We start from the raw sequence: 57,671 nt of genomic DNA, 5'->3' as shown, positions 1-57,671 counted from the left end.
GCGCTGATCCAGGAACTTAAGAACTGCCTCGCCGAAAGCGTTCTTCTTGGCGCCCCCACATTAGACATAGCTAAGACTCTAATGAGGTCCCAGGACTTTAACCTCGTTCTCATTGACCCTGGCTTGCCGGGCGTAAATCCAATCTCTCAGTTCGACAGGCTTTCAGTTATCGAGCAGGTCGTTGATGCATCCCCTTCAGCGACACACCTGGTTATCACTGGATCAGACTCGGTCGCCGAAGCTAATCACTGTCGTCGGTTTGGTGTAGCTGGATATGTGGGCAAGACCGGCCTGATGCGCGGACTTTTGGCTGAGGTGCTGCAGGATATTTCACAAAGTGGATTTTCCGTTCGGATTTCGCCAACAGATCAGTTCGCAGCCGACTTTCACTATTCGGGGCTTACGGGCCGGGAGCAGGAAATCCTAGATTGCATGCGCCGCCGTGAGCGCGGAATGAAGCGAAAGGAAGTTTACGAACAGATCGGTGAACGGATCGGAGTCGATCCCGCCACTGTTGAAAAATACTACAAGCAGGCTCGCGCCAAGCTACTTAGGCGCGGCCGATTGCCCGACGGGATTTAAGACATGGACAGCGGCGAAGCTGCGGGAAGGCCGGGAGAAAGCCGTCGGCCCGAACGACGTCTGGGCGATGGACTTCGTCCAGGTCAGCTCGCGACGGGCAAGAAGATCCGTGTGCTGACGGTCGTCGACACGTTCTCCCGCTATGCTGTGCTCGACCCGCGTTTCAGGTATGGGGCGGAGGATGTAGTCAGGGCACTGGAACAGGTCTGTCCGAAGATCGGCTATCCGAAGACGATCCCGCGTCGACCAAGGCTCCGAATTCGTCTCCCGCGACCTCGACCTATGGGCCTACTCGAAAGGCGTGACGCTCGACTTCAGCAGGCCGGGAAAGCCCACCGACAACGCCTACATCCAGGCCTTCAACGGCCGCTTCAGGGCGGAGTGCCTGAACGCCCACTGGTTCCTGACTCTTTGCCGACGCCGCCGAAAAGTTGGAGGATTGGCGCAGATACTAGAATCCTGTTTTCATAACACCCATCTGTCTATGCCGTTGAACGGGATAGGTTTTGCTGATCGGGGCGCGATCCCGCAGGGTATTTCGAGTTCCGTCGCGCGCATGAACAATCTGCTGGGCTCGCGGATTTCCAAGTTCTGATCGGCTGAAGATCCACGGCCCATCCGGTAGAGGATGAATGCCTTCGATCTCGCCTGCGTCGGAGGCGAGTCTGGACTAAGGGTCTTCGGTGCAACGCCGAGGAGGCGCGCGGCCTTGTTCAGGTTGAGCCACGGCTCGTTCTCATCCGGTGCCGGCCGGAAGACCGGGATCTTGTGATGCGATCTGTGTGCGGTGACCCGCTCCCGTGCCCAGCGATTGCCATGCCCGGTTATCAGGCCGTTGCGGTTGAGAATGCCGGCGATCATCGCTGGCGATCAGCACCAGTTGCCGGATGGCTGCGATGATATCGCCAGAGGTACTGTTGCGCTGTCCGCGCCGGCGCTTCGGCAGGCGCAGCTCGGTATGGGCGCCGCCAATCCAATGGATCAGCAGCTCGATCTCGGAGGCTTTATCGTCGATATCGGCGACCACCTCCTGAATGACGGTGCGCACGATGCGCTTCTTGAGCTTGGCGTCCGTCGTTGGCGCCGACCAGACAGCCTGAAGGTCTGTGGCCAGCGCCGTGATGCTCGTTGCCAACACAGATAATGGCCTCGGCGTCGCGGAATCATGCGCGGCGATCTTCCTCTCGATCTCACCGACACGGATGAGTGCCTGGTTCCAGCGCGCTTCCAATTCCGCTGCGACCAGCCGATTCTCGGGATCGGCCGCGTCATATAGCCGGAAGGCCCGGTCGGCAGCGTAGCGGGCAGCCTCAAGCCAGCCCCCCATCGTGAGAAAGCCGGGAAACTCTACCTTCCGGCGGTCCAGAGAATGGTATCGGAGCAAAAACGGCCGAGGCTCTAATCGCCACTGGATGAAACTTCATTGGCAGGTCAAGGCGAGCGGACGCCGGAGCGGCTCGGCTATCGCTCGGGTTACTATGGCCGCACCCTTGTCAGGTATGTCGGCAAACTTGAGCTGCGGGTTCCGCAGGACCGCTCGGGGCGCTTCTCCACTGAGCTGCTCGAGCGCTACCAGCGGTCGGAACGGGCTTTGGTGGCGACGCTGGCCGAGATGTATTGCAGGGTGTGTCGACCCGCAAGGTGAAGGCGATCACCGAGGAACTGTGCGGTCATGCCTTTTCGGCCTCATCGATCTCGGCCATCAACAAGCGGCTGGACAAGAGCCTGTTGCATTCGGCACCAAGCATGCCACGGAGACATCATCAAGTCGTGGTAATCATCACACGAAGGATTCCCAAGTCCACAACAACGAGAGTGCAATCGAGATGGTCTATTATCTCGAAGCCGACCATGACTCCGGTAATCAAATGGAAATCAAAGAACACTTGCCTCTCCTTGTGGACTCGGGGGGTATGTACAAAATAATGGATTGAGCGCGCAGCGAGGTCACTGCTTCTGGTGCTCTGGCCGCGGGCCGAGTGAACGGGACTCTTCGGCGGTGTGCTCCTTGCTCTCGTCGCACTTTCAAATCTGTTCAAGCTTCGAATGGGTGGCTGCAACCCGCGACCCAATAGGCTTCCTAGTTCATTCCGAATGATTGTAGGGTCAGGTTCGACCGGCGTTTCCATTGCGGACTCAGGGTAGCAAACGAAGGAAGTACTATGTTTCGCTAGTCGCTCCCCGATCATGCTCGGTTCTTATTCAGTCACTCTGTCTCGACTGGCGACGTTTCCCAAGAACCGGTTAGCAGCCGCGATTGCCATGCCCAACGCGGAGTAGCCCGGACGGAAGCAGTTTCTCCTCGAACCATCAGAGATGCCTAATGCGTGCAAGCAACACTCACAGAGAGGTCACTAGGCACGGCCGTTGCTTCGGCCCCCAGAAACCTGCCGGTAGCCTACCACCCGGCGCACCATAGCTTCCTCCCTCTATTCGACCTGGGCCTAGTCGTTCTTGCTAATGTTCTAGTCACCTCGAATCCTCCAATCCTTGACTTCGGCACTAGTAGAGAGGGAGCTTATTCGCGCAGATGCCATCGTTAGCAAGAGTCGACGTCCAAAGCGGAGACGGAAATATAGCTGGCGGGGGCACCACTGGATTGCCGCGACGGCAAGACCGCTGGTTTCTAACCGGACGCCTTCCAGCCCACGCCGCTTCGATATCGGTCTGCATTATCGTCTGCAGTCTGTACAAACCCGCCAGATGATGGGATGCCGCGATGACGACAAGGTCGACCTCGACATTCGGGCTGTGAATCGTTCCAGTCTCCGAAGGCGCAGACGGGCGCATTACCAAGCAAGCCTGGAGGGCGGCGATTGTCCAAGGACCGCCCCAGCCAGCTCGATCAGCGGCGTCGTCGAGTTCGCGCAGGGCCAGCTGCCCCGCCTCGCAGTCTCTCCTGGAGGCCCGCCCGATCAGCGACGACGTCGAGATAGCCGAGGGACAGCGGCTCGTCCCCTAAAGGCTGTTCTCTTGCCAATTCTCCAACCAGCGCCCGCGTGCCGTCCACCACAAAGACGCCGCAATCATAACCGTTATCCTGCTCGGTCATTCCGACCGAGACTAGGCGAGCGTTCAGTTTTCGTGCGAGCCTTAGTGCTTTCTCGAAGTTGTGCCCCTTGCTGGAGTCGTAATGGTAGGCGACCGGCTTTTTCCGGTTGCGGCGATCAAGGAGCAGCAGCGACCAATGGCTGCCGCCGTGACCCGTAGCACTGGCATCGTTCACCGGCAGGAACAGGAAGTCGGCTGTATCGTTACCGCGCCGCCCGCCCCGGACGACCGCGTCGAGGCCTGCGTCGCTGTTTGTGCCCTCGCGCAGAGTGTGGGCGACGAGGGGATCCACGAACCGCGTTCGGGCGGCGAGATCTGGATTGCTTTCCTGCAACTCCTGCTGCAAGAGCTGGTAATCCCTGTGGATATGCTCGTCGCCCAGCCATTGCGTGTCGCCGAGCGTCAGCGAGGCACCCGATCCGGACGCCTGCGCATCCGCCTGCCCACCTCCAGAGTCATGGATGAGATAAACACTCCAGTCCGACTGCAGCTCGGCCGTGTAAAGCTCACCGTTGATCAAGAACCGTGTCGTTGGAACGTACTGCGTCGGCGCGAGCCTGGCGTTCTCCAGGAGATCGATTAGCAAATCCGTGGCGGGTCTGGACCCGTGGCGCCAGTCCTGGCCCACGACGTAGCCGATGTCGGGCAAACCCGGCTCTCGCATGGGCCGGGCAGACGACGACGCACCGTCCCACGCCGGCGCCGAGCGAGCATCATCACGCAGCTCGTGCGGTGTGGACGGCAAACCAATCAGCGACTCAAGACCGCCATAGATGTCTGACGAGCGAGCCCGTGCCGATGATGGGGGCGCGGATTCTTGCATTTGCTCCCTCAACCAATCCCAAGCTCCCTCGCTCGGGCTGGCTGGCGTTGCGGGAAGCCCCTGCCAAGAGCTGACCTGCGGGCCGCGGTGCGGTTCTTGCATTTCCTCCCGCAACCAATCCCAAGCACCCTCGCTCGGGGTGGCTGGCATTGCGGGAAGTCCCTGATCCCAAGCCGGCTGCTCAGGGGAGTCCACACTCCCCGCCGCGATCGCCTCAACGACTTCCAGGTGTTCCCGAAGCAATTGGAGCTTTATGTACTTACGTCCTGAAGTTTTGCTACATTCTTTACGATCTTTATTCAAACCGTCCCAATCGTTCTTAAGTCGGCTTGCTATGCTCACCTTTCCCGTGCTTTTGAGCCATTCGCTAAACTTGCGAAGGGCGAAAGTCCTATCGTGACAGTTTTTCCTCTGCTGACTCGACCCGGGCGGAAGATTGGCCAAGGCTTGGCTTGCCCAGCTTCCGATGAGGCGGGCGTCGTCGGGATAACAATCGATGCTACGGTGATAGGGTCCTAAGTGACGTTCAGGCGCGAGCCCGGCGCGGACCTGCTGGAGTGCTGCCAATGCAGCATCGATTGTTCGGTCAACCTCATTCGCAAACGCTGCCGCACGGGCAGTTAACCCACGAGGATCGTGAGGGTCGTCAGGGGCGTCGAGCAGGCTGGCTAGCGTCGGGCTCTCGTCCTGATCTTGAAGCCATGCGCTGAACTTGCGCAGAAGCATTGCGTACAGTTCAATGCTGCGGAAGGAAGGGCCGCCGGGGTGCCTTTGCGTGAGCTCGCGCCCCATGGACGTGAAGTCGGCAATGAGGTTCTCGTCCGCTGCGCGCGGGTGGCTGCGCTTGGCATAATCGATGCGATATGTCGTCTTGGCAGTAACGTCCGGCTGATGTGTCCAGTCCTTCGACGACGTCTTGCCGCTGGTCGGAACGATGGCCTTCTTCACTGTCTTCAGAAACGATTTCCATCCCGATCTTTTTTTCGGCTGGGGTGCGTTTACCGGCTCCTCCAGGGAGGAGGAATAGGCTTCCGACGAGACGGCCGAATGCCTGGACCGCGAGCGGCTCGAGGCTGCGTGCGACGTGTCTACGCTGTGGCGAGCGTTGCTGAACTGGTTGTCCTGCAGGTCGGACTGCCGCGGCATCCGCATCGAACCGCCGAAGTCGGTGCGTTGGATCCTTCCAGGCGTCTGCGCGGGGCGAGTATCGGGCGAACTCGCCTCACCGGAGCTTCCATCAGAAGACTCACCGGAGCTTTCATCAGCAGAATTGAGTTGCAAGTTGCTCAGCTGCTGCTCAACGGCAGGCATATCGTCCGACTGTTGCCTAGCCCGGTGCTGCTCTTGCATCGCACGGTAATGGCGCATGTAATCGTCTGTTGTCCCTCCTATCCCTGTCAAATTCGCGACCCAAGAGTATACGTCGGCGTTGGGATCATTTTGTTCGGGAGCATTGTAGGGCCATCCCCAGCCTGAATTGTCCATTGCGGTCTCCAATGAAAGAACTCAAGGGCCAGACCGCATGTTTTGCGCGGCTTTTCCTTGGGTTCGGTTGCATTTTGATCGGCATCTCCGCCGATCGGCCCAAACCTCTTCCTTTCGTAGGACCGGCTTTTCTGCCCTACGGTGCAGAACCAGTCTCCAATCCGTGACCCTGATGCCGCTCTTCTTCCGGCTTCGGTCACATAGTGGCGTTCGGCTCCCGCGTTCTCCTCTATGGGCGCAACCCGTACTTGCCGGGCTCGCTAGACCTCAGTCAGTCAACCGAGATCATCGACCATGTACCCTCCTCGCTGTCCTCGGCGCGCCGCTCGTAGCGGCGCTAGTCGCGCAGGATCCGGAAGACGATCGTCAAAGCTTGCGCGCAATCGCAACGCGCGCCTTGTTGATTCCTCTGAACTTCAGTTGCTCATACTGAGCCCGAAGTTGCGGGTCAGCGGCCACGGCCGGTGCAACTGCCTTGACAATGGCCCAGCGCAGCCACTTGTTGATGATCCTGCCGTCGTACGTCTTGCCGCCGGAGGAATAGGTCGAAGGGACAAGACCGGCATAGGCGGCCAGTTTCTTCGGACTGCAGATGCGGGAGACATCATCGACCCCGGCGTCGATCAGCCGCGCGAAGAACTCACCGAGGCCTAGGATGGTCTTCAGCAGCTTCACATTGCCGTTGGTCTTTGTCATGAGCCGGATCGTGTCTTCCGTCTGCCTGATCCGGCCGTCAATGTCGCCGATGAACTCTAGCCCACGGTCGATCTGGATGCGGTCGATGGCCGCGAGTTGCCGGCGTCCGGCCTGGCTGGCGTCGAAGATCGCCTTCACCTTCAACGGATGCTCAGCACGAGGTCGTCGCGGATGCCGTCCAGCCAGTCGTACATCACCATCCAGTTGCGCGTGGCTTGCACAACCGCGTGCCAGTTCACTTTGAATCGTTCCAGGAACGACCACCCCAGAGACTGGCGATCGTTCTTCAGCCGACCCGACCGCAGCGTTTTTCCGGCAGTGTCCTGAACCACCAGGGGGCTGTAGGTTTTGCGGTAATCGAAACCAATGTGATAATCATAAGACGCAGCCACGCTCCCTTCCTTGAGTTCTTCCAAACCCAGGAAAGGTAAGCCAAACGGCGCAAAGCGTGACTGTCCCAAGATCATCTGCATCTCAGCGATCAGTCTCCCAATGGGCGCTGCCTCTTTCATGCCACCTCCGGTAACACATCAAGCAAATATGCTAGCGCCATTGGTCGCGCCGCCGTCATGCTCAATTCATATCCAGTCATGCCGTCGGGACATGGTGGGTGGGGCTCCCAGGCACTGGTGTAACGTCGGCGCTCCCGCTATGTCTTGGCCGCCAGATCGATCCTCGGCATTTCGGCTGACTGCTGCATAGAGGCGGCGGTTGCGATCGGCCGAGTCGGTGACGAGGGTGAAGCTCTACCGAGGCGCCCCCGGACCCCGCGAGCCTTGGCAGCAAGTCTTGCACTGTCGGCTGAGCGTACGCATCCGATGAAGCCCTCGCCCGGAGGCTGAGCGTCGGCGCACCGATATGTTGCCGAAAGCCCGTCGCCGCCGTCCGCCCGGTTCTCGACGAGTTCACACCCGCCGGATGCGAGAACTATTAAAGGCCGCAGGATGTGACCCAGATTAACCCGGACGCGCTCTAGCGTCTTTCGATTTCAGACCCATGGCACTGAATATGTTATTCGGCCATCATCATGTAATGGCGCCAATAGCCAGGCAAACCGATCCTGCATTGTGGGGAATGTCGCCAATGTTGCCTCAGCCCGACATTCGGATGACGGATCTCTCTGCACCCGAACGTTATCAGATGGAGTTGGCACCTAGGAGCAGCTGAACCCGTTCGGGATCAAGGTCACCGGTGATACCGTCCGGGATCGATCCTCCTTGAAAAACCGAACAAGTAAGCTTATGTTCCCGATCGGGAGCAAAATATGGCCAAAAAAACGGTATCTACAGGCGCTGGCAGCGCGACAGACATCGCAAAGCTGCTTGCGCAGGCAGGTCCTGCCCAGGATCTGACGAAGCTTCTCACGGATATCAATGCGTCTGGCGAGGCCTTCAGAAACGCCGGTCGGACCCTGTCGCGCCAAAATGACTTGCTCAAAAACTCTTTAAACGCGGGAGAGATCGCTAAAGCGCTTTCCCAGATTCCTTCTACCCAAGACCTGACGAAACATATTGCAGACATCAATGCTTCCAGCGAAGCGCTCAAAGCCGTCAGTCAAGACTTATCGCGTCATGGTGAGTCCATCAGGAGCCCAGTGAACGCGACCGGGGCCGCCGAAGCACTTTCACGTAAGGGGGACCTGACCAAACAGCTGACCGACGCAATACCGCGGGTCAATCTGAAGCTTCCTGGTATTTCGGAACTCATCACGGCCGCCTTGCCCAGAACGCTCCCCGACGCTTATCTGCTTCGCAGCAGCGAGACCAACGATGAGGACGAGGGCGCCGGCGCGGCCTCACCGAGCACTAGCCGAACGGAGGCGCTAGGGCTGGAGATCGTCTCTGCCGCAGATATTGGGCGGCTAGTCCGGCGCGCTCGCGAGGCCCGGCATCTCTCGCAGCAGAGTTTTGCTGACCTTGCTGGAGTGGGGCGCAGGTTCTTGTCCGAATTGGAAAACGGCAAACCCACACTTGAACTGGGTAAGGTCCTGAAGGTCGCGCATGCAGCCGGCATATCGCTGCTTGCTCGGGAGCGCTGATACATGGAGGTGCTCGCCCTTGATGTGAGGCTCGACGGTTTCGCCGATCCGATCGGTGCCCTCGTGCGTGACGAAAACGGCTCGGTCGCCTTCGTCTACAAGGCAGACTACCTTGGAAGATCAGATGCGGCCGCCTTGTCGCTCTCCCTTCCGCTCGCCGAAGAACCTTACAATGACGTCATAACCCGCGCATTCTTCGACAACCTTCTGCAGGAGCGCGACGGCGTGCTGACCGACGTGATGGCGCGAGAAGGCCTCGCTCGCGATGACATAGCTGGCGTGCTATATCACCTTGGAAAGGACTGTGCCGGAGCACTTTCCGTTCTTCCGTCAGGATCGCCGCCGACAAAGGTCCCGGGCGACTACAAAAGCGACTATGTCCCGATCCCGCAGGATCGCATGATCGCGATCGTCGAAGCGCTCCATCAGCGCAGACGCCTGCCGGACGGAACCGAAGATCCCTCCCCTTTGGCAGGCATGCAAAGCAAGATAGCGCTCACTGTTCTTCCCAACGGTCGGTTTGCCGAGCCGAAGCGGGGATCTGGGGCCCCGACGACACATATCCTGAAGGTGCCCGACCGCGATCATCAGCAGGATGCCCGGTATGAAGCCGAGGCGATGAGGCTTTCCGGGGCGCTAGGGTTCGACACGGCCGAAGTCTCAGTAGTGCCGTTTGGCGGGATTGAGACCCTACTGGTGACCCGCTTCGACCGAGGCAGAGATCGAGAGAACAGGATCGTGCGTCTTCACCAAGAGGATTTCGCGCAGGCCCTCGGTTTGCCCGCTTCGCTGAAGTACGAAAGGCGTGGCAAGGTAGGCCGGCGCTTCGACGCTTCGGGCATTCGCAGGATACTCGAGGCGACGGTCGATCCAGCCCAGGCGAAGGAGACCTTCATCAGGGCCACGATATTCGATCTCCTGGTCGGCAATAACGATGGACATGCAAAAAACTTCGCCCTGCTCTATGAACCTGGAGGCAGAATCCATTTTGCGCCGCGTTACGATATCTTGCCCACCAGGCTGGATGAGACTCTGACGGACGAGCTCGCTTACAGGATCGCTGAGGCGGAAACGCTCGATGAAATTACCCCGGAAGAGCTCGATGCGTTTCTCCTGATGCTCGGAATAGAAAGTGCAGCGGCACGCAAACGCATGCATCAGCGATATCCGGCGGAGATTGCATTAGGACTCGCGGCCTGTCTCGATGATCTTGAAAAGCGTCAGGTGAAGCACTTCGCGGACTTGATCGCGACCAACATGCGCACGCTACTCGGTGCGCTGCAGTTGGAAATACCCCATGCGGCGAGCGACCGAGACGAGTTCATTGGCCGAGCCGGCGGATGGCTGATGAGTTGAAGCCGAATCCACCGATAGAGACCTGGGGGAGGCGGCACTATGCCGGGTTTTAATACGCCACCCAAAGGCTTTTGAGTTCGTGTCCGATCGCCCATTGAGCCGATGTATCGGCGTCGCACTTTGATTCGTACGGGTCGCGCATCATCTGGAATTCGTAGTCGACCACGGCGCCGAATAAGAAGCACTCGTCCTTGTACTCACCGCGCTCGGCACTCGCCACTTTTACGGTCGTTTTGACGACGATTCCGTCCAGGCTACGCCCCTTCCAATTGACGCTGCCATAGTCCTGAACCTCCGAGGTCACATCCGTCGCTTTCCAGTCGTCTCGGGCGAGACCAGCGTTCCATTGGATGAACTCGGGAAATAGACTTTCAACGTTGATGCCTTGCCCGGTGTTCGCGCCGCCCGCCGTTCCGAGAACGGTCCTCTTCAGCCCATCCGAGAAGATATTCAGAAGGGCGGTCGCGGCTGGCCCGTGCCCCGGCCTAGAGTTGTCGGGCTGGCAAGACCCCCTTGCTCACACTCGCCGTCTTCCGGTAAAGCTCCGCGCTGCAATGGAAGCACCTGAAGGGCCAATCATATTCAGCAGGGGCTTCCTTGCAGTTCGCATAAATAAGGAATGAATTATGAGGCGACAGCCGCGACCGTTCATTGTGGAAGTCAGACAGAAGCGCAGCCATCAAAAAAGCGATCATTCCATTTGGGGGGTGTCGATCTCTCAGCAGCTTTCGCCGAGACAACAAGGAAATTCGAGGAGATCAATGCGCCGAATCGGGAGCTTATTGACTCCAATTTCGTGGCCCTTAATGCTGAACAAGTTCACAAAGAAAAGGCGGAGCGTCGCATGGCAGATCCTGAGCAAACTGAAGCAGTAGAGGCCACCACGAAAGGCGCTGTGACGCCGGCCGACAAGAAGAAAACGCGGCGCCCGCGGAAAGCAAAGACAGAAGTTAGGGCAACTGCCCGTAAGAATGGCGCCGCACCGTCGATTGAAGTTAAAGCGTCAGAACCAGTTCGGCCCGGCCGGAAGGTGTACTCCGATGAGCAGCGTGCGCAAAAGCTCAGCCAGATCGAAAAGTCGGTCAGTGGCGGCGCCACTCTCAAAAGCGCCGTAAAGCAGGCCGGCACATCGGAGCAGACCTATTATCAATGGAAGAAGAAGGCTGCCGTACCTGCGCAAGCGGGCGACGATCTCAAGGATCTTCTCGCGCTCGAGGACGAAAACAAGCGGCTGAGGAATCTGCTTGCGGAACGCCTGCGCAAGGAGAACGCGGAGCTAAAGAGAAGGCTGGGGCTGCAGTAAGGCAGTCCAGCCTTATGCGGGAACAACCCGCGATCTCTTGGCCTTCGCAACCGATGGCCCAGTTGCCGCGGTCGCCGTACGAGTTCCTCGTTTCTGCCGTTTGGGTTGCTACGATGGATGGCACCTCAGTTCGAGTTCGGGTTTTCGGGTGGCGAGCGGAAGCTCGACGCGCGAAGTTCGTACGGCTGCCAGTGGACTCTGCTGCCGTCCGCCTACACAGCACCATTGGGAAGGGAAACCGTGGCTTTCATGAATGTCACGGCATTGCCGACCAGAAAGACCCGATCTTCGGTCAATTCGCAATCAAGCCAGCCGCCGCGCGCCGAGGCCTGATAGGCCATCAGCCTTTCGCGACCCAGCCGCTCGACCCAGTAAGGAACCAGGGTGGCATGAATTGAACCAGTGACTGGATCCTCGGGAATGCCCGCACGGGGGGCAAAGTAACGGGACACGAAATGCGCTCGCCCGTTGTCGGCTTCCTGCCCCGTCACGACAAGGCCCACAGACCCGAGGCGGGCAATCGAGGCAAGGTCAGGGGCAAAGCTACGCACAGCATCCGCGCTGCCGAGATCGGCGAAGATGTTCTCGAAGTTTCGGAAGATGCCGACGGGTGGATTGTCGAAAACACGTGCGATTTCTGCGGGAAGCGTCTCCAATGGCTCCGGGGGCAGACGGGGAATGTCCAGTCGGTAGCCATGCGGGCCTTGTGTAACTCGCAGCTCGCCGACGCGCGTGTGAAAGACAAGCGGAGCTTCGGCGTTGGTCTCGGTCAGTAACACATGCGCGGTCGCCAGGGTGGCATGGCCACAGAAATTGACCTCATGCGCCGGAGCAAACCACCGCAAATCCCACGCGCCATCCGACCGCGCTTTGACGAAAGCGGTTTCGGCAAGATTGTTCTCTTGGGTGATCGCAAGCATCAGGTCATCCGGCAGCCACTCGTCGAGCACCAGAACAGCAGCGGGGTTCCCCGCAAAAAGCCGGTCGGTAAAGGCGTCTACCTGATACATGTGCATGGAGACACTCTCGTTTAAAACGGCCGACCTTTTAATTTCGCGGACGCTCATCTGCCAGGCGGTCAATGGCAGCTGTGGGTCCATCGCGTCGTGCCATCGTATCGGTTGTCAATGGCCGCAAAGGGTCCGAAAGCTGATTTAGGCTTCCGGCAGGTCGCGGTCGCGGTAGCCCTTCGCCTCTTGCTGCGCTCGATGCGGATCAACGCGCTGTCCGCCTCTTCCGCCTCCTTGGATCTTACAGGTCTGGGTCCCACCGCGACGGGCACTTCGCTACCGACCGTCACCGCTCGGCAAGGGCTCGTGCCAAGAGCTCGCCGGCGTGACCGGCGGCCTCAAGCCCCCGGCGTGTGCCGTCCAAGTCGGCGGCGTTCTCTTCCTCATTCAGTTTCCATGCTCCCTCGAGGCGCTCGACGCGAAATTCCAGACCGACAATGCCCCGCATCATGCTCTCGATATATTTTTGCGGCGCATCCGACACGCTCCAGAGCGCTGTGCGTGTGGCCTCGTGCCGGTCGGTCAGGTCTTCAACCTGGCGGCGCAACCAAGTCCTATCCTCAATCGCCGTCAAGCTTCCGTGCGCATGTATGGCGATATAGAGCCATGTGGGAACGACCTTTCCCGTCTCGCGCTTGGTCGGATACCACTGCGGCGACATGTAGGTGTGAGGGCCCTGAAAAATCGCGAGACTGGCGCTCCCCTCTTGTACCCGCCAATGCGCGTTGGCACGCGCGACGTGGGTCGCGAGGATCAGGTGTCCATCCGGAGCCTGCCGCGCGATGGTCGGCACATGCGTGGCCTCGATGCCTGCAGGCGTCGGCGTCACGATCGTGGCGAAGCCGATCTCGCGGATCGCGGCCAGAAGCACATCGGGGCGGTCTTCTACAGATCGACGGGGTCGGTACATGTTAGTTCTTCTCGACTGCGCGGGTTAAGTAGGGGTGGATGTATTCAACCCAGCGATTTCGATCTGGGCATTTGGGCACAGTGCCCCAATCACTCCGGTCAGTTGCGCCCCAGCGGCCCTCAGCCGCTCCGAAGGCATGGGCTCGAGCGCCTCGAGCACAAGCCAAAGGGAACGCGAATCGGCCGTCACCATAGTCCGCCGCCCCTGCCGCCAGTTCCAGCGGCGGCAGGTGACTCCGGCGTCATCGCACCAGATGACTTCGCCCGGCTCAGGATGCTCGGTGACCGGTTCGCCCTGCTGGACGGTGTTGAACGGCTCCGCTCCCGTAGCGATCAGAAGTCTCGGAAGACCCTGATAGTGATCGAGGTCCTCACCCCCAACCGGAACGCCGTAAAGCACGCTGACGGCGTTGTAGGCGTCCACCAGCGGCGAAATCCGTGGCAATGAGCCGTCCTTGCGAATCCGCTTGAGAAGCGCCGCAGCCGAGCAGGGTGTTCGATTAGCGTTGGCACCGAAGGACCTGTAGGCTTCGGCCCAGGCTGCAAGATGCGCATCCCGTTGAGCATCGTCGCCAAACGCGGCCTGCTCCGCGGCCGCGATCGCGTCAGCGAGCGCCGGGGCCTGCGGCACGTCGACTTCCGCGCTTCGCACGACCATGCTCAGCAAATGAAAGTTCGGGTGTCGGGCGTAAATCTCGGGGGCGATCATGGGCTTCAAAGACACGGGCTGCTCCGTTCTGCGGGAAGGCTCTGCGTTACGGTTCATTCAATCCACCATCGCGGGTAAGGCGGACGCCCCGGACTTGTGGGAGTCCGATCGTGCTTGCTGCACAAAGCCGCCGGAGTCATCCGACCACCGACAAAGCCTGATCGAGATCGTCGATGATGTCCTGGGGATGCTCGAGCCCGATGGAGAGTCGCAAGAGTCCCGACGGAGCCATTGACTTCGGCCCTTCGACGGAGGCCCGGTGTTCTATCAGCGAGTGCGTACCCCCGAGGCTCGTGGCCCGCACCACGAGTTTGAGCCGGCCAGCAACCGCAATGGCGGCCTCGGCACCGCCGCCGACGATGAAGGAAAGCATGGCGCCATAGCCCGACATCTGCCGCCCGGCCAACGCATGCCCCGGGTCGCCCGGTAGGCCGGGAAAGAGGACGGCTTCGACAGCGGAATGCTTTCGCAACGCTTCGGCGACCTTTTGAGCGCCCTCGCAATGGGCTCGCATACGAACCGGCAAGGTCTGCAGCCCGCGCAGCGCCAGCCAGCAGTCGAAGGGGGCCGCAACGCTTCCCTTGTGACGTTGAATCATGCGCAAGGGGCGTTCCAGCGGCGAAGCCTCCGGCAGGACGACGACCCCTGCCATCAGGTCGGAATGGCCGCCGATGTATTTCGTTGCCGAATGCACGACAGCATCGGCCCCGAGCTCGAACGGGCGCTGCAGGACGGGCGTCGCCCAGGTATTGTCCACCACCGCGAGCGCACCGGCCTCGTGCGCGAGGTCACAAGTCGCCCGAATGTCCACGATACGGATAAGCGGGTTGGAGGGGGTCTCGATCCAGACGAGGCCGGTGGGCGCGGCACCGACAGCCGCGCGCAAGGCGTCCATGTCGCGCATGTCAACGGCGACGAAGTCGAATCTGTGCCCGATGTCGGTTTCATCGATCAGCGACCGGATGCCGAAATACATGTCGTCCGGTACGACGATGCGATTGCCCTTGCTAGCATGCCCCTCGAACACCGCGGTGATCGCGGCCATGCCGGACGAAAAGGCGACAGCGGCCTGGCCGCCTTCGAGCGCAGCCATCGCCGTCTCGAACGCGTGCCGCGTCGGGTTGTCATCCCGGATATATTCATAGCCGGACGGGAAGGAGCCGTCCGCGCTTCGCTCGAAGGTCGTGCTGGGGTGGAACGGAAGGGTGATGGCCCCGGTGGACGGATCGACCTTCCGGCCCGCGTGAATCGCCTTGGTCTCGAGGTACATGGTGCGCTTCCTCAGCTTGATTTCAAAAGGAATATGGCTGGAAGGACCAGGAACATCGATCCTGGCGTTTCGAGACGGCCCGGTTGAACTGTCCGCGCCGGTCATTATAGTGACCGTATGGGATCCGTCAGTGGAAGTCAATATAATGACCGACGATGAAATGGCAGAGGCAACGGAGAGACAACTTGGGACCGCACTATCACTGAGGGTGCAGCATCTGCGCCGAGCCCAGAACTTGAGCCTGGATGGACTTGCTGCGCTCTCCGGCCTGTCGAAGGGCACCGTCGTGGCCATCGAACAGGGAAGGGCCAATCCGAGCATCGGGGTGCTGTGCCGTCTGGCGATCGCCTTCTCTCTGTCAGTTACCGATCTGTTGGGCGCCTCCTCCGAGGAGCTCTCAGGTGGTCCGATAGAGCGCACCAATCCTGCAACACTTTGGAAAACACCGCATGGAAGCGAGGCGAAATTGGAAGCCTCGACGTCAGGCCGGACGATGTTCGAGATCTGGTCCTGGACGATTGTGCCCGGCGACATTCATCGGTCGGACCCTCACAGCCGGCGCACCCGTGAGCTTCTTTCGGTCGCGCGAGGAAGTCTCAAGATCACCGTCGGCTCTGAGACTATGACATTGCAGGCTGGCGAAGCCGCGCGGCTCGTCACCGATCAGCCGCACTCCTATGCTGCAGCGGACGATCAGCCCGTTTCGTTTTCAATGGCTGTGCTCGAACGCGGAGAGGAGACAGACATGATCCATCCGTCGTGATCGGCTTCGAATCGATCTGGCTCTTGCGCAACCGCCATCGTGGCAATCGCGCAAGACATCCGGCGGCGGCTCAAGGGAGCGACTTCAAATAGCGAATGCTGCGTCCGGCACTGACCGCCTGCGCCGCGTGCGCGATGGCATTCGCATCGAGTCCGTGGTGACGATAGAGGTCTGCGATAGTCCCCGTCTGGCCAAAATGCTCGACCCCCAGAGCCTTGACGCGATGACCGTTCACGCCACCGATCCAGGCGAGCGTCGCGGGGTGACCATCGATCACGGTGACGATCCCGCAATCGCGCGACAGTGGCGCCAGCAGACGCTCGATGTGGCTCATCGCGGCGACTGTTCCGCGCTGCCGGGCACGCTCCGCGGCCTGCCAGCCCGCATTGAGCCGATCAGCGGATGTAATCGCCAACAGCCCGACATCGCGCCGGTCTTCCGCAAGAAGACCCGTCGCGGCAATCGCTTCCGGCGCGACGACGCCCTGGTAGGCGATGATAACGCTGGCGTTCGGTCCGGGCGGGCGCAGCCAATAAGCACCGTTGACGATGTCGCGCGCCAGCTCCGCACCTATGTCCCGATGAGGCTGCTCCAAGGGCCGTGTGGACAGGCGCAGATAGACCGATCCGCCGGTCTGATCACGCAGCCATGTCGTTTCATCGGGATCGCCTTCGCCGTTCCGTTGCATGTAGTCGAAGGCGAAACGCATGATCACCGCGAGCTCATCCACGAAGGCCGGCTCGAAGGCGCAAAGCCCGTCCTGCGCTATGCCGATCAGCGGCGTGCCGATCGACTGGTGCGCTCCTCCCTCGGGGGCGAGGGTCACGCCGGAGGGGGTGGCGACCAGCAGAAAGCGCGCATCCTGGTAGCAGGCATAGTTCAGCTGATCGGCCGCGCGATAGATGAAGGGATCATACACGGTCCCGATCGGCAGCAACCGCACGCCATTCACGGAATGCGACAGCCCCATCGCCCCGAGCATGATCATGAGATTGGATTCGGCGATGCCGAGTTCGAGGTGCTGCCCCTTGGGCCCGAACTCCCAGGTGTAGGTTGAAGGGATACGCTCGGCCTTGAAGGTATCGGCCATGCTTTCGCGGGCGAAGAGTCCGCGTCGATTGACCCAAGGGCCGAGATTGGTCGACACCGTGACGTCCGGGGAAGTCGTGACGATGCGCTCGGCGAGCGGCGTTTCACTGCGCGCAATCTCGTTGAGGATCTGGCCGAAACCCATTTGGGTTGAGACCTGCTTGCCCCCCTGTGCCGGCGCGGGCAGAGCCTCGGGAACCGGAATCCCGGGCGCGGTAAGCCGGCGCCGGCCCTCGCTGAAGAACGGCGCTTGGGCGATGAAGGCCTCTAGTTCTGCCGGAGGCAACGTCGCCGCGGCCCATTTATCCCATTCCTTGCCGGGCCGGACTCCCATCCGCTGGCGGAAGCCTTCCATCTGGGTGGGCGTCATCTGGCCGGCATGGTTGTCCTTGTGGCCGGCCAGCGGCAAGCCATAACCCTTGATCGTGTAACAGATGAAACAGACCGGTCGGTCATGCTGCGAGGCCGCCTCGAAGGCCTGGAGAAGGCTCGGCAGGTCGTGGCCGCCCAGGTTGACCATGAGCGCCTGCAACTCGTCGTCAGAACGGCGTTCGATTAGCTCGGTGACCGGCCCCTGATCGCCAATCTCGTCGAGCAGCCGCTTCCGCCAGGCCGCACCGCCCTGAAAGGTGAGCGCCGAATAAAGCTGGTTGGAGCACCGCTCGATCCAATCGCGCAGCTTCTCCCCTCCCGGTTCGGCAAAGGCGGCCTGCTGGAGAGAGCCATGGCGCAGGATCACCACGTCCCAGCCGAAGTTCTTGAATATCTGCTCGAAGCGCAGCCAGAGACCTTCGCGGATGACCGCGTCGAGCGACTGACGGTTGTAGTCCACGATCCACCAGCAGTTCCGCAGCGCATGCTTCCAACCCTCGATCAAGGCCTCGTAGATGTTGCCCTCGTCCATCTCGGCGTCGCCGATCAGGCTCACCATGCGCCCCTCGGGCCGACCCTTCATCCAACCGTGGTCGGATACATAGTCCTGCACGAGGGAGGAAAAGAGCGTCTGTGCGACACCCAGGCCCACGGAGCCGGTCGAGAAGTCGACATCGTCCACGTCCTTGGTCCGCGAGGGGTAACTCTGGGCGCCCTTATAGCCGCGGAAGTTTTCGAGTTTCTTGCGTGTCTGATTCCCGGACAGATACTGAATCGCATGGAAGATCGGGGCGGCATGGGGCTTGACCGCCACCCGGTCCTGCGGACGCAGTGCAGCGTAATAAAGCGCGGTCATGATCGTGCCGAGAGAGGCGGAGGAGGCTTGGTGGCCACCAACCTTGATCTCGTCGGCTTCCCGCACGTGGTTGGCATTGTGTACCGTCCAGGCGGCAAGCCAGGAGACACACCGCTCGATTTGGTTCAAATAGACAATTTTCGATGTCATCCAATTCTCCGCAATTGATGCGTCGCACCGGTGTTTCCAGATAGGGCTGGCTTCACAGATCTAGCCTCAGCACGCCGGCTGCGCGCGATATGCATGGAATGAACCGATGAGTCCGAGCGTCCTTGGACAGGACAGCATCCCGATGGATCGGCTGCCCTTCCAGAATTCCGCATTCGCAGGTCCCGCAAACCCCGTTCTCGCACGATGCCATGAGCAGCACGCCAGCGGCGCGCAGCGCTGCGAGGGCCGAAGTATCGGCCGCGACAGGAACCACTGTCCCGTCGCGAAGGGTGATCGTGAAAGGTTCGGGTGGTGCACGGTCCTGTTCCGGCGGCTGAAAGGCCTCGAAATGCACGGTTCCTTCCGGCCAGTGCGCGGTCGCCCGGTCCACGGCCGCCATGAAGCCCGGTGGACCGCAATAATAGAGCTGTGCGTCGGAGGAACGCGTCGATAGCAACGTTTCAAGATCCTGCCTGGTCTCCGGTTCGTCGTCGAAATGCAGCCACACGGTGTTGCAGTCGAGCTCCCGCTCGATGACCGACAACAGAGGCGCGAGTGCCCGGCTGCGGGTGAAGTAATGCAGCTCGCACGTCTTGCCCTGCCGCTCCAAGGCGCGTGCCATTGCCAGGATCGGGGTGATCCCGATGCCTCCCGCCAACAGCACGGTTGGCCCTTCGCGTTGGGCAAGCGGAAAATGATTGCGAGGCGCAGAAACCGGGAGCATGCATCCGGCCGCCACCGCCTCGTGGATCCACGCCGAGCCGCCGCGACCAACCTCTTCGCGCTTCACCGCGATTGTGTAGCGGCTCAGATCTGTCGGATCGCCGCAGAGCGAATACTGGCGCACTTTCCCATCAGGCAGATGAACATCGACGTGAGAGCCCGGTTCGAAGGGCGGAAGCAGAGGTTTGCGCGTGTGCTTCAGGTCGATGACCAGGACGTCGCCTGACTCTTTGCGGGTGGCGGTCACGGTCAGTTTCATGATGATGCGGGGCGAGGCCATATCGATTACCCGTCAATTGGTAGAATCGGATCACCGGGGCGGATCACGCCGCCAACCTCGATCGCGCAGTTCAGGCCAGAGCGGTTCAGAAGCCCCTCGTAGAGACCGGGAATGCCGAGCAGTTGCTCGATATACTTGCAGGGAAAATTCATCCGCGCAGCCCGCAGGACGGTTTCCCCGATCCGAAAGCGCGTACCAACCAGATGACCCAACGGTACGCCGCGCGTGGTCAGGTTTCGCCGATGATCTTCGGGCGCGAGCATGGCCTTGAAACCCGGAATCCTGGGTTCGCCCTGTGCAATGGCTTCCAGGACTTCAACCTCGATCAGCGTCACTTCGCGCACGTCGGGTTTCGCAGAGTAGGTCCCCGTTCCGAGATAGTATCGGTCCCCAACAATGCCGCGCCCGGCAACGAGTTGTGCCTCCGTCAACTCTTCCATCTCGTAGGACGCCGCAGGTGCAACGTGGATGTGAAGCAGCGTTCCCTGCCACGTCATGCTTCTTTGCCTTCTATGACCGCAGTCGCGGCCTCCAGCTTCCAGCCGGATTTGAGGGTTCACCTCGATATGTTCGTTCGCCATGTTTGCTTCCGCGCTCCGGGGAGGGTCGCAGCCTGATCCGGCGAAATCTCTGCCCGGGAACTGGCCTGACTGACAGAGCCAGTTTTTGCGATTTTGCCTGATCCAGTCAGCAATCCGCAGATCGCCGAACGTCATAAGTCAGGCCCGTTTCGCCGTGCCGGCCGACACCTTGGGTGCAGCCGAAGTGTCCGGAGAGTTCCTTCTCACCCGTTCGACAGCATCCGTGAGGAGTCGAACGCCGTTCTCGATTTGCCCTGTGGTCAAGGCGGAATAGCCCATCACCAATCCGATCCGGTCGGCGCGGTCTTCATCCGTTTCCCGGCCGTAGAGCGGCGATATTGAATAGACACCCACGCCTTCTCGTCGCGCCTCTTCAACCAGCACGTCCTCCAACGACCGACGGAGGTCCTTGAACCAGACGACGACATGCAGCCCGGCATCAGCGCCTTCGATGACGATGCGGTCTGCGAACGCGCGTCGAAGGGCGGCGAGCAGGGTCTCTCGGCGCTCGCCGTTCAGACGGCGGACGCGGCGCACATGGCTTTCATAGCCGCCGCTCTCAATGAGCGAGGCCAGGGCCTCCTGCTCCGCCACCGGAGAATGCCTGTCCAGAAGCTGCTTGGCCGTCGCGAAGACGTCTTGCAATTCCGGGGGGACAACGAGATAGCCAATGCGCAGCATCGGCGACAGCGTCTTGGAGATCGTACCTAGATAGATGACGGAACTGCGGTCCTCCAGCTTGTGCAGCGGGGGTACCGGACGAATGTCGTAGCGGTACTCGCCATCGTAGTCGTCCTCGATCACATAGGCGTCGTTGCGCCGGGCCCATTCGAGGAGCTGATACCGGCGCGAGACCGGCAAGACGCCGCCGAGCGGAAACTGATGCGACGGCGTGACATAGGCCAGCCGCGCCGTGATCCCATCAAGTAGCTCCGTCTTCATCCCGTCTCCATCGACGGCGACAGAAACAGGCCTCGCGCCTGTGCTGGCAAAGACCTGGCGCGCCATCCTATAGCACGGGTCCTCGACCACGAAGCTGTCGGCAGGATCGAGCAGCAAGCGCGCACAAAGGTCGAGACCCTGCTGCGAGCCGCTTGCGATAATGATCTGCTCGACCTCGCAGCTTAGGGTTCGGGCGCGCCACAAATATCCCTGCAGCGCCTGGCGCAGGCGAGGCGATCCGCGCGGATCGTCATAAGCCAGGCGCCCGGGGCGTTGCGACATCGCCGTGTTCATGGCGCGCTTCCACATCAGCGCCGGAAAATCGGACGGCGAGAGGTCGCCATAACGGAAATCCACTTTCAACCGGTTAGGCAGGTAATCTGGCCAAGGCGAACTGGCGCGCAGTCTCTCGCCGTAGGTGGAAAGATGAATCGGGCCGGCGCGTTTTGAGACGGTGCTGCTCGCCTGGTGACCGATCAGCGAAGATGCAACGCGAGGTCGTGCGCCTTGACGGACTTCAATGAAACCTTCTGCGGTCAACTGCTCGTAGGCGACGGTGACAGTCGTTCGCGAAACGCCGAGTTCATTTGCGAGGCCCCGCGACGACGGCAACTGACTGCCGGTTTCATAAACACCGCCAAGAATCTGGTCTCGAAGCGCCATGTAAATCTGGCGCGCACCCATCGCGTGCTCACCCGCAGAGCCGGGATCTTGAGACTGGACCATTTCAATCATCGCCAACTGGACATTTCATATAAACCAGTTTGAGCGCATTCTGCCGAAAATCCAAGAGGACACCACAGACCGATGACCAGCACGACCGATCGAACTAAAATGAATGCTCCGGAGCGGTCGCGGAGCGACGCTGACCTCGGCTTCGACACCCGCGCAATCCATTTTGGCTACGATCCGGTCGGATTTTCGAACGCAGTCCAGCCTCCGGTCTTCCTGACGTCCACATATGGCTTTGAGAGCGTGGCGGCTAATGAGGCTGCAGCCGCGCTCGGCGGCAGGCTTTACGCTCGCGAATACAATCCGACGACGGAAATCCTCGAGAAACGGCTCGCCAATCTGGAGGGGGCCGAGGCGGGTCTGGTCGTGGCATCCGGGATGGCTGCCTTCGGCACGCTGATCCTGTCGCTGCTGTCACAGGGCGACGAACTCATCGTCCACAAGACCCTTTACGCGAACACGCTCGCCATGGTCGAACAGGCGGTCCCGCGTTTTGGGATCAAGGTCGTCGCGGTCGATCTGTCCGAGCCAAACAATCTCGATGGCGCGATCACTGACCGGACCCGGCTTGTTTTCTTCGAGACCCCGGTCAACCCGCTGAGCCGCATCCTCGACATCGCCGAAATCGCCGAACGCGCACACGCGCGCGGCGTGAAGGTAGCGGTGGACAGCACCTTTGCCTCGCCCGCGCTCCAGCGGCCGCTGGAACACGGGGCCGATATCGTCATCCACTCGCTGACGAAGTATATCAATGGCCACGGCGATGCTCTCGGCGGGGCGATCTTGGGTGACGCGAAAACACTTCACACGCTGCACGAAACGGGTCTGCGCTATATCACCGGTGCCGCACTATCACCACTCTCGGCGTTCCTGATCCTGCGCGGGCTCAAGACGCTCGCGCTCCGCATGGAGCGACACAGCGCGACGGCTCTTTCGACCGCGCAAGCGCTCGAGGCGCATCCTGCGGTGGCATGGGTGAGCTACCCGTTCCTCGACTCGCATCCCGATCAGGCGATTGCCCGAAAGCAGATGTCCCAGGGATCAGGCATGTTGGCTTTCGGCCTCCACGCCGGGTTCGAGGGCGCGCGCCGCATGATGGACCGGCTCACCCTGGTCACCCGAGCGGTCAGCCTCGGTGATGCTGACAGCCTCATCTACCATCCGGCGAGTCTGACACGAGCCCGTAAGAGCATCCGCAAGGATGCTCATCTTGCCGATGGCGTCGGCGAGGACCTCATGCGTCTCTCGGTCGGTCTGGAGGACGCCGGCGACTTGATCGCCGATCTGAGGCAGGCACTGGAACTGCTCTGATAAGCCGGTTCCCATCTCGCTTCCAACACTGGCGCCCATGCAGAAATTTGGAGCAACGCAATGGCATTCCTGAGCGGGCTTTCCGCATTCCCCATCACGCCGAGTGATCGTGACGGCCGCGTCGATACTAAGGCCCTGCGCAAGCTGATTACACGGCTTTGCGCCGCAAAGGTCGATTCCATCGGCCTTCTCGGCAGCACCGGGACCTACATTTACCTCACGCGCGAAGAGCGGCGACGGGCCCTTGCCGAGGCTTTGGAGGCAGCCGATGGGCAGACGCCGGTCGTGGTGGGCGTGGGCGCGCTACGCACCGACGAGGCGGTAAGGCTCGCGCAGGACGCCAAGGCCCTCGGCGCTGCCGCGGGTTTGCTCGCGGCTGTCTCGTACACCCCGCTCACCGATGACGAGGTCTTCGAACATTTCTCGACCGTGGCGCGCGAAGGTGGCCTTCCGATTGTCATCTACGACAATCCCGGAACGACGCATTTCCATTTCACTCCAGCACTTGTCAGCCGCTTGGCCAAGGTGCCGGGGATCGTCGCCATCAAGAATCCAACGGACAAGAGCGACAAAATCCGAAGCCATCTGGCCGGGCAGAGGAGCATCGTGCCGGAAGGCTTTTCGATCGGCTACAGCGGCGATTGGAATGCCACCGAAGCGATGATCGCCGGAGCCGACACCTGGTACAGCGTGCTGGCCGGCATCCTGCCCGAGGTCTGCATAGAGATTGTCAGGGCGTCGCAGGCGGGCGATGCGATCGAAGCACGCCGCCTCGACGCCGCATTGACGCCAATCTGGGATCTCTTCAAGCAGTTCTCCAGCCTTCGCGTCGTCTATGTGCTCGCCGAATTGCTCGACATTTGCCGCGCCGAACCTCCGAGCCCGATCCTGTCGCTCCCGGCTGTCGCAAAGCGTCAGATCGTCGAGGCGCTGAAACGCCTGCCGGCGGGCATTGCTCAATGAACGGCGAAACCGGCCGACAGTGAAGGAACCGTGATGTACGTACCCCCACATTTCGACGAACCTAGCCAAGAGGCTCTCCACGATCTGATAGAGACGAGCGCCCTTGGCGTATTGATCACCCATGGCAGGAGCGGGCTCGATGCCAATCACATTCCCTTCGAACTCGACCGGGCGCAGGGAAGGCACGGCGCTCTGAACTGCCACGTCGCCCGTAACAACCCGGTCTGGCAGGACGTGTCGACCGGCGATGAGGTGCTCGTCGTGTTCCGCGCGGCCGACGCCTATGTCTCGCCGCAATGGTATCCGAGCAAGCAGGAGTTCCACCGGCAGGTGCCGACCTGGAACTACCTCGTTGCCCATGCATACGGACGGATCACAGTCCGTGACGACGAGAGCTATGTCCGTCACAATGTCGCCAGACTGACCCGCAGGCACGAGGCAGCCCAGCCTGTCCCTTGGAAGATGGGCGACGCGCCTAGGGACTTTATCGACACAATGGTCAAGGCGATCGTCGGACTGGAGATCGAGATCACCCGCCTTGTCGGCAAAGCCAAGCTCAGCCAGAACAAGGAACCCCGCGATATTCGCAATGCTGGCGAAATGCTGAACGCCCAAGGCGACCGGCACATAGGCGAAGCGATGCTTGCGGCCGCCGCCTGGAAGTCCGAACAGGGCTGAGGAATTGCCCCATCGCATCGTGACGACTATCAGTGAAGCTTGCCCTGCTGGACGCGGAGACCCAACGATGAGAGCCAGCCAGCGCGGAGAGCAGGAACATCGCCACGGCGGGCGCAATGGCCCCAGAATGCAGAGGGGCGCAGGCCCATGGCGCGCGGCGGTGACACCGCCGAGCAGCGAACCGATATCGCCGCTCCGTGCCAGTCATCGAGGCTCGTGCGCTGGTGAGGACGTGACCGTCTATTCGGTGGAAAGCCTGCTCGAAATCATCGCCCCCGAGGAAGCTGTCTCGGGCCGCAGCCCTTGCGGTCGAACGAGCATAAGAAAAACCACCTTTTCGCGGACTGACCTCCAATTCGCGCTACCATCTTTGGGAAACGAATTTTTCGATCAGCCACACTGCAGCGGGACCCAGTGCCTTTTCCTTCCTGTAGGCGATAACCAATGGGAAGCTTGGCATCACATCAGAGCCCTCCCAGCTTTCTGGTCTCAGCTCGATCAACCGTGCGGCGGCAATATCTCCCTCAACCCGTGACCGTGGCATTGAACCCCAGCCGACGCCGGCGAGGATGAGGTCGTATTTCGTCTGAAGGTCGTTGACGCGCCACCGGTTGGCTGCATGCACGCCATAGTCTCGCCCACTGTCAACCTGGGGGGCCGGGCTAATAACCAATTGGGTGTAGTCCCGCAGGATCGTTGCGCTGAATGGCCCGTCAATTTTGCCAAGCGGATGCGTTGGTGCCGCGACCGGAACGAGATCGATCCGCCCGCACACCCGCCGCTCGAATTCATCAGGTTGGCGCTCGGCAAGCAAACCCAGGTCAGCTGTTCCATCGCGTAAGGCTTTGGCCGCTGCATCGAAGGTTTCGGTCAAGATGCGAATTTCGACGAAAGGGAAAGCCTGGGTGAATTCCCCAAGCACACGGCTCAGGAGGATCGCTGGCGTGTAGGAGACAACCGCCAGGGTGAGTTCTGCCTCGAGCCCCTTTGAAATTCCTTGCGCCTGGTGCCGCCAATCTGCGACGTCGTCAAGAATCCGCCGTGCGCGCGGTAACAAGGCTTTGCCCGCTTCCGTGAGTGCCGGGCGATAGGCGGAGCGATCAAAAAGAGGGAACCCGCTCTGTTCCTCCAGTTTCTGAATGGTGTAGGTGATCGCGGATTGCGCCCGGTTCATTCGCCGAGCAGCTGCGGCAAAGCTGCCTTCTTCGACGATCGTGACGAATACCAGGAATTGATCGAGGGTGAGCGCGTCCATAGTCATGCCCAAAGATCTGAACGCTTTTCAGAGACCATCCGCGATTCCCGATGCCGAGTGCGCGTGGCCATCTGCCCCACAGCCCCAGTCATCCCTGACTTCGCTTCCATCGATTGTTGGCCAGAAGCCTCTGCAAGGACCAGCGCCGCAGATCGTCGGCATAGGGCCATTTCCGTTCGGATCGCCATGTACAGCGACTATATCAGTTTATTTGAATGACTGCACCGAAATTTGATCGCTTTCTTGGTGGTGCTGCGAACTAAAATCACTCGAACAGGAAGTAACCCAGCCGGCGTATGTGCTGGCTACTTGCTTGCGCCCCGAGAGGTGGTGCTTTTCAGCCTTATGGAGTTATCGCATGTCAAATACCTTGAGTTTTGCGCCAACACAGCCGGCAGGGAAGCCGCTGCGAGCCGGGCTGTGGGTCGCCCAATTGCTCGTTTTTACGTCCTTTACCCTGTTTGGCGGCATGAAGCTGTTCATGCCGGTCGATCAATTGGCGGCAATGTGGGTCTGGCCCGGCGCAGTGCCCCCATGGTTCCTGCACCTTATGGGCCTCATCGACATTGCGGGCGGGTTTGGCGTGCTTTTGCCTGCGCTAACTCGGATTCAGCCACGCCTCACCGTTCTGGCTGCACTTGGTTGTGTGCTGCTGCAAATTGCTGCGATAATCTTTCATTTGTCTCGTGGCGAGGCCTCGGTCGTGCCGCTCAACATCATCCTACTCGCCCTTTCAATGTTCATCCTTTGGGGCCGCGGTAAGAAGGCGCCAATTCCGCCGCGCGGGTGAGAGTCCGAGAGAGTGGAACCGCAAGCTGTTCGATTACTGCGCCATCATGCGCCCGTCACAGTCCTGAAGTCCTCGGGCAGGCTGAACTTCTTCGGCGAGATCGCCGATCTTGCGGAGCCCGCCGATCAATCGGCGGCTTGCCGAGGTCCGCCGCCGTTAGTGCAGCGGTTGCCGCCGGTTCGCCAACGGGGATCTGGCGCATGTCAGGACACCCGGCGGTCCAACAAGCCCTGCGCATACTACTTCGACAAGTTCCGTCTTCCCGTCTCTATGTCTCTCCGCCAAGCTTAATTCGGTCGACCCCCGTGGTACGTGACCCGTATGCCCGGCAGCGGGGGAGGGGCGCCGCCGTGAGGCGTCCGCCTTCTGATCAATGTCGGATTTCCGACAGTGTCGGATTTCCGATTGGACAGTAAATCCGCTAACTCATTGCTTTAATAAAATTTTCGTCTCTGGCTCGGTCTTTGCACGGGGGTCTCCGAACGCATCAGCGAGACGTTGTCCCATGATCATGCTGACCGAAAATGCCGTCGCCGCCGTGAAGACTGCGCTCTCGGGTGCCGCCAGGCCGGCGGAAGGCCGAATACAGGGCCTGTACATAAGGGCCGCTTCCGTCGCGGCCGGGAAACAGCCATTCCTACGGTCGGGGCAGCCGCCAGTAGCCGCGTAAGATGCGCCCGACAGTATCACATAGCGGTTCCGTGCCAGACCCGGATGACGCCGCGCCGCTGTCGATATCGCCAACCTTCGACGGCTCGGAGGCGCGCAGGCCTTTGGCTTACTCGCACATCCGGTCGGGACCGCCGCTCGAGAGTGCCCGCGAGAGGGGAGTAAGCCCAATGGCTATGGCCGATATTCGCCGCGAACATGCCGCTTGGTTTGGGAAACACCAATAGGAGCAAAGCAAGTGGAGCTTTCTTGCATTGGGGTCGGCGCCGGGCCGTCTAATTTGAGTCTTGCGTGTCAGATACACGAAGAAATTGGGCAAGGGGCGCTGTTCCTGGATCGGCAGGTCGACTTCCGCTGGCATCCAGGCATCGCATTCGATTCCTCGGAGCTCCAGGTCAGCCACTTCAAGGATCTGGTCACGCTGGTGAATCCGCGATCAGCCTACACTTTCATAAACTACCTGTACCAGAACGGGCGTCTGTACCACTTCCTGAACGCACAATTCGAGGCCGTGCTCAGAGCTGAGTTCGAGCAATATCTGAACTGGGCCTTCCACAGGAACCCACTTGTCCGTGGCGGCGAGACGGTGCGCGAAATCCGCTTTGACGGCGAGTTTCGGGTGCGGACGGATAACGCGGTTCTCGGCGCCAGAAACGTCGTGGTCGGCATTGGCAAGCAGGCGCAAATTCCGCCTCAGTTTCAGGGCTGGATTGGACGCAACCTGTTCCACTCATCGATTTTATTGCACATCCATCCTGAGGTGCGGAAAAAGCATGTCTGCGTGGTTGGCGGAGGCCAGTCGGGAGCCGAGGTGCTGTTACACCTTGTCGGCCTGCCGAAAGAACGGCGGCCCGCCTCGATCACTTGGGTCTCGCAGCGCGAAAACTACCTGCCTCTCGACAACAGCCCGTTCACAAACGAGTTGTTCATGCCCTGCTTTTCGGATCGTTTCGCGGCGATGAGCGAGTCGCAGCGCAAGCTGCTCTTGCGTCGTTTCGTGCCTGCCTCGGACGGCATTTCGGAAACCACGTTACGCGCGATCTATCAGGCGCTATACCGCCACGCATTTCTCGAGCCAAACCAATGCGACATCACACTACGGCCGGGTTGCAACGTTTCGCGCTGCATCAACGCCGGGGCGGGTCACAGGCTGACCCTGCAGCGCGGCATGGACGATGTCGGAGAAGTTACGGCCGACATCGTCATCCTGGCTACCGGTTACCAGAACGCCCTGCCAGACTTCTTGGAACCGATCGCCGACCGCCTGGAGCAGATCGAGAATGAGTTGGCCCTTCGCGAGGATTTTTCGGTGTGCTGGGACGGACCGCGTGACAGAAGCGTCTTCATACAGAACGCGAGCCTCGGGCAGCGCGGGCTGGCTGATCCGAACCTAAACCTGCTGGCCTGGCGCGCGCGTCGCATCCTCGACAGCCTTCTGGGGCGCGCGCCATGCGCGAAACCCGAGCACCCTGGCTTCATCAGCCGTACCTCCATCGAGAGCTGGCCCGAACCCGTGTCCGAAGAAATGGGCAGTGGGATATGACTCGTCGACTACTGATCATCGGCGGTGGCATCCAAGGAATGATGTCCGCCTCCGCTGCGGCGAAGGCCGGCGCGACTGAACAAGCCCTTGGACCCATCGGCGCATCGCATTATTCTGGGGGCGTGCATTTCCCCTATGGGGCACGGCGAGCGCGCCAGAGTCGGCGCAAAGTATCGAATGTTTGCGCGGATCGCGGCGATGGTATCGAGGGCTGACTGGCTGCAGCCGAGCAGACAAAATCCCCGTGCCTGGTCGCAAACCTCGAGCGCAGCGGCGGTCGCGATCATGTGTGGCAACATCCTCTCGCGATTGCGCCTGGTCAGTGAAAAGATGCCGTGCGACTGCTCATCCATGATTCCGTTCGATTCACCGAGCTCGGCGAAGGCCGCGGTTCAGGTGGCCTCAAGCTGAAAATTCGAGTCCTTCACGGGGACCAATTCCCTTGCCTCGCCTCGCAGAACCTGTTTCCGGCGGATCTGCAAGGCAACCAGGCTTCGGTCCAATCAAGCATGCTGCGACCGCTCACGGTGCGATCCTCGCACCCAAATCCAGCCGCTTGTGGATCTCCAATGAGGATGGAGGGCTGCAGCAGGACAGAAGCAGAACGGGCCCGTTCTAGAGGCTCGTATTCCTAAGCAAAACATCGCCCTCCACTCCGCGTGGATAGCGGGTCACCAATTCGAACGAAGGCAAAAGATCAAGAATGGCTTGCAGGGACAGCTGCCCTTCATAGAGCTCGTGGTCGCTATATTCCGTGTAGATAAAGCGCGTGTTGCTCAAGGTCTGTCTGCCGCCAGCAATGACATCTGACTCGGCTCCCTGCACATCCATCCAGATGAAATCGATCTTGTTCAGGTTCGCTTCGCTGCACCAGTCGTCAAGCCTTCGAGTTTCAACTGAGATGGGGCGATCGAACCGAACCCAAGCATGTTCGACAAGATGATTCTTGGGTCGGCGTATCGAGCCAGATTGGTCCCATTCCTTTGCGCTCCCTTCTCCATTGCTTGGATGGAAATCAATCGTGCCATTTCGGTTGCTGAGCGCGATTTCAAACAGTTTCACCTTGTCCAGGTACGGATTCATGTTTTTCTTAAAGCGAGCAGCCGCGCGAGGGTCTGGCTCAAAGCAGTAGAGCTGAGCCTTCGGGCAAAGCCTGAGAAAACGTCGCGTATCGGTTCCGTCATTGCAGCCGATGTCCAAGATGACGGGATCGGGTTTTTGCAGTAGTGAAACGATATGCCGATGTACTTTTAATGAAGAGATCGGTTCCTGCATATGTATTTCCATCGAACTTTACCCTCAACGCCTCAATTGCACACGCGACATCCCTGGAAGGTATATCAACCGGAACTCCGGGGGCTAGCGCCAGCCAACTGCGATTTGTTTCGAATGATCCCGCCTCGACCGCGCCGGTCGGTCCATGAATCTTTCGGAAGAAGTTGGACAGTTTGACTGGTCGGCGAGTGGGAGCTCGCATTCTCAGTAGACCTGTTCTCCCGGCCGACGTTTTCATATCCGCTATTCTCTATAATTCGTAAAATCGATTGTATTGATGGAACGCATCCGCACGATGGATGTTTGGCAAGCCATGCACCTGTGATTGGCCGGGAGAGGACTACGCTTCGCCGGGTGGCGCTTACGCGGACCCGATCACGACGGTGTCCGTCGAATGATGACGTTTCAGATCAGACGGATCTCGACGCCCGCCGCGTCTGCACTTCAGTGGAACATGAAGAATCTCTCAATCCGTTTCTTCTCGTATAGGCAATAAACCTCCTCCTTGCGCTAGATCTAAAACTTCGGCGACAGGTATAGAAAGCATTCTCGCGACGTTGAAATACCAGTGAACATTACGGAATTCTCTGCCTTAGTCTTAAACTCCAGTTATCTTAAAATAAGACGTCAGCAGCAAAAAGGTCTAATATTCTATTCCTCGCGGAATGCCCGACTGATTTGGTCGGATAGCGGCTTCACAAGATAGGAAAGCGCCGTACGCTCACTCGTCTGGACCATTGCTTCGGCCGGCATGCCAGGCACGAGCGTCAGGTCCTTGAGCTTTGTCAGTTCCGCATGCGGGACCGATATGCGCACCAGATAATAGGAAATGCCGGTCTTTTCGTCCGTCGCCAGATCGGCTGCGATCCGGCTGACATATCCGTTCAATTCGGGCGTGGTTCTCAGATTGAAGGCTGACATCCGCAGCACGGCCTTGTGACCAAGCTGGATTTGATCGATGTCCTTGGGGGTGATCCGCAATTCCAGCGCGAGATCGTCGCCTTCTGGCACAATTAGCATAATCGGATCGGCGGGCGTGATCACTCCGCCGATCGTATGAACTGCGAGTTGTTGAACGATGCCCGATTGCGGCGCGACAATATCGATCCGTCGCAGTTCGTCTTCAGCCGCCACCTTGCGCTCGACATATTCCCCTACTTGCGCCTGAACCTCTCTGAGCTCCTGGCCGACTTCCGTCTTGAGATCCTGATCGATCTGCAGGATCTGCAGGCGCGTTTCGGTTATGCGGCCTGCCGACTGTGCCTGATAGGCGATCTTCTCACCGCGTTCGCCGCCGAAAGTGACAACCTGCGTCTTCAGGCTGTTCAAGCGTTGGTCCGAGACAATTCCTTGTTCGCGCAACCCACTCAGGGCAGCAATTTCCTTTTGGAGAATCTCGATGCCTTTCTCATAGGCAATCTCCTGCGCCTGGAGTCCCTCCATCTCGTGCTCATATTGGGTAATGCGCTCCGCTAACTGGGCCCGCCTTCCTTCGCGGGATTGTCTGCGGAATTCGAACAGCCGCGTCTCACTATGTATTGCCGAAGCTACGTCCGGAACATCTCTGCGGGCAAGCAGCCAGTCCGGGAAGGCGATCTCCGCCAGATCGTCACGCTCAGCTTCGAGCCGTGCCAGCCGGGCGGCCAGCTCATCGAGCCGCTTGGTGACGATGGCGAGATTGGCGCGCGTCTGGGTGGCATCGAGCCGCATGACGATGTCGCCGTCTTTTACCTTATCGCCTTCGCGCACCAGGATTTCTCCCACCACCCCGCCGGTTGGGTGCTGCACCTTCTTCACATAGGAATCGACAACAAAGTGTCCGGACGCGACAACCGCACCGGAGAGATCCGTGACGGCCGCCCAGACTCCGGCTCCTCCGACAAAGATCACGCTCGCCAGTAGGCCTGCCGACAGGTGCCGGCGAATGGAGCTGGAAACGTCATTGTTCTGATCGATGCCGGACATCGGGATCCTCCATGTCAGCGCACTCTCGCACGTTATCCTGCGTCGACCCGGTGGCCGTGACCCCGGCGCCTGGTGCCATCGCTCCAGCCTTCAGGACCTTGGGAAGCACCTCATCACGCAGACCGAAGGCTCTCTGCCGCCCACCTTCCATCATCAACACGTAATCCACGGCGCGGATGGCGCTCGGCCGATGGGCGACGACAACCGCAACGCCCCTACGCTCGCGGACGGAGGCGATCGCCTCAACGACGGCGGCCTCGCCTTCCGCATCAAGATTGGCATTGGGTTCATCAAGCACAACAAGGAACGGGTCGCGATAGAGAGCACGGGCAAGACCGATACGCTGACGCTGCCCGGCCGAAAGTGCCGATCCGGCCTCACCGATCGGAGTTTCGTAACCCTGCTCAAATCGGAGGATCAGTTCGTGCGTGCCCGCTGCCTTCGCCGCGGCGACAATAGCCTCAGGGTCAGGATTATTTTCAAAACGAGCGATGTTTTCGGCAATGGTGCCGTCGAACAGTTCAACGCCTTGCGGCAGATAACCGACATGACGGCCCAGTGCTTCCCGGTCCCATTGATCGAGGCTTGCGCTGTCGATGCGAACCTTTCCGGCGGCCGGCGCCCATGCGCCGACGATGGCCCGCGAGAGTGTCGACTTGCCGGAACCCGATGCACCGATGACCCCGAGTGCGCTTCCGGCCTGAACGGCAAACGCAAGGCCGGTCACGGTCGGCTTCTTTTCGCCGGGCGGAACGATTGTCACGCCTTCGACGCGCAGTTCGCGTTCAGGTGCAGGCATTGGCATAACAGGGCCGGGTTCAGTGACCTTTGCCATGAGGTCGTCCAGCCGGGCCCAACTCTGGCGCGCCATAAGGAAGGGTTTCCAGTTCGAAATGGCCAGATCGACCGGAGCCAGCGCACGCCCCATCATGATCGAGCTGGCAACCATGACCCCGGCCGTAGCCTCCTGCCTGATGACCAAGTACGCGCCGACGGCAAGAATGGCCGATTGCAGCATCACGCGCAGCGACTTTGAAATGCCACCGAGTCCACCTGCGACGTCCCCTGCTTTCCGATTGGCAGCCAGATACTTGGCATTGGCCTGGTGCCATCGGGCAGCGATCCGCTTTCCGAGACCGAGAGCTTGCACGACCTCGGCATTGCGGCGTGCTGCTTCCAGTAGGCCATTGCGGACCATATTGTGGGCAATGGTATCGCGTATCGGCCGCTGCGAGAGGCCGTTAAGAAATGTCAGAGATATGAGGACGATCGCCCCAATAAGCGCCGTCATGCCGATCCAGAAATGAAAGAGGAAGCAAATGCCAAGATAAAGCAGCATCCATGGCAGATCTAAGAACGCGGTCGGACCGTTTCCACCTAGGAATCCGCGAACATTGTCGAGATCGCGAAGCGGCTGCAAGCCGTCGCCCGGCATGCGCGTTGAAAGCGGAAGGCGAACGATAGCATCGTGAACGCGTCCGGAAAACTGTCCATCGAAACGCTCGCCGATCCGGAGCAGCACGCGGGCGCGCAGAATGTCGAGCATGCATTGGAACGCAAAAAGCCCCGCAGCAAGCACGACGAGCCCCACTAGCGTCGGTACGCTGCCACTTGCAAGAACGCGGTCGTAGACCTGCAGCATGAACAGCGGCGAGGTCAGCGCAAGCAGGTTGACCACACAACTGATCAATAAAACTCCCCAAATAGTGGAAGTCAGAGGGAAGGGTCTCAAAGCTGAAACGTTCAAGGAATGGTTACTCAGGGAGGGCCTCCGTTAACAAGCATTGTGAAGATCTGGCGATCCAGCACCGGATAGTCCTCGCCGAACGGGCCTACGACACCGACCGCATCCGCTCGCTGATTCAGGATCAGTGCTCCCGCCGACTATGTTAACCCGGCATCGATGGAGCGGGTCAACAACACCGTCCGGCTGAAGCTTTGGAAGGGCAATGTCATCGTCGCCGGCCGAAAGGGCCCGAACAGCCTTACCGCCTCGACCCTTCAAGGAGGATTCGGTGTACGACCAGCGCGACGCGCATGGCTTCATCAATCTTACACGCTGCGCCGGCTCTCGGGCGCCACGGCCAGCCGCAAGTAGCTGAAAAGGAAAGCGCCCGCCGGGGGTGGCGGGGCGCGGGTTCCGTACGGGTTTCCGGATCAAACGAAGCTGAAGTCCGACGCGGTCAGGCCCATGCCGGCCAGGTCGGCCAAGCTGTGTATACCGCTCAGGTGAACGAAGTCCTCCGCGTGGTTCTCGGAGGTGACATAGGCCAAATTCGCCATTCCGTTGATGCCGTCGTTGTAGTGGTAGACGATGATGTCGCCGGGGGCCTCGCCGGAGATCGCATTCGCGGCGGCAGAGGCAGAGGTGAAAGGTTCGTCAGTGATCACCACGACGTGCTCGCCGTTCGCACCCGAGGCCGCACCGCTGTAGAAGCTGCTCACCGGGGAGCCAGACTGTACGCTGGCGTTATTGATGAAGTTCGCCCCAAAGCCGTCGTTGTCGAGGCCCACCGCATCGAAGGCGAACTTATCCTCCGTCCGGTCGAAATCGACGATAGTGCTGATGTCCGGCTTCGACCAAACGACCCTCGGGTCGACCCCAGACATCGGATTGTGGAACTGGAACAGGAACGTGTCATTGTCGGCGCCCCCGATCAGAGTGTCCTCGCCGTCACCCACGTAGAGGACGTCCTCGCCGGGACCGCCGTTGAGCTTGTCATTGTCCTCGCCGACGATGCGTGGTTTGTCGCGGCCGTTGTCGCCGGAGAGATGGTCCCAGCCATCTTCGCCGAAGATGCGGTCGTTGCCCTCGCCGCCGATGGCTTGGTCACTGCCCTCGCCAGCCGAGATTTCGTCATTGCCACCACGGCCGTCAAGCCAGTCATTGCCCTCGTAACCCGCCATCCAATCCTCAAGCTCGCTGCCGAGGAGCGTTTCGGAACGCGGGCCACCCTCGATAATTTTTGCCATCGCAAATACTCCTTATGATGCGGCCCACCACGCCAGCTGGCGAGCCTTCATATTCGTTATCGGATCATCAGAGTAATCGTTTGCGTTGATAGAACACATTTACGGGATGGATGCGTTCAGGTGCACTTCGCCTCTCTGCTTAGCAGTTGCGGACCTCCCTGGCGGCGGGCGACACTGGTCGGCCGGGCAATCGGATCTGAGGATTCGACGCGTCAGCGGGGAGTGAAATTCCGAGTCGTGCTGCGCATTTTTACGCCGCAGCCTTCCTGTGAGCTGGCCCAGGCCTCCTGCAAAAGCTGCCAACCGGGATGTTCGTTCGGCGCAATATCGATGTGTCGATCTCATAGGCGCGCTCGACTCGGGTCGGCGACAGTCCTGACCACGGTGTACCGGACCTCCCATGGGGACGCGCACGGCCGCGGACAGGCAAACAACCAGGGTCCTGCCGCCTCCAACGTCGTGGCAGGTCGCGTGCGGTCCCGCGCCGGTCGCCGTCCGCAATATGCCGACGATGATGCCCTGATGTGTGCTGCTAGCGGCCTAATTTGGGGCGAACCAGGCCGTTAGCCGGTATATGAACGCTTCACGCACCTCTCACGCCGGCGGTGCCAGATTTGAATGGCGCAGGAAAGTTGGAACCAGCCAGCCAGGCTGTGAGCACCAACGTCAAGCTTTATGATGGCGGAGAAAATCCTCGTGCGTCGCTTGCAACCCGGCACCAAGAGACGTTTTGGCTTTCCAGCCAAGAGTATGCAAGCGCGATACGTCCAGCAGCTTGCGGGGCGTGCCGTCTGGCTTCGTCGAGTCGAACACCAAATCGCCCTCGTAGCCGACCGTCGCCTTAATCAATTCCGCCAGTTCGCGAATTGTGACGTCCTCTCCAACGCCAACATTGATCAGAGGCGCGGTCTCGGGTGCCGTCAAGGCGCCAAAATCCGAATCCCGCAGGCCAAGCAGGAATGCAATGGCATCCCCTATATCCAAAGAGTACATGAACTCTCGCCGGGGCCTTCCGGATCCCCAGACCACGACCGAGGAGTCACCGTTCATTCTGGCCTGATGAAAACGTCGCATCAGAGCTGGCAGAACGTGAGAGTTGTCGGGGTGATAATTATCTCCGGGACCGTACAAGTTGGTCGGCATCAACGCGAGATAGCGCGTCCGGTACTGTCGGTTGAAAGACCAGCATGATTCAACGCCTGCTATCTTTGCCAAAGCGTAGGGACGATTTGTCGCTTCAAGCGGACCGGATAGAAGGTAGTCCTCTCGTATCGGTTGCGGGCAATCTCGTGGGTAGATACACGAGCTACCAAGAAAGATCATCCGCTCGACGCCGGATGCGTGGGCGGCATCAAAAACGCTGACTTGAATCGCGAGATTGTTGTGAAGGAAATCAACCGGAAAGCTTGCGTTGGCAAGAATCCCACCAACCTTTGCGGCGCACATAATGACGTAATCCGGTCTTTTCGACATAAAGAACTCGCGGGTCGCGGTCCGATCGAAGAGATCCAGTTCATCGTGAGTCCGCGTTATTATTTCATACGATTCTAAGGCCTCGAGGGCTCTCACTGTGGCGGATCCAACGAGGCCGCGATGGCCGGCTACATAGACTTTTTTCATGTCTTCATTCTCAACTGCTTACGTTTGGATATCGGACGGAGCTGTCAGCCTGCGTGCCGCGTTCACCGCCGGCTGCCAGAGAAATCGCGTAAGCGCCCATGCACGTGGGGAAGCTCGTCGCGTCGAGCCAATGCGGCGTAGCCTGGGCAGACGAATGAACCTGGCCGCATGGACATGCGCTTCAGTGATTGTTCGGCGTACACGAGAAATTTCTCCTCGGGGCGAACGCGAATATCGATAACTATTCTTAGAGCTCGCATCCTTGAATTGTTCCAATGCAACGTTCTGCAAGATTGGTGAAATCGTTTGTTTCGATGAAATTCATCCACGATATGGATAGCCGGGGACATGCTTCAACGGTGATCTAAATCTCGCCCCGCGTGATAGACCAGAAACGCTCGCCCACCCCGTCCTCGACGGCAGACCGCGGCGCGCTCGGAGTGGCGCTTCCACCACCCGCCCAAAATGTGCTCTCCGTCGTTGAGGCCCGCCCCGGCGCACGCCGCGCCAGGTAAACGTGACGGGACGGTGATCGGGCAGAACCAGTCATCGTCTCGACCGCCTCCGGCCTGGGCAGTAGGCGTGCCAGCCGCAGCCTATAACCGGGCCAGAGGTCACCGGTATCCGGGGCCGTCACCATCCGCCTTACGGGTCGTGCCGCTCAACGGCGCCATGCGATAAAGACGATCCGTGCCGATGCAATTGGCGATCGAAATCGATGAGAGCGGAAACGTCCGCCTTCTGCTCTGCGGCGAGCGATGAAGAGCGTCTCGGGATACGAGTGGCTCGGCGATCGTCGCCCCAAGGCGTTGGATGTCGAAGCCGGGGTCGTGCAATCTTGCCGGAGAGGAGGGCCAGGCACTTCGGCTCGTGCAGAGGCTTCGCCGTGCCGACGCGGGTCGCCTCGATGCGGTTGTCGACCCTTTGGGGAGGAGATCGAGGCGCCGAGCGCCGAGGCTCTTTCGCGTCGAGCGTCTCAGAGCTGGACCACCAGCTTGATGCTATAGCGCTTCCGTTTCGTCAGAAGGCTACTACTCCTGGTGGCTTGCAGCAGCCTTCAGCCTACCTCAGCAAGGCGGCCGTCAGCGTGGGAATACCTTGCGGGGAGATTGGCAACTCCGATCCCTCAGCTCTCCGTCTCTACCGTCCCGTCCAGATACTGAGTGAGCGCGCAGACCAAATGGTAGAAGATGCTGGCCGGCACGTCTGACGCCAGCGGGCGGCCGTGTTCGTCGATGCGGTCGATCCACAGGCCGAGCGGCGCTGGGTCGATGTGCCAGCGGAACAGGCGGCCGACGCGCGCCTCGACCTCGGGCTTGAGGTCAGGCCCGCCCGAACCATCCAGCGCAATCGCCGCCTTGATCGCTTCGGCTTGCGGCCAGCTGCGCGACACTCCGTCTCGCGGCAGGCCCTGCCGCGAGACGGCGCCGTAGGCAAGGCCGGTGGCACGGTTGAGACCATTGGCGACGGCCGAGGCATAGAGCTTCCTGGCAAAGCCGGTCAATTCCATCTGGCCGCTGCGGCTGGCGAAATCGACCAGCAGCGAGGCCCATTCGAAATGGTGACCGGGTTCGGTCCATGAGCCTTTCTCGCCCGTGGCCGGCTTCCATTCGGCATCGAAATATTCGCCAAGCGTCCAGCTTTCCGGGTCGAAGAAATGGCTGCGAAACAGGTCGATGATGCGCGCGGCGCGTCGAAGATAGGCACGGTCGCCGGTCGCCTGATGCCAGGCCAGGAAGGCCTCGAGCAGATGCATGTGCGGGTTGGAACGCCGTTCGCCCTCGCCGCTCGAGGTTTCCAGGAAGCCAGTCATGCGCTCATCCTCGAGATGGGCATCGAGGAAGGCGAAGGTTTCCTCGCCGAGCAGCAAGGCATCGGGGTTGCCTGATATATGGGCGTGCGCCAGCGCCAGCAGCACGCAGGAATGGTCGTAGGCATCCTCGGCGGGATCTGCGACGCTGCCGTCGACATTCAGCGTGCGCACCCAGCCGCCATTGTCGGTGCGGCCGTTCCTCGCCATGAATTCGATCCCGTGACCGATCAGCCGGTCGGCCGGACCGTCCCAGCCGCGCGCCTTGGCAACGGCGAAGGCATAGACCTGCCTTGCCATGGTGCGCATGCGCTTGGGTTTCATCAGCGGCATGCCGTCAAAACCCAGCGCCTCGTGGAAGCCGCCATGGCGCTCGTCGACACCTGATGTCGACCACAGCGGCAAGGTTTCCTCGAACAGCCAGTGACGAACGCGCCGCCGCCAGGCGCCGCTCTCGATGACGCGGTCATGCGCCGGCGTGAAGCGGGTCTCCAGCCGGCCCGACTTTTCCAGCTGTTCGACGATCTTCTTGACGTGCTGGCTGTGGCTGACCGGGGCGACGAAGGTGGCGTCGGCAGTGGAGACGATGGCGACATCCTTCATGCCGATGGCCGACAAAAGCCGGCCTTCGCTGCGGATATAGGAGTTCTTGCAATCGATGGCGACGACATCGCCGATGATGACATTGCCCTGGCTGTCGGATGGACCGACATCGAGCAGCGACTGCCAGGAGCCTAGATCGTTCCAGCGAAAGCCGGCCGGCACCATCGTAATGTCTTTTGCGCGCTCCATGATGGCGTAGTCGATCGAGTTCGAGGGAATGGCCGCGTAGAGTTCCAGCGGCATGTAGAGACCGGACAGATCCGATGTCGCCGCCTTGTAGGCCGCCTCGGTGGCCTGCCAGATGTCGGGCTGGAACGCCGCAAAGGCGTCGCGCATGGCGCCAGCGCGAAACAGGAAGATGCCCGTGTTCCAGTAGAAGTTTCCGGCTTGGAGATAGCTCTGCGCCGTCGCATGGTCCGGCTTTTCGACGAAGCGCGACACGTTCAAGGTGTCACTCTTCTCAGCTGACACCTCGATATAGCCATAACCGGTCTCGGGTTGGGTCGGCTTGATGCCGAACACCACCAGCCGGCCGGCGCGTGCCGCCTCTGCTCCGGCCTCGACACTTTGCCAGAACTGCCGCGCCGTCGAGATCTCGTGATCGGACGGTACCACCAGCACCAGGCTGTCGCCGAACTCGGAGAGCGTGCGCAGCGTGGCCAGCGCAACGGCAGCCGCGGTGTTGCGGCCTGTCGGCTCGAACAGTGGGCCGCCGCCGGAAAGATCGAGGCCGGCAAGGTCGGCATGGACGCGCTCGGCATGCCGTTCCGAGGCGATCAGGAAGATCGGTGTTTCCCCATCAGCCCTTGCCGTCAGCCGACGCAACGTCTTGGCCAGCATCGAACCGTCGCCCGAAAAATCATGGAACTGCTTGGGATTGTCCTCGCGCGACAGCGGCCAGAGCCGCGAACCAACGCCGCCGCTCATGACAAAACTGACGATCCGGTCGGCCATTTCGTTCTCGCGCTCAGAAGGTCTGATTGTACGGGCCGACTTCGGGGCTGCGGCGCAGCACGGCATCGACGCCCTCGAACATCTGACGGCGCCGCTCGGACGATACTGGGCTCTCCACCACCACGACAAGCTCGGGCTTGTTTGACGACGCCCGCACCAGCCCCCAGGTGCCGTCCTCCGCGACGACGCGCACGCCGTTGACGGTGATCAGTTCGGCGATCCTCTGGCCGGCGAAGACCGTGCCATCCCGCTTCATCGCCTGAAAATCCGAGACGACACGCTCGACGACGCCATATTTCAAATCGTCCGCGCAATGCGGCGACATGGTGGGCGTGCCATAGGTAAGCGGCAGCGCGCGGTAGAGATCGGCCATCGAACTGTCCGGGCTGCGATCGAGCATCTGACAGATGGCGATGGCGGTGACCAGGCCGTCGTCATAGCCGCGGCCGATCGGTGCATTGAAGAAGAAATGGCCTGACTTTTCGAAGCCAGCGATGGCGCCGAGCTCGCCGACGCGCCGCTTGATATAGGAATGGCCGGTCTTCCAGTAGTCGGTGACGGCGCCGTTGGCCTCGAGCACGCTGTCAGTGGCGAATAGCCCCGTCGACTTGACGTCGACGACGAAGGTCGAGCCCGGATAGAGCCGCGAAATGTCACGCGCCAGCATGACACCGACCTTGTCGGCAAATATCTCGTTGCCTTCATTGTCGACCACGCCGCAGCGATCGCCGTCGCCGTCGAAGCCAAGCCCAACATCGGCTCCCGTCTCCAGCACCTTGTCGCGGATGGCATGTAGCATCTGCATGTCCTCCGGGTTGGGATTGTAGCGCGGAAATGTATGGTCGAGCTCGACATCGAGCGGGATCACCTCGCAGCCAATCCGCGCCAGCGTTTGTGTCGCAAAGGCGCCGGCGGTGCCGTTGCCACAGGCGGCAACCACCTTCAGCTTTCGCGCGATGCGCTTGTCCCTGGTCAGATCGTCGAGATAAATCTCGCGGAAACCGGAGACAAAATCATAGAAGCCGCCGCCGACAAGGTCGAAATCGCCGGCCAGCACGATCGCCTTCAGCGCGCCCATCTCTTCCGGACCGAAGGTCAGCGGACGTGCCGCGCCCATCTTGACGCCGGCCCAGCCGTTCTCGTTGTGCGAGGCGGTGACCATGGCGACGGACTGGGTATCGAGCGCGAACTGGGCGAAATAGGCCATCGGCGACAAAGCCAGGCCGATATCCTTGACCCTGGCTCCGGCGGCCATCAGCCCGGAGACCAGCGCCAGCTTGATCGACAGCGAATAAGAGCGGAAATCATGGCCGGTGACGATATCGGATGCGACGCCGAGACGCCGGATCAGCGTGCCGAGGCCCATGCCGAGTGCCTGGACGCCGATCAAATTGAGTTCCGGCGGTTCTGCCGCGCCCGGATGGCCGAACCACCAGCGCGCATCATACTCGCGAAACCCGGACGCCCTGACAAGCGCCGAGGTTTCGAACTCGAAGGTGTTGGGCCGGGCTTCGCCAATGGGCTTGATCATCACGGGTCAGGCTGCTCCAGGCAAACGCGATCGGAGTTCGACAAAAGTCAAAATGGCTCGCTCTCGCCTTCGACCTCTTTTGGCGGATCTTGGTGCCGCCGGAAACGAAAAGCGCCGAGGCCGATCGTGGAGAGCTTCATGCTTATGGCTATGGGCTTTTTCCTACCGCCAATCATCGCCCGCCAACGTCCAATCGAGCTAACTACCATTGCGGACGCTCCTTTCTTTCGGGGGCTGTCAAACCATTCAGCACGTTGATGCCGTCGAGGGGCGTCCGTCCGTCAGAACAACCTCCACGAAAGTGCCCAAGACTTTCACAAAGTCGGAAAATGTTCGGACGAGTTGTCAATGAAGATCAAACCACCCGGATCGTTTAGATCGAATTCAATAATACGTGGCACGAAGAGGCGGGCATAGCGCGAGAAGGCGCTACTCGGCGGGAAGCGAACCACGGTATCGCATCGCCCAAGGAGGTACATCTCGACGAGAGCAGAAAAACCGCCGTCAACGCCCAGCGCTGCGCTGTGTAATGGTCCGGCCCGATCCGCCTGGAATTGTTTTGGGATAGTGAAAAGATCGGGAAACACGCCCGACAAATCATGACGCACCTGCGCACTATCAGTACACAAGAACACCCTCACAGGTCTTGGATGCGGTAGCGCTTTAGCCTTGCGAATGGCTGTGCATACCTGCTGGAAGGCGAATTCCGGATCAGCCCAGTAGGGAGCGTGCTCCATAATGTCTTCGCCGTTGCCGTGCCGGACATGCACCCCGATTATGCTGTGCCCCTTGAAGTGCTCTTGATAGATGGCGTCAATCCGAGCTTCAATTTCAGGCCTCGGTTTGATACTCCGAAAAATCTGCCGTTCGGCATCCATATCGCAACGCCACATCAAGCAAGCATCACACACCACTGTGTTGGCTTCAGTATCATCTTGGGCTTCGAAAAGCTCTCTTAGCTCATCACGTTCTCGAAAAATCTGTTCATCAGGGCGGCAAACGCAGTCGATCGATGACTTATTCCACCACGGCGGAAAGAAAGGCCCAGGGAATGAGAACTGGTTGATCTGGTCATCGCAAATAACCGGTACGCCAGCGATGTCTTGAATTTGCTCGAAGAACACCGGAAACGCATTGCTGAAGGGCTGATCGAGATAACAGGAGCCACGCCAATCTATTGCCAGCGTCCGCCCCGTCCGCTTAGCGTAGGACCAAGCTGCCGCCAGAGACCACAAGCAATCACCGAAACCGGTACGTCGTCGCGAGACAACGAACCGATCCTCGCCCGATCCAATCAGTGATCGTGGTTTTAGCATCTCGTTCTCCATTTATCGTCATACATAACCTCGAAGACCTCCGGTGAGGCTGACTTTCCCGCTGGCGATGCCGTACGTCAGCTGCAACACGAGCTAGCGTCTTCGAAGTGCTTGCGGCGAATGGTCAGCTATCGACGGATGATCATGCGACTCCGCAGCGAACTTCGTGGCACTGCATCACGGAATGTCCTTCGCTCTCGGAATCTCAACGCATCAGGCGCCGGCGAAGCAGCACCATCGAGAGGAAGAACGGCAACACCGCGTACAGGCAAAGCGCACTGATATGCAGGGCAATGCCGCCAGCCGGGCGATCAAGCATTTCCGGACGAATAAGGTCGATCGAATGTGCCAGCGGCAAAAAGTGCGCTGCCTGCTGAAAGGGACCTGACAATTGGGTGACCGGGAAGACCGCGCCTGACAGGAACAGCATGGGTGTGAGGACGAGCGACTGGTAGAATACAAAATAGTGGTAACTGGGCGCAAGCGCGGTGACGACCATCGCCAGGCTCGCAAAGGCGAACCCAGTGAGCGCTACGGCTGGTAGCACATATAGCAGGGACGGCCACGCCGCATAGCCCACCACGGCGGCGACGATCGCAATTGCCGTGCCGGCCAAAAAGGCCTTGGTGGCTGCCCACGCCAATTCACCGAGAACGATATCGCCGAGAGTAAGTTGTGTGTACAGGATTGCTTCCCAGATGCGCTGATGGTGCATGCGAGGGTAAGCCGCATAAATTGTTTCGAAGGTCGACGCGGTCATCGCGCTCGTCGCGACCATACCGGCTGCCAAAAAAGCAACGTAGGACGCATCTTCCACGCGACCTACCATCATTCCGAGGCCAGTACCAAGTCCGAAAAGATAGATCATAGGATCGGCGAGGTTACCGAGCATTGACGCAAGTGCGATCTTCTTCCACGACAGATAGTTGCGGCGCCACACCGCAACCCAGTTCCACGCGTTGGCGGGTAGAGCCGCTGCATAACCTTCACTCATCGCTCACTTCTCCATCTCGCGTCCGGTCAGCCGCAAGAAAACGTCCTCCAGATTAGGTGGACGCTCTAGAAGCCGCAGCCCCGCGCGCCCGCGTAGTTGGACGCGCACCTGCTCCGGATCGGGCGTATAGCAAAAGAGCGTCTCGCCGCTCACCTCGATGCGCTGAACGTATGGCCTGATCAGCGAACTCAGCTCCTGCGGATTGCCACCAAAGATCTCGATGACGTTGCTTCCGATATGCTCCTCAATCAGGGCATGAGGGCTGCCCTCGGCGATGTTGCACCCATGCTCGAGTACGCACAGCCGATCGCACAGCCGCTCAGCCTCTTCCATAAAGTGGGTGGTCAAAATGATCGTCTTGCCGCGCGCCAGCAGGAAACGCAGACGCTCCCAGATCAGGTGGCGCGCGTGCGGGTCGAGGCCGGTCGTCGGTTCGTCCATTACGAGTAGCTGCGGGTCGTTGATCAACGCGCGTGCCAGAGTCAGGCGCCGCTTCATGCCGCCGGATAGTTCGCCGACCCGTGCATCCGCCTTGCTCTCAAGGCGGGCGAACTCGAGCAGTGATGGGATGACCGCTTTAATCGCGCGTGTGCTCATGCCGAAGTAGCGCCCGAATACCAACAGGTTTTCGCGGACCGTGAATTCCAGGTCAAGATTGTCGAACTGTGGAACCACGCCGATGCCCCTGCGTGCCAAGCGAGCCTGTGCCGGCACTGGCACTCCGAGCACCGTGATCTTACCCGCGTCAGGCCGCGTCATGCCGAGGACCATACGCGCAATCGTGCTTTTGCCCGCACCGTTCGGCCCCAGCAGGCCGAAGCACTCTCCCGACGCAACGGTGAGCGACAGCCCGTTCACAATGACCTTATTGCCAAATGACTTCGTCACGCCGTTAAGGTCGATTGCTACGTTGGACATGCGTTCATCTCTGCTGAGAGGAGCCGTTCAGCCGGCGGGAGCTCACTTGCGAGCGTTCTGGAGAGGAGGCCTTCGCTGTGGCGGCCTTGGGAAGGGCGACAGCCCGAGCATTTGTGTGAGACGCTCCCGCTCTACGGATTGCCGTCGAGCCGCCACGGATCGTCTGCGGCCACTTCCCGCTCTAACAATTGAAATATTGTCCAGGTCACGACTTGTGTCCTACGCAGTACACCATCACTCGCCACTGAAAACGCTCTCAGACTCCACCAACCTTGAAGAACCGCGCATCCGTCCTGCGAGTTGAGTGAGCAACTTCCGAGCCTCCTGTAGCGTTTGGTCTGGCGATCGGATCTTTGATGAGGATCTGCCTTTCTCCTCCATTGGGTAGGGTGGCCGCCTTGCGCGACAGCCAATCGCTGTTGCTCAATGTGCACAACGCATAGGCTTTCAGAGGGAGTAAGAGAAAGACGTTGATGAATGTGTGTAGAGAAAAACCGAGAAATCGAAGTTGGCGGGCACGAAACGCTGCCACGCTGCACCGAATGATGGTCATGGATGCAATCATCAGGACTGCCGACCAAGGCACTGTGCCTTTCAGTGCGAACTGCGCGAGGCCAGCCAGTACCGACAGGGCGAGCAACAGCGGGCCGAGATTCTGTCCGACCACATCCAGCGTTAGATAACGATCGAGGCTTGGCAATAGACGCAGCGCAAGCAACGTGTCCCGAAATGTGCTCCGCGCCCAGCGAAGTTGTTGGCGCAGATACGGCCCTAGCCGATCCGGAACGATCGTTGCGGCGATGGCGTCGGGAACGTATTCGGTTCGAAGGCCTGCTTTCAGCATGAGGATTGTGAGATGGCGATCCTCACCGAAGTCGCTTGGCTTCCCCCGAAACAGTTGCGTCTCGTACTGATCCAACAGCAAAACGAGTGCGGAGCGACGGTACATCGCACATGGGCCGCAGCAGCACATAACGGCACCAAAGCGAGCCTGTGCCGCTCGCTCCTCATTGCAGGCCAGCCAGTACTCCATATCGATCAACCGGGTCAGCCAGGTGTCGCTCCGGTTGCTGGCCGCCAACTGGCCCATTGCCGCGCCGACGGCTGGATCCTGCATCTTGAGTGCAAGCTTTGCTACGACGTCGGACGCGAGTATCGTATCCGAGTCCACGTTGAGCACCAAATCTCCAGATGAGCGGCGTATCGCGACGATCTGCGCTTTGCGTTTGCCAACATTCTTCTCGAGTAAAATGAAGCTGAATCTTGGGTCGCCGGCAAAGGCACCGTGTACCGGTACGACAACGTCGCGATTTGCAGAACCGTCATCAACCACATAGACCCGCAGTTTTCCGGCGTATTGTTGGCTTGCAATGGACGCCAGGCACGCCGAGAGCGCGCGCGGATCCTCGTTGAAGGAGGGAACGATGACATCCACGCTCGGCAGAGGGTCGAAACCGACCAATTCATCCGACATCGGAGAACGGTCCATCGGCAAAGCATAAGCCATCTGCATGCTTTTGTAGGCAGCCGAGAGCAGTGCATAGCACGAGACGGCGACAGTACTGGCTGTGGCAAGCAGGTCCATAGGATCTCGCAATTTTCAATGATGTTGTGGAAGGGCGCGAATTTCGTATCCGCGGGCGTTTAATGCCGGAATCAGCTGGGACAGCGCCTTGGCGGTCTGGTCGCGCAGACTGGCTTGAGTGCTGGGTCTCAACTCGTCGGGCGGGCAACCGTCGTGCAGGAGCACGATTGCACCCGGCCGGACAGAGGCGAGCACTGCGTCGACAATCGCGTCGGTGCCGGGGCGAGACCAGTCTCGCGGGTCTACAGACCAATGAAGTGCCGCCAGCCCGGCGATCTCTGACGCTGTGAATACTTCTTCGCTCCAGGCGCCGTAGGGCGCGCGAAGGAAGCGTACCGAGGCCTGTGGACACGCCATGCTGATGGCGCCGTTCGCTTCAAAGATTTCACGGCGCACTTCGCCGAAGCCGCATTTGCACAGATCCGGATGAGTCATCGTGTGGTTACCCACCTCGTGCCCTTCTGCGATCATTCGTTGGACTAGATCCGGGTGCTCTACGGCGTAGGTGCCGATGACGAAGAACGTCGCCGGCACCCGATTTTGCGCCAGAACATCGAGGATCTGCGGTGTGAAAAATGGATTGGGACCGTCGTCAAACGTGAGATAAACGGTGCGACGGCCGGTGCTAGCCCATTCACTCGGCACTTCGCTAATGTAGTCCAGATGTATCATAGCTCCGGACCGTTCCGATCAATCAGGGTGCCGGACGGCCACTCGCTCATCGAGCGTCCAATCGGCGTAACCAGGACGAGCACGTCCTCCAGGCGGGTGGGCGGCAGGTCGGGATACACTTCTGGATGGGTCGAACGCACGGGAATGCCCGACAAAATGGTCGCCAGACCGCCTCGGCAGAACCTCTCAACATGGTTCCGCAGTGCGTGCCGGACCGTGCCGAAAGCGAATGGAACCCCAAGCTGCTGCAGCACTGGATACACAAACTGCATTGAAAAGCTGATTCCGAGTCCTTCAAGATCCGAACGCACCCCGTACAACCCCAGTTCGGCCACTAACAGATCGACCTCGCCAACCTTGATGAAGCGGCGCAGTATGCCAATGTGAGCCGCTATGCCGTGCGCGTCGTAGCCGATTGTGCGGAGTTCTGGCCTCGCACCGGCCCAACTACGGCCGCCTTCGAACGGCGTTGCGTTGGAGGCCCCAGTCCGTCCATAGTTCTTTCGGAAGAAGTCGGAGAGTTCGACATGGTCAGCCAGTTGCAACTCGTTTTCCCAGCACAACCTCCACCGCACGTCAGAGCGCATAGAAAGACCTCGTGTTTGTTGGAATCTTTTGAGGTAAGCGCCTACGCATCGAGGAGCTTCTCGCGTCGAGCCGACGCGATGTAGCTTGCGCGGATCACCGAAGAACCTAGTCGCAATGGACATGCGATCTCGGTTGATGTTCGGCGCACGCCTGAGGGCGTGCGCCAGAAAATGCTCCTCGGAGCCAACGCAAACATTGAAAAACTTCCTTTAGGGCTTCCTTGAATTCTCCCTATGCGACGTTCTGAAATATCGGTAAAATCGTTTGTTTCAATGAAATGCATCCACGCTATGGATAGCTAAGACATGCGTTTCAAAGGGCTCGATCTGAACCTTCTCGTCGTGCTCGACGCGCTGCTGAGCGAGCGCGGCCTCACGGCGGCGGCGCGCCGCATCAACCTAAGTCAGCCGGCCATGAGTGCGGCCGTCGCCCGGCTGCGTGACTTTTTCCACGATGAACTATTTTCGATGAGCGGCCGCGAACGCATTCTGACACCGCGTGCGGAAGCACTCGCCCCCGCCGTTCGCGACGCACTCCAGCGCATCCAGAGCTCGATTATTTCTTGGGATCCGTTTAACCCGGCTCAATCCGATCGCCGCTTCAGGATCATTGTTTCCGATTTCGTCACACTCGTGTTTCTTGAAAAGGTCGTCGAGCGGGTTGCACGGGAAGCGCCCGCCGTCAGCTTCGAATTGCTGCCTCTCGACGACAGCCCCGATGAGCTTCTCCGGCGCGGTGATGTCGATTTTCTAATTCTTCCGGAATTGTTCATGTCGAGCGCGCATCCAAGAATGCCGCTGTTCGACGAAACGCTCGTGTGCGTGGGCTGCGCCGCGAACAAACAGCTGCCGCGGCAGCTTACGTTCGAGAGATACATGTCGATGAAGCACGTCGTGGTCAAGTTCGGGCGTATGCTGAAGCCCTCCATCGAGGAATGGTTTTTGCTTGAGCATGGTCTTAAGAGACGTGTCGAGGTCGCCGTCCAAGGCTTCAGCATGATCCCGCCGATGGTGTCAGGCACAGATCGTATAGCGACCATGCCCTTGCGGCTGGTCAAGCATTTCGAAAAAACGTTCCCCCTGCAGATCGTCGACCTTCCGCTGCCACTTCCCGGATTTACCGAGACCCTCCAATGGCCGGCCCTTCACAACAGCGATCCGGCAAGCATCTGGATGCGGGAGATAATGTTGCAGGAGGCGTCCCGCATGGCTACTCCAAGCAAGACCCCGGGACGTCGTACGCGCTCCTAGATTTACTCAGCGCCTCACGCCGACTCTCATGTTCCCTATCAAGACTGAGGTCGAGAGATCGGCTGCTCGGCAGGTGTTGCGAGCGGTCGGATCGGCTGAAGCTGCACGCGGCGAGAAGTGGAGCTCAGAACGACGGTTGATCAGACTCTCATCCGTGGGTTGGGTACCGCCTTCCGTGTCTTCAGCTCTGGCCTTGGTCTAGGAGCGGAGTTATGCGGAACGGGCGCCGGGCGGACTGGCTCGGCACATAATCACCGACGGGAGTTCCCCACCGTGGCTCCGCCCTCGGCGCTGGGTCGCATGTTGGCCCGAGACCGCTTTGATGGCGAGGCCCTCGCCCGATGGCCCACAATGAGGGGCCATCTCATGCACGATCTCGGGCCAGGACCATCGGTGGCTTCTTGGCGCGCCTATAGCTATCCTAGGGCCGGCCCTGGGCCGTCCCGACATAAGTCGCGTTAAGTTTGGACCCTCGAGCCAAACCCGCAGGGCTCGCTTACCTTGAGGGGTAGCAGCACGTCCGAGCACAAGCATCTGGATCCGAGATGTTGGAGGAGGCATCTCGCATGGCTACACCTGCCTGAATGCCAGAACCGCGTTCGTGCCGCCAAACGCGAAGGAGTTGCTCAGTGCCACGCGCACCTTGCGCTCGCGTGGCACATTGGGCGTGACGTCGAGATCGCAATCGGGGTCCAGCTCACGATAATTGGCCGTCGGCGGCACGACGCCCTCGCGGATCGCCATCACGCAGGCGATCATTTCGATCGCGCCGGACGCGCCGAGGCAATGCGCGTGCATGGACTTGGTAGAAGAGATGGACATTGAATAGGCGTGCTGACCGAAGACGCGCTTGATCGCCGCCGTCTCGATCTGATCGTTGGCCTTGGTGCCGGTGCCGTGGGCGTTGAGATAGTCGACATCCTCGGCATTGAGGCCGGCCTCGGCAAGGCAGGCGCGCATTGCTGCCTCCGGCCCCTCGACAGTCGGCGCGACGATGTCGGAGGCATCGGCGGAAAGGCCGATGCCGGCGATCTCGGCAAGGATCGTGGCACCACGCCCGGCGGCATGCTCATAGCTTTCCAGCACGGCCATGCCCGAACCCTCGGCGAGCACCAGTCCCTGTCTGTCGGCGGAGAAGGGCCGGCAAGTATCGGGCGAAAGCACGCGGATCGATTCCCATGCCTTCAGCACACCCCATATGAGCGGCGCTTCGCTGCCGCCGGCAAGCATCACGTCGGCCCGGCCGAGCCTGATCTGGTCCACCGCGGAGGCAATCGCATGGTTGGACGATGCACAGGCGGACGTGACGCCGAAGACCGGCCCGCGCAGGCCGAGATTCATGCTGACCTGGCTGGCGGCGGCGCCCGGCATCGTCTTGGGTACAGTCAAGAGGGCGGCACGCTTACCGCCGAGAAGCATGGCGCGGTAGGTTTGCTCGATCGTATCCCAGCCGCAGCCGCCAACGCCCACCGTCGCACCGAAGCGATAGGGATTTCCTTCATCGCAGGAAAGTCCGGCCTGTTGCATGGCTTCGTGCGCTGCAAGCACGGCGAGCAAGCTGAAGCGGTCCATGGAGACGAGCCGCCCGCGGTCGATGTCGTGCTCCGGCAACGCCTTGATCTCGGCGCCGATCCTGACCCGCAATTCATGGAGCTCGGAGTTGACGATTGGGCCGATGGCGGAGCGGCCTTCGCGCATCTCTCTCCAAATGGCGGCGGCGTCGGTCCCAAGCCCGCAAAGCCCGCCGATCCCAGTAATCACGACGCGCCTGTCCATTCACGCCCCCTTGGCGAGCAAGCCGCGCACGGCTTCCACCATGTCGCCGACATTCTGGAGATCCGACCAGGCCTCGGACGTATTCATCTCGATCTTGATGCCGTAGGCCTGCTCGAGGTCCCAGAGAACGTCCGCCAATCCCAGTGAATCGATACCGAGCGAAGTCAGTCCCGTGGCAGCCGTTATCTCGCCGCCCGAGGCAGGCGCTATGTTGCCGCCCTCCGATGCGGCGCGCTTCTTGATCATTGCGATTATTTCGTTGGTCAGTTGATCAGCCATCTTGTTCCTTTCCAGCTTGCGTTTTCGACCTGGCTCAATGCCTGAGCCGCGCCGTGTTGCGAAAATTGCCCCTCACCAGCTTGTGCGGCTCACCAAGACCAACTGCTTAGGGAGACCGGATGAGTTTGGGCTGGTCTGCGGCGTAGGCACGATGACGAAGAACGCCGCGGGCACCCGATGTTGCGCCAGCACATCGAGCATCTCCGGTGTGCAAAGTTGATTGGGACCGTGTCCGATCTAGCCAATCATGATGAAGCGGCGCAGCATGCCAATGTGGGCGCTATGCCGTGCGCGTCGTAGCCGATTGTACGGAATTCCGGCCTCGCACCGGCCCAACTGCGGCCGCCTTCGAACGGCTTCGCGTCGAAGGCGCCAGTCCGTCCATAGGTCTTTCGGAAGAAATCGGAGAGTTCGACATGGTCGGCCAGTTGCAACTCGTTTTCCCAGCACAACCTCCACCGCCACCGCGCGTCGGAGCGCATGGAAAGATTTCTCCTTTCGGGCTCTTTTTAACGCACTCGTCACGCGATAGAGGCAGTGGGTGATCGGTGCGCGTCAGATGCTGTTGTCAATGTAGGATTTAGGAAGATTGATAAAATCGTTTGTTTCGATGAAACGCATTCACGCTATGGATACCTAAGACATGCGTTTCAAAGGGCTTGATCTGAACCTTCTCGTCGTGCTCGACGCGCTGCTGAGCGAGCGCGGCCTCACGGCGGCGGCACGCCGCATCAACCTAAGTCAGCCGGCCATGAGTGCGGCCGTCGCCCGGCTGCGTGACTTTTTCCACGATGAACTATTTTCGATGAGCGGCCGTGAACGCATTCTGACACCGCGTGCGGAAGCACTCGCCCCCGCAGTTCGCGACGCACTGCTGCACATCCAGTGCTCGATTATTTCTTGGGATCCGTTTAACCCGGCTCAATCCGATCGCCGCTTCAGGATCATTGTTTCCGATTTCGTCACACTCGTGTTTTTTGAAAAGGTCGTGGAGCGTGTTGCACGGGAAGCACCCGGCGTCAGCTTCGAATTGCTGCCTCTCGACGACAGCCCAGATGAGCTTCTCCGGCGTGGTGATGTCGATTTTCTAATTCTTCCGGAATTGTTCATGTCGAGCGCGCATCCAAGAATGGCGCTGTTCGACGAGACGCTCGTGTGCGTGGGCTGCCCTACGAACAAGCAGCTGCCACGGCAGCTTACATTCGAGAGATACATGTCGATGAGGCACGTTGCGGTTAAGTTCGGGCGTATGCAGAAGCCCTCCATCGAGGAATGGTTTTTGATTGAGCATGGTCTTAAGCGACGTGTCGAGGTCGCCGTCCAAGGCTTCAGCATGATACCGCCTATGGTCTCAGGCACAGCTCGTATAGCGACCATGCCCTTCCGGCTGGTCAAGCATTTCGAAAAAACGTTCCCCCTGCGGATCGTCGACCTTCCGCTGCCACTTCCCGCATTTACCGAAGCCGTCCAATGGCCGGCCCTTCACAACAGTGATCCGGCAAGCATCTGGATGCGGGAGATACTGTTGCAGGAGGCGTCCCGCATGGCTACTCCAAGCAAGACCCCGGGACGTCGCGGCCGCTCCTAAATCTGCCCAGCGCCTCACACCGGCACTCGCGTCAATAGCTCGTGTCGGATGAGATCGATGCTGGCGGCAAGTGTGCCTGCGAGGTCGTCCAGCGCGTGGACTTCCTCGACTAGCTCGAACGAGAAGGGACCGGCATAGCCGCCATCAAGCAGCGCCCGGATTTGGCTGCCATTGTCGGAACCTCCCAGGACGCGATCCGGGTAAACCCAGAAGGTCGGATCGTTCACACCTGAAATGTGCACGAGACCGGTCAACTCGCAGGAGAAGAAAGTCTCCCCGGCGAGTGTGTGGTGAAAGGTGTCGTGCACGAGGCGGAAGGCGGACTTGCCATCAACCGCGGTAATGGCCTTAGCCGCTTCCTCCTTCGATCGCAGCGAGCAGGTCCGGAAGCCCAGCGGCTCGACAAGACCGATCAAACCGCGCGACTGGAGGATCGGCTTGAGCGCGCTTAAGGCGACGGGCAGGTTCCCGGGGCGCTCGCCGTTCGCGAAACACGAACCGTCATTGACCGGCACCAGCACGAGCGCCTTCGCCCCGCAGTCAGCTGCATAATCGGCGAGATTGCTCGCCTCGGCCTGACGCGCGGGAGTCCACTCATTGAAGCGCTGCAAGGCGTTGACAGAGATAATCGTAACGCCCGCCTCAGCGGCGGCAGACCGGACGTCCGCAGCCGGCATGCCAGTAGCAAAAGAATTGCTGAACAGAACGTCGGTCAGACCCTGGTCGCGGGCAAGCGCGAAAAATGCCCGAACATCAAGTCGGGAGCCCGCCAAGTGGTCGAGCGCAAAGCGGGGCGATGCCTGGCGCATGGCTTGGGTTTTCCTTTCATGAAGTGCGACCGCCGTTCTCAGCTGTTCGGCTCCTGCCGCGAGGCGCTCGTTGATTCAACAGACCGGAATGATAGTCAATCGAGCTTTCTTTCATTTGTGAAAGGAAACTCGACGCCTATGATAGAATCCATCAGTCTTCATATATTTTCCGGCAGATGGATGTCGAACGGCAGAAATGTCTGCCCCGGCGTCTCCACCGTGCCGGTCTCGATGGCCCGCGCCATCAGCGTCATCAGCTCCTGGCAAAGCCGATGCAGTGGCGTGGCGACAGCCATCGTGATGATATTATCTGCGAGCGCCGCCCGTGACTCCGGCGTGATTTCATTCACGATCGCGACGAGATTCTGACCTTTACCCTCTTCCCGGAGCGCAGTGATGGCGCCCTCCATGCCCCCGCCGGCCACATAGAAGCCGACGAGCTCGGGTTCCCTCTGCATGAGATCGAGTGTCGATTCGTAGGTGATCTGCCGTTTCTCTAGGTTCACGAGCGGATCGAGCACCTCGAATGTCGGCGCGTTCTCACGGCAATAGGAACGAAAGCCGAGGTCCCGGAGCTCGTGCCCTTGGAAACGGTGGCTGCCGACAAACACCGCCACCTTTCCGGGCCGTTTTGCGATCTTGGAAAGCATCCAAGCGGCCGTTCGCCCCACCTTGCGGTTGTTAAGGCCGATATAGCCCTGACGCACGCCGGCGGCGAAGTCCGAAAGCAGCGAGAAAACCGGAATGCCTTTGGCCTTGAGCTCCTCTACCGCTGCTGTAATCTTCGGGTGGTCCGGTGCCACCATGGCAATAGCGTGGCAGCGCGCGCCCAAATCCTCAAGCAGCGCAATCAGGTCACCCGGGACATTTGACGGCGCGAATTCGATGAGCGGAATGCCGTGGAAGGACTGGGCCAAACTAACCGACGCTTCGACCTCGCGCGCGAAGTCTTGGTAGAAATGCTGGGCCGGTTTTCTCAAGATGAAGCCCAGCCGATAGCGCGGCAGGTCCCGCTGCAAGCGCTGCTTGATGAGACCGGCAGCATGATAGCCGATGGCGTGGGCGGCCTCGTGGACCCGCCGCGCAGTCTCGTCCCGCACCGGATGACGAGCGTTCAGAACGCGATCGACCGTTGCCACGCTGACTCCGGCTTCGCGGGCGATATCGGTAATTGTGGGGCGCTTGGTCATGGGTCCAATTCTGATTTGTTTCAACGCCAGGTGACCCTCTGTCATCCAGCGCGTCTCGGCGAAGGTTCCGGGCGGCAGAGTGAAGATGTCCGCATACTCCATGATCGACGGCGTATGCGACGAACAGCAATCCAAGCGTAGCCGGGCGCGTATCGATGTACAGGTCGTTTGCTTAGAGAGCCCCTAATTTTGCACTTACCGCATTTAGCGCTTCTGATTTCATCGCCCCGTGAGGTGCTGTTTCAAGCCTGCGAGCCGATCGTTCGGTGCTTGTGACCAGCCCGGCGACTTAATAGGTCGCGAAGCTGTGACTTACTCGGCGGGCGTGGCCGATTTAATGCCCATCAAACTCGATGACCGCAGAAGGTGGCTTTCATCTGCGCTTGATCCAATTCGCCTTCCCAGCGGGCGACGACGAGCGATGCCACCGCGTTGCCGACGACATTCGTCAGCGCCCGGCATTCGGACATGAAGCGGTCGACGCCAAGGATCAGCGCCATGCCAGCAACGGGAACGCTGGGTACTACGGCGAGCGTAGCGGCCAGCGTGATGAATCCCGCACCTGTTACACCTGCTGCACCCTTCGAGGAAAGCATCGCAACGAGCAGCAGGAGGACCTGATCGCCAATCGACAGATCGGTGTTCGTCGCCTGGGCGATGAAGAGGGCCGCCAGCGTCATGTAGATATTGGTGCCGTCCAGATTGAAGGAATATCCGGTCGGGATGACGAGACCCACGACCGAACGCTTGGCGCCGGCCTTCTCCATCTTCTCCATGAGCGAGGGCAGCGCGGCCTCCGAGGAGGACGTTGCGAGCACAAGCAGCAGCTCTTCCTTGATGTAGCGGATGAGAGAAAAGATCGAGAAGCCGTTGTAACGACAGACTGCGCCGAGAACGCCGAACACGAAGAGGAAGGCGGTGAAATAGAACGTCGCGACCAGCATCGCGAGGTTGACGATCGACCCGATGCCATATTTGCCGGTCGTGAAGGCCATGGCGCCGAAAGCGCCGATCGGGGCGGCCTTCATCAGCAGGCTGACGAGCTTGAAAATGGGGGCGATCAGCGCCTGAAGGAAGGAAACGACAGGCTTGCCCGTCTCTCCGACCATGGCCAGGGCGATACCGAACAGAACCGAGAAGAACAGGACCTGCAGGATGTCGCCTTGCGCAAAGGCACCGACGATCGTTGGCGGGATGATGTTCATCAGGAAGCCGGTGAGGGACTGCTCGTGGGCCTTTGCGGCATAGCTATTCACGGCCTGGACATCGAGCGAGGCCGGATCGATGTTGAGGCCGGCGCCAGGCTGAACGACATTGGCGACGACAAGGCCCACGATCAGTGCCAGCGTCGAGAAGGTGAGGAAATAGACCATCGCCTTGCCGGCAACTCGGCCAACCTTCTGGAGATCGTTCATGCCGGCGATGCCGGTCGCAATTGTCAGGAAGATGACAGGCGCGATGATCATCTTGACAAGCTTGATGAAGGCATCACCGAGCGGCTTCACGCTTTCGCCGATCCCCGGATAGAAATGGCCGAGGGCGACGCCAAGGGCGATGGCGGCAAGCACCTGCACGTAAGGCTTGGCGTAGAAGGCCTTGCGAGGCGCGGCGCCCGCGCTGCGGACATGTGGAGCTAACACCATTTCTCTCCCCAACCGGATAGGGGCCGGGCTCTTCTTCCCATCCCAGGCTTCTCCCATCGCGGCGCTCCGGTCGAACGCTGCTGCCATGCCGGCCGCAAGTGCCGTGCCAAAATGAGGACCTGCGCCAGTCACGCCCTTTCCCGGTTTCGGTCATCTCGCGCCAGTGGCCATGTGCGGATTTCCGCACCGGCTGCCTTCACTCGGGGCGGAATTCCACACTAAGGTTCGCCATAGCGGTCGGGTCTGAAGAATGCGGTGGCACATGACGGGAGTGACAACGGCGCCTTACAGCAGCTCGCCTTTTGATGTTCCCTGGCAGATCGGCCGCCGGTCGACCTCTCTGGCGTGCGGTTTTGCTCACACTTCTTGGTGGCCCCCTCGGTTTTGTCGTCTTTGGGACGGGCCGCGTTGCCGGCACCAGAGCGTAGTATTCTCTACGCGAGCGTGCTCTTGCCATCCCCGCAATCGACAGTTTGAAAGGAGACGTCGAAAGGCACAGATGGCTTCCGGTGGGCCTGACCGCGACGGTGCGGTTCAAGAGATGCTTATAGTCCGAGGCACTGCCAAGGAAGCCGCGCTTGCGACAAGCTTTGCGACATCGCCTCGTCCACATCTTCACATTGACCCAATGACGGTTGTCGCGAGCAACGCCGGCGAGCCGACCGTGTCGTCGGGTCCGGATGCCGCTTCCGATCACTTCACGGTGATGGCGAACGGCACAGCCACGCAACACCTCTGCACGGTCATTGCGCCAAACACCGCGGAGACGCTGGGGCGACATGGGTGTTGTTCGACTTCTATCTGCTCGACGACAGATAGCTCTGAGGGAATTCTATCATGGGCGTTGAGTTTCCTGTCACAAATGAAAGAAAGCTCGGTTGACTGGCAACCCTCATTCCGGTCTGCTGAATCAACGTGCGGTTGCGCCCGGCAGAAGCCTAGAACGGGGCCACACTTCAACGAAGGAGAGCCAAGCCATGCGTCAGGTATCGCCTCGCTTTGCATTCAACTACATGGCGGCGCCACGACTTGATGTTCGGACCTTTTTTGCGCTTGCCCGTGACCAAGGCCTTTTCAGCAATCCTATAGCAAGCGGCATGCCGGCTGCGGAAGTCCGGTCTGCCGCCACCGAGGTCGGCGTCTCGATTATCTCTGTCAACGCCTTGCAGCGCTTCAATGCGTGGCCTCCCGCGCGCAGGCCAGCTCGCCGATTACGCCGCGGCCTGCGGGGAGAAGACGCTGGTCCTGGTCAACGACGGCTCGGGCGACAATGCTATTTGCCGAGAGCGTTTACGCGCCCGACGACGTCGCAGGCGCAAATGCCGCGAGCATTGATTTCGCGGCGCGAGATCGAGGATGACATGGAGGATGACATGCTAGTGGATGGAATCTAACACTTGGTG

At 60.2% G+C, this 57,671-nt stretch carries 44 protein-coding genes and 6 pseudogenes (1 of these 50 running past the window's edge); 15 read left to right on the top strand and 35 right to left on the bottom strand.

The genetic code is table 11. The features are described 5' to 3' along the window. On the top strand, positions 1 to 582 hold the 3' portion of the coding sequence (locus tag DH10_RS06980) for a response regulator transcription factor (RefSeq protein WP_192246815.1). The gene continues 45 nt to the left of window position 1, outside the view; the window shows 582 of its 627 coding nt (coding positions 46–627); the start codon falls outside the window, past its left edge; it ends in the stop codon at positions 580 to 582. Between the two features lie 13 nt (positions 583 to 595). After that, positions 596 to 1,034, top strand: a pseudogene (locus tag DH10_RS06975) (DDE-type integrase/transposase/recombinase); the annotation flags it as partial. 284 nt (positions 1,035 to 1,318) lie between these two features. On the opposite strand, the gene DH10_RS06970 reads toward DH10_RS06975, so the two are convergent. Then, positions 1,319 to 1,966 (bottom strand): hypothetical protein, encoded by a 648-nt coding sequence (locus DH10_RS06970; RefSeq protein ID WP_246811507.1) that lies wholly within the window; start codon positions 1,964 to 1,966, stop codon positions 1,319 to 1,321. Between the two features lie 42 nt (positions 1,967 to 2,008). On the opposite strand from DH10_RS06970, the pseudogene DH10_RS06965 reads away from it, so the two are divergent. Next, positions 2,009 to 2,310: pseudogene (locus tag DH10_RS06965) on the top strand (transposase); the annotation flags it as partial. 1,117 nt (positions 2,311 to 3,427) lie between these two features. Here DH10_RS06965 and DH10_RS06960 read toward each other — a convergent pair. Both DH10_RS06960 and DH10_RS06955 read right to left on the bottom strand, forming a co-directional pair. Further along, on the bottom strand, positions 3,428 to 5,941 hold the full coding sequence (locus DH10_RS06960; protein ID WP_192246813.1) for a Ulp1 family isopeptidase: 2,514 nt from the start codon (positions 5,939 to 5,941) through the stop codon (positions 3,428 to 3,430). A gap of 340 nt (positions 5,942 to 6,281) precedes the next feature. Next, positions 6,282 to 7,029, bottom strand: a pseudogene (locus tag DH10_RS06955) (transposase); the annotation flags it as partial. A gap of 872 nt (positions 7,030 to 7,901) precedes the next feature. On the opposite strand from DH10_RS06955, the gene DH10_RS06950 reads away from it, so the two are divergent. Both DH10_RS06950 and DH10_RS06945 read left to right on the top strand, forming a co-directional pair. Beyond that, on the top strand, positions 7,902 to 8,675 hold the full coding sequence (locus DH10_RS06950) for a helix-turn-helix transcriptional regulator (RefSeq protein ID WP_192246811.1): 774 nt from the start codon (positions 7,902 to 7,904) through the stop codon (positions 8,673 to 8,675). A gap of 3 nt (positions 8,676 to 8,678) precedes the next feature. Then, complete coding sequence (locus tag DH10_RS06945) at positions 8,679 to 10,031, top strand: HipA domain-containing protein (RefSeq protein WP_192246809.1); 1,353 nt, start codon at positions 8,679 to 8,681, stop codon at positions 10,029 to 10,031. 49 nt (positions 10,032 to 10,080) lie between these two features. On the opposite strand, the gene DH10_RS06940 is transcribed toward DH10_RS06945, so the two are convergent. Continuing rightward, a complete protein-coding gene (locus tag DH10_RS06940; RefSeq protein ID WP_192246807.1) occupies positions 10,081 to 10,335 on the bottom strand; it encodes a hypothetical protein in 255 nt (84 codons plus the stop codon). A gap of 315 nt (positions 10,336 to 10,650) precedes the next feature. On the opposite strand from DH10_RS06940, the gene DH10_RS06935 reads away from it, so the two are divergent. Then, positions 10,651 to 11,334, top strand: coding sequence for a transposase (locus tag DH10_RS06935; RefSeq protein WP_246505985.1), 684 nt, complete (start codon positions 10,651 to 10,653; stop codon positions 11,332 to 11,334). A gap of 212 nt (positions 11,335 to 11,546) precedes the next feature. On the opposite strand, the gene DH10_RS06930 is transcribed toward DH10_RS06935, so the two are convergent. The 4 genes from DH10_RS06930 to DH10_RS06915 all read right to left on the bottom strand — a co-directional run bounded on the left by DH10_RS06930 (position 11,547) and on the right by DH10_RS06915 (position 15,232). Further along, positions 11,547 to 12,434, bottom strand: a complete 888-nt coding sequence (locus DH10_RS06930; protein WP_312891237.1) for a PhzF family phenazine biosynthesis protein — start codon at positions 12,432 to 12,434, stop codon at positions 11,547 to 11,549. 196 nt (positions 12,435 to 12,630) lie between these two features. Next, on the bottom strand, positions 12,631 to 13,254 hold the full coding sequence (locus tag DH10_RS06925; protein WP_192246805.1) for an FMN-binding negative transcriptional regulator: 624 nt from the start codon (positions 13,252 to 13,254) through the stop codon (positions 12,631 to 12,633). Between the two features lie 24 nt (positions 13,255 to 13,278). Then, a complete protein-coding gene (locus DH10_RS06920; protein WP_312891236.1) occupies positions 13,279 to 13,977 on the bottom strand; it encodes a B3/B4 domain-containing protein in 699 nt (232 codons plus the stop codon). A gap of 121 nt (positions 13,978 to 14,098) precedes the next feature. Continuing rightward, a complete protein-coding gene (locus DH10_RS06915; RefSeq protein WP_192246801.1) occupies positions 14,099 to 15,232 on the bottom strand; it encodes a trans-sulfuration enzyme family protein in 1,134 nt (377 codons plus the stop codon). A 145-nt stretch (positions 15,233 to 15,377) separates the two neighbouring features. Here DH10_RS06915 and DH10_RS06910 point away from each other — a divergent pair, with 145 nt between their 5' ends. Then, positions 15,378 to 15,995, top strand: a complete 618-nt coding sequence (locus tag DH10_RS06910; protein WP_192246799.1) for a helix-turn-helix domain-containing protein — start codon at positions 15,378 to 15,380, stop codon at positions 15,993 to 15,995. Between the two features lie 70 nt (positions 15,996 to 16,065). Here DH10_RS06910 and DH10_RS06905 read toward each other — a convergent pair whose 3' ends face one another. The 4 genes from DH10_RS06905 to pdxR form a co-directional block, all read right to left on the bottom strand. Next, positions 16,066 to 18,462, bottom strand: coding sequence for a transketolase (locus DH10_RS06905; protein ID WP_192384543.1), 2,397 nt, complete (start codon positions 18,460 to 18,462; stop codon positions 16,066 to 16,068). A 52-nt stretch (positions 18,463 to 18,514) separates the two neighbouring features. Next, positions 18,515 to 19,465, bottom strand: a complete 951-nt coding sequence (locus tag DH10_RS06900) for a PDR/VanB family oxidoreductase (protein ID WP_192384541.1) — start codon at positions 19,463 to 19,465, stop codon at positions 18,515 to 18,517. Positions 19,466 to 19,470: 5 nt separating this feature from the next. Beyond that, positions 19,471 to 19,962, bottom strand: a complete 492-nt coding sequence (locus DH10_RS06895) for an MOSC domain-containing protein (protein WP_192246901.1) — start codon at positions 19,960 to 19,962, stop codon at positions 19,471 to 19,473. A gap of 222 nt (positions 19,963 to 20,184) precedes the next feature. Beyond that, positions 20,185 to 21,723, bottom strand: a complete 1,539-nt coding sequence (gene pdxR / locus DH10_RS06890) for a MocR-like pyridoxine biosynthesis transcription factor PdxR (RefSeq protein WP_246811508.1) — start codon at positions 21,721 to 21,723, stop codon at positions 20,185 to 20,187. Between the two features lie 72 nt (positions 21,724 to 21,795). On the opposite strand from pdxR, the gene DH10_RS06885 reads away from it, so the two are divergent. The 3 genes from DH10_RS06885 to DH10_RS06875 are packed head-to-tail and all read left to right on the top strand — an operon-like array spanning position 21,796 to position 24,672. Beyond that, positions 21,796 to 23,031, top strand: coding sequence for a trans-sulfuration enzyme family protein (locus DH10_RS06885; RefSeq protein ID WP_192246793.1), 1,236 nt, complete (start codon positions 21,796 to 21,798; stop codon positions 23,029 to 23,031). A 60-nt stretch (positions 23,032 to 23,091) separates the two neighbouring features. After that, entirely contained in the window at positions 23,092 to 23,994 is a 903-nt protein-coding gene (locus DH10_RS06880; RefSeq protein WP_192246791.1) for a dihydrodipicolinate synthase family protein, read from the top strand. Between the two features lie 33 nt (positions 23,995 to 24,027). After that, positions 24,028 to 24,672, top strand: coding sequence for an FMN-binding negative transcriptional regulator (locus DH10_RS06875; RefSeq protein ID WP_192246789.1), 645 nt, complete (start codon positions 24,028 to 24,030; stop codon positions 24,670 to 24,672). A 361-nt stretch (positions 24,673 to 25,033) separates the two neighbouring features. On the opposite strand, the gene DH10_RS06870 is transcribed toward DH10_RS06875, so the two are convergent. Beyond that, a complete protein-coding gene (locus DH10_RS06870) occupies positions 25,034 to 25,927 on the bottom strand; it encodes a LysR family transcriptional regulator (protein WP_192246786.1) in 894 nt (297 codons plus the stop codon). Between the two features lie 358 nt (positions 25,928 to 26,285). Here DH10_RS06870 and DH10_RS06865 point away from each other — a divergent pair, with 358 nt between their 5' ends. After that, positions 26,286 to 26,717 carry a DoxX family protein gene (locus DH10_RS06865; RefSeq protein ID WP_192246784.1) on the top strand — a complete coding sequence of 144 codons (432 nt, stop codon included), beginning with the start codon at positions 26,286 to 26,288 and terminating at the stop codon, positions 26,715 to 26,717. A gap of 907 nt (positions 26,718 to 27,624) precedes the next feature. Further along, positions 27,625 to 28,929: a SidA/IucD/PvdA family monooxygenase gene (locus DH10_RS06860; RefSeq protein ID WP_192384539.1), complete on the top strand. Its 1,305-nt coding sequence runs from the start codon at positions 27,625 to 27,627 to the stop codon at positions 28,927 to 28,929. Positions 28,930 to 29,544: 615 nt separating this feature from the next. Here the strand turns inward: DH10_RS06860 and DH10_RS06855 are convergent. The 15 genes and pseudogenes from DH10_RS06855 to DH10_RS06790 form a co-directional block, all read right to left on the bottom strand. After that, a complete protein-coding gene (locus tag DH10_RS06855; protein WP_095492525.1) occupies positions 29,545 to 30,192 on the bottom strand; it encodes an FkbM family methyltransferase in 648 nt (215 codons plus the stop codon). Further along, positions 30,110 to 30,406: a GNAT family protein gene (locus tag DH10_RS38125; RefSeq protein ID WP_376774845.1), complete on the bottom strand. Its 297-nt coding sequence runs from the start codon at positions 30,404 to 30,406 to the stop codon at positions 30,110 to 30,112. The genes DH10_RS06855 and DH10_RS38125 overlap by 83 nt, the downstream gene beginning before the upstream one ends. 449 nt (positions 30,407 to 30,855) lie before the next feature. Then, entirely contained in the window at positions 30,856 to 32,169 is a 1,314-nt protein-coding gene (locus DH10_RS06845; RefSeq protein WP_192246778.1) for an HlyD family type I secretion periplasmic adaptor subunit, read from the bottom strand. Further along, the gene (locus DH10_RS06840; RefSeq protein ID WP_246505982.1) at positions 32,144 to 33,916 is read right to left on the bottom strand and encodes a type I secretion system permease/ATPase; all 1,773 of its coding nucleotides are present in this window, start codon (positions 33,914 to 33,916) and stop codon (positions 32,144 to 32,146) included. The genes DH10_RS06845 and DH10_RS06840 overlap by 26 nt, the downstream gene beginning before the upstream one ends. 410 nt (positions 33,917 to 34,326) lie before the next feature. Then, positions 34,327 to 35,142, bottom strand: a complete 816-nt coding sequence (locus DH10_RS06835; RefSeq protein ID WP_192384537.1) for a calcium-binding protein — start codon at positions 35,140 to 35,142, stop codon at positions 34,327 to 34,329. A 666-nt stretch (positions 35,143 to 35,808) separates the two neighbouring features. Continuing rightward, complete coding sequence (locus DH10_RS06830; RefSeq protein ID WP_192246774.1) at positions 35,809 to 36,762, bottom strand: GDP-L-fucose synthase family protein; 954 nt, start codon at positions 36,760 to 36,762, stop codon at positions 35,809 to 35,811. Between the two features lie 1,126 nt (positions 36,763 to 37,888). Then, the gene (locus tag DH10_RS06825) at positions 37,889 to 40,129 is read right to left on the bottom strand and encodes a mannose-1-phosphate guanylyltransferase/mannose-6-phosphate isomerase (protein ID WP_192384535.1); all 2,241 of its coding nucleotides are present in this window, start codon (positions 40,127 to 40,129) and stop codon (positions 37,889 to 37,891) included. A 13-nt stretch (positions 40,130 to 40,142) separates the two neighbouring features. Then, positions 40,143 to 41,660, bottom strand: a complete 1,518-nt coding sequence (locus DH10_RS06820) for a phosphomannomutase/phosphoglucomutase (protein ID WP_210325060.1) — start codon at positions 41,658 to 41,660, stop codon at positions 40,143 to 40,145. 314 nt (positions 41,661 to 41,974) lie between these two features. Next, positions 41,975 to 42,988 (bottom strand): nodulation protein NodZ, encoded by a 1,014-nt coding sequence (locus tag DH10_RS06815; RefSeq protein ID WP_246811506.1) that lies wholly within the window; start codon positions 42,986 to 42,988, stop codon positions 41,975 to 41,977. Between the two features lie 193 nt (positions 42,989 to 43,181). Further along, positions 43,182 to 43,970 carry an ABC transporter permease gene (locus DH10_RS06810; RefSeq protein WP_192384533.1) on the bottom strand — a complete coding sequence of 263 codons (789 nt, stop codon included), beginning with the start codon at positions 43,968 to 43,970 and terminating at the stop codon, positions 43,182 to 43,184. Positions 43,971 to 43,973: 3 nt separating this feature from the next. Beyond that, positions 43,974 to 44,888 carry a nodulation factor ABC transporter ATP-binding protein NodI gene (gene nodI / locus DH10_RS06805; protein ID WP_192246765.1) on the bottom strand — a complete coding sequence of 305 codons (915 nt, stop codon included), beginning with the start codon at positions 44,886 to 44,888 and terminating at the stop codon, positions 43,974 to 43,976. 96 nt (positions 44,889 to 44,984) lie between these two features. Further along, positions 44,985 to 45,133 (bottom strand): annotated as a pseudogene (locus DH10_RS36695) (SAM-dependent methyltransferase); the annotation flags it as partial. A gap of 11 nt (positions 45,134 to 45,144) precedes the next feature. Beyond that, complete coding sequence (nodC, locus tag DH10_RS06800) at positions 45,145 to 46,473, bottom strand: chitooligosaccharide synthase NodC (protein ID WP_192384531.1); 1,329 nt, start codon at positions 46,471 to 46,473, stop codon at positions 45,145 to 45,147. Positions 46,474 to 46,488: 15 nt separating this feature from the next. Continuing rightward, a complete protein-coding gene (gene nodB / locus DH10_RS06795; RefSeq protein ID WP_192246761.1) occupies positions 46,489 to 47,145 on the bottom strand; it encodes a chitooligosaccharide deacetylase NodB in 657 nt (218 codons plus the stop codon). Continuing rightward, positions 47,142 to 47,732, bottom strand: coding sequence for a NodA family N-acyltransferase (locus DH10_RS06790; RefSeq protein ID WP_192246759.1), 591 nt, complete (start codon positions 47,730 to 47,732; stop codon positions 47,142 to 47,144). Before DH10_RS06790 ends, nodB begins: the two co-directional genes overlap by 4 nt. 306 nt (positions 47,733 to 48,038) lie before the next feature. On the opposite strand from DH10_RS06790, the gene DH10_RS06785 reads away from it, so the two are divergent. Next, on the top strand, positions 48,039 to 48,983 hold the full coding sequence (locus DH10_RS06785; RefSeq protein ID WP_192246757.1) for a LysR family transcriptional regulator: 945 nt from the start codon (positions 48,039 to 48,041) through the stop codon (positions 48,981 to 48,983). A gap of 570 nt (positions 48,984 to 49,553) precedes the next feature. Here DH10_RS06785 and DH10_RS06780 read toward each other — a convergent pair. The 4 genes and pseudogenes from DH10_RS06780 to DH10_RS06770 all read right to left on the bottom strand — a co-directional run. Next, on the bottom strand, positions 49,554 to 50,759 hold the full coding sequence (locus DH10_RS06780; RefSeq protein WP_192246755.1) for a beta-ketoacyl-[acyl-carrier-protein] synthase family protein: 1,206 nt from the start codon (positions 50,757 to 50,759) through the stop codon (positions 49,554 to 49,556). Further along, on the bottom strand, positions 50,760 to 51,038 hold the full coding sequence (locus DH10_RS06775; protein WP_192246753.1) for an acyl carrier protein: 279 nt from the start codon (positions 51,036 to 51,038) through the stop codon (positions 50,760 to 50,762). A gap of 115 nt (positions 51,039 to 51,153) precedes the next feature. Further along, positions 51,154 to 51,266 (bottom strand): annotated as a pseudogene (locus DH10_RS36690) (polysaccharide deacetylase family protein); the annotation flags it as partial. 15 nt (positions 51,267 to 51,281) lie between these two features. Beyond that, positions 51,282 to 51,520: pseudogene (locus tag DH10_RS06770) on the bottom strand (GNAT family protein); the annotation flags it as partial. A gap of 161 nt (positions 51,521 to 51,681) precedes the next feature. On the opposite strand from DH10_RS06770, the gene DH10_RS06765 reads away from it, so the two are divergent. Continuing rightward, positions 51,682 to 52,626, top strand: coding sequence for a LysR family transcriptional regulator (locus DH10_RS06765; protein WP_192384530.1), 945 nt, complete (start codon positions 51,682 to 51,684; stop codon positions 52,624 to 52,626). A gap of 14 nt (positions 52,627 to 52,640) precedes the next feature. Here the strand turns inward: DH10_RS06765 and DH10_RS06760 are convergent, their stop codons facing one another. The 3 genes from DH10_RS06760 to DH10_RS06750 all read right to left on the bottom strand — a co-directional run bounded on the left by DH10_RS06760 (position 52,641) and on the right by DH10_RS06750 (position 56,268). Beyond that, the gene (locus DH10_RS06760; RefSeq protein ID WP_192384528.1) at positions 52,641 to 53,435 is read right to left on the bottom strand and encodes a TIM barrel protein; all 795 of its coding nucleotides are present in this window, start codon (positions 53,433 to 53,435) and stop codon (positions 52,641 to 52,643) included. 158 nt (positions 53,436 to 53,593) lie between these two features. Next, complete coding sequence (locus DH10_RS06755; RefSeq protein ID WP_192246895.1) at positions 53,594 to 54,625, bottom strand: LacI family DNA-binding transcriptional regulator; 1,032 nt, start codon at positions 54,623 to 54,625, stop codon at positions 53,594 to 53,596. Between the two features lie 344 nt (positions 54,626 to 54,969). Then, complete coding sequence (locus tag DH10_RS06750; RefSeq protein WP_192384527.1) at positions 54,970 to 56,268, bottom strand: dicarboxylate/amino acid:cation symporter; 1,299 nt, start codon at positions 56,266 to 56,268, stop codon at positions 54,970 to 54,972. Positions 56,269 to 57,245: 977 nt separating this feature from the next. On the opposite strand from DH10_RS06750, the gene DH10_RS06745 reads away from it, so the two are divergent. Next, entirely contained in the window at positions 57,246 to 57,662 is a 417-nt protein-coding gene (locus tag DH10_RS06745) for a hypothetical protein (RefSeq protein WP_246811505.1), read from the top strand. Positions 57,663 to 57,671 lie beyond the last annotated feature (9 nt).

Origin of the sequence: Mesorhizobium silamurunense (genome assembly GCF_014843825.1) — a bacterium.
Lineage (GTDB): Bacteria > Pseudomonadota > Alphaproteobacteria > Rhizobiales > Rhizobiaceae > Mesorhizobium > Mesorhizobium silamurunense.
This window is presented reverse-complemented; position numbering and strand designations above follow the sequence as displayed.

Bases quoted from the DNA above. Each gene is read 5' to 3' on its own strand.
- DH10_RS06925 (WP_192246805.1), bottom strand. From the start codon at position 13,254: ATGTACCGACCCCGTCGATCTGTAGAAGACCGCCCCGATGTGCTTCTG.
- DH10_RS06815 (WP_246811506.1), bottom strand. From the start codon at position 42,988: ATGGAGAACGAGATGCTAAAACCACGATCACTGATTGGATCGGGCGAG.
- DH10_RS06880 (WP_192246791.1), top strand. From the start codon at position 23,092: ATGGCATTCCTGAGCGGGCTTTCCGCATTCCCCATCACGCCGAGTGAT.
- DH10_RS06905 (WP_192384543.1), bottom strand. From the start codon at position 18,462: ATGACATCGAAAATTGTCTATTTGAACCAAATCGAGCGGTGTGTCTCC.
- DH10_RS06895 (WP_192246901.1), bottom strand. From the start codon at position 19,962: ATGACGTGGCAGGGAACGCTGCTTCACATCCACGTTGCACCTGCGGCG.
- DH10_RS06825 (WP_192384535.1), bottom strand. From the start codon at position 40,129: ATGGCCGACCGGATCGTCAGTTTTGTCATGAGCGGCGGCGTTGGTTCG.
- DH10_RS38125 (WP_376774845.1), bottom strand. From the start codon at position 30,406: ATGCGAGCTCCCACTCGCCGACCAGTCAAACTGTCCAACTTCTTCCGA.
- DH10_RS06875 (WP_192246789.1), top strand. From the start codon at position 24,028: ATGTACGTACCCCCACATTTCGACGAACCTAGCCAAGAGGCTCTCCAC.
- DH10_RS06820 (WP_210325060.1), bottom strand. From the start codon at position 41,660: ATGATCAAGCCCATTGGCGAAGCCCGGCCCAACACCTTCGAGTTCGAA.
- DH10_RS06910 (WP_192246799.1), top strand. From the start codon at position 15,378: ATGACCGACGATGAAATGGCAGAGGCAACGGAGAGACAACTTGGGACC.
- DH10_RS06755 (WP_192246895.1), bottom strand. From the start codon at position 54,625: ATGACCAAGCGCCCCACAATTACCGATATCGCCCGCGAAGCCGGAGTC.
- DH10_RS06870 (WP_192246786.1), bottom strand. From the start codon at position 25,927: ATGGACGCGCTCACCCTCGATCAATTCCTGGTATTCGTCACGATCGTC.
- DH10_RS06780 (WP_192246755.1), bottom strand. From the start codon at position 50,759: ATGGACAGGCGCGTCGTGATTACTGGGATCGGCGGGCTTTGCGGGCTT.
- DH10_RS06885 (WP_192246793.1), top strand. From the start codon at position 21,796: ATGACCAGCACGACCGATCGAACTAAAATGAATGCTCCGGAGCGGTCG.
- DH10_RS06865 (WP_192246784.1), top strand. From the start codon at position 26,286: ATGTCAAATACCTTGAGTTTTGCGCCAACACAGCCGGCAGGGAAGCCG.
- DH10_RS06750 (WP_192384527.1), bottom strand. From the start codon at position 56,268: ATGGTGTTAGCTCCACATGTCCGCAGCGCGGGCGCCGCGCCTCGCAAG.
- DH10_RS06785 (WP_192246757.1), top strand. From the start codon at position 48,039: ATGCGTTTCAAAGGGCTCGATCTGAACCTTCTCGTCGTGCTCGACGCG.
- DH10_RS06960 (WP_192246813.1), bottom strand. From the start codon at position 5,941: ATGGACAATTCAGGCTGGGGATGGCCCTACAATGCTCCCGAACAAAAT.
- DH10_RS06945 (WP_192246809.1), top strand. From the start codon at position 8,679: ATGGAGGTGCTCGCCCTTGATGTGAGGCTCGACGGTTTCGCCGATCCG.
- DH10_RS06930 (WP_312891237.1), bottom strand. From the start codon at position 12,434: ATGGACCCACAGCTGCCATTGACCGCCTGGCAGATGAGCGTCCGCGAA.
- DH10_RS06745 (WP_246811505.1), top strand. From the start codon at position 57,246: ATGCGTCAGGTATCGCCTCGCTTTGCATTCAACTACATGGCGGCGCCA.
- DH10_RS06950 (WP_192246811.1), top strand. From the start codon at position 7,902: ATGGCCAAAAAAACGGTATCTACAGGCGCTGGCAGCGCGACAGACATC.
- DH10_RS06915 (WP_192246801.1), bottom strand. From the start codon at position 15,232: ATGTACCTCGAGACCAAGGCGATTCACGCGGGCCGGAAGGTCGATCCG.
- DH10_RS06830 (WP_192246774.1), bottom strand. From the start codon at position 36,762: ATGAAAAAAGTCTATGTAGCCGGCCATCGCGGCCTCGTTGGATCCGCC.
- DH10_RS06765 (WP_192384530.1), top strand. From the start codon at position 51,682: ATGCGTTTCAAAGGGCTTGATCTGAACCTTCTCGTCGTGCTCGACGCG.
- DH10_RS06935 (WP_246505985.1), top strand. From the start codon at position 10,651: ATGAATTATGAGGCGACAGCCGCGACCGTTCATTGTGGAAGTCAGACA.
- DH10_RS06810 (WP_192384533.1), bottom strand. From the start codon at position 43,970: ATGAGTGAAGGTTATGCAGCGGCTCTACCCGCCAACGCGTGGAACTGG.
- pdxR (WP_246811508.1), bottom strand. From the start codon at position 21,723: ATGATTGAAATGGTCCAGTCTCAAGATCCCGGCTCTGCGGGTGAGCAC.
- nodB (WP_192246761.1), bottom strand. From the start codon at position 47,145: ATGATACATCTGGACTACATTAGCGAAGTGCCGAGTGAATGGGCTAGC.
- DH10_RS06760 (WP_192384528.1), bottom strand. From the start codon at position 53,435: ATGCGCCAGGCATCGCCCCGCTTTGCGCTCGACCACTTGGCGGGCTCC.
- DH10_RS06900 (WP_192384541.1), bottom strand. From the start codon at position 19,465: ATGGCCTCGCCCCGCATCATCATGAAACTGACCGTGACCGCCACCCGC.
- DH10_RS06775 (WP_192246753.1), bottom strand. From the start codon at position 51,038: ATGGCTGATCAACTGACCAACGAAATAATCGCAATGATCAAGAAGCGC.
- DH10_RS06790 (WP_192246759.1), bottom strand. From the start codon at position 47,732: ATGCGCTCTGACGTGCGGTGGAGGTTGTGCTGGGAAAACGAGTTGCAA.
- nodI (WP_192246765.1), bottom strand. From the start codon at position 44,888: ATGTCCAACGTAGCAATCGACCTTAACGGCGTGACGAAGTCATTTGGC.
- nodC (WP_192384531.1), bottom strand. From the start codon at position 46,473: ATGGACCTGCTTGCCACAGCCAGTACTGTCGCCGTCTCGTGCTATGCA.
- DH10_RS06845 (WP_192246778.1), bottom strand. From the start codon at position 32,169: ATGTCCGGCATCGATCAGAACAATGACGTTTCCAGCTCCATTCGCCGG.
- DH10_RS06835 (WP_192384537.1), bottom strand. From the start codon at position 35,142: ATGGCAAAAATTATCGAGGGTGGCCCGCGTTCCGAAACGCTCCTCGGC.